This is a genomic window from Streptomyces sp. NPDC055099 (assembly GCF_053607685.1).
In genome coordinates this window covers 166793-223750 of the sequence record NZ_JBSGUA010000013.1, presented here as the reverse complement: position 1 = coordinate 223750, position 56958 = coordinate 166793, and the positions used below count along the sequence as shown (strand labels likewise).

The following is a 56958-nucleotide window of genomic DNA, read 5'->3' as shown; positions in this document are numbered from 1 at the left end:
GACGGCGGCCTGACGACCGGGGACATGCAGATCGAGCGCGACGACACCGGCCCGCACGATCCAGAACCTGTCGGCTCGCCGGCCCTCGTCGAACAGGCGGGTGCCCGCCTCGAAAGACACCTCGCGGGCGATCCGCATGAGCCGTTCCCGGTGTTCGGCAGGGAGAGCCGCGGCCATGGTGGTGGCAGAAGTCATCGCTCCGTCTCCCTTCCTTCCCTCTGCTTCTCGTGCTCGTCCTGCTGCAGCCGCTCGGCGAGTTCGTCGTGCAGGGCCGCGGCCTCTTCGGTGATGTCGATGCCGACCGGGCACCAGGTGACGCAGCGTCCACAGCCCACGCAGCCGGAGCTGTCGAACTGGTCGTACCAGGTGGAGAGCTTGTGGGTGAGCCACTGGCGGTAGCGGCTGCGTGGTGACTTGCGTACCGGGCCGCCGTGGATGTGGGAGAAGTCGAGGTCGAAGCAGGAGTCCCAGCGTTGCCACCGCTCGGCGTGGTCGCCGGTGAGGTCGGTGACCTCCTCGGTGGTGGTGCAGAAGCAGGTGGGGCACACCATGGTGCAGTTGCCGCAGGTCAGACAGCGGTCGGCGACATCGTCCCAGCGGTCGGCCTCCAGGCTCTCGCCCATCAGATCGCGCAGGCTCACGGGAGGCATGGCCCGGCCCATCCGGTGCCGTGCGGCGTCCACCGCGACGCGGGCTGTCGTCTCTGTCTCCGTGTCGGCCGGGCGGTGCGGGACGCCGAAGAGGAGCTCGGCGCCTTCGTCGCTGCCCACGCGTACGAGGAAACGGTGTCCGTTCTCGTCCACGACCTCCGTCAGTGCGAGGTCGAACCCGGTGTCGGCCGCCGGGCCGCTGCCCATGGAGACGCAGAAGCAGGTGGCTCCTGGTTCGGTGCACTCGGCGGCTATCAGGAACGCGTCCTTCCGCCGTTCCTGGTAGCCGGTGTCCCTGAAGGCGCCCCCGGTCAGCACCCGGTCCTGGATCGCGATGGCTCGCAGGTCACAGGGGCGCACGCCCAGGAAGGCGTACGACGGTGGGGCGGCACGCTCTTCGGTGACGGACAGCCGGCCGTCGGCGGTTCGGTCGGTGCTCCACAGCTTCTCCCGCTGCGGGTGCAGGAACGTCTTCCAGGACTGCGGGCCAGAGGAGTGCGCGAAGGCCGCGCCGTCCTCGCGGGGGACGAGACGGTAGTGGCCGGCCTCGACCTGGGTGCCCCAGCCGAAGGGCAGCTGCTCGGCCGAGGCGAGCTCCGCAAGGACCACCGCTCCATCCCGGACGGTAGGGCCGACGACTGTGCGTCCCTGGGCGGCCAGGGTCTTGATGAGGGCGTCGAGCCCGTTCCTGTCCAGGACGGCGGACGCTGGGCTGCACGTCATCGTTACCCTCCGCGACTGTGGGGGTTGTTGACGGTTGCTGATCCCAGCGTGAGCGCGCGAGCGGGCGAGGCGCCACGGGCCGCCCGGTCCTGGGCGGGGGTCGTTCGGCCCTAGTTGTGCTGTCCGGGGAGGTCGCTCAACGCTGCACCTCCGGATGTCGTGTGGTGGTCACCGGCCGCGCGGTGGGGGATCGGCAGGGCCTGTCAGCTGCACGATGTCGTCGGAGGCGACGTCGTGCAGCCTGATGGCCAGATCTTCCAGAGCGCGGCTGGCGGCGAGCTCGTCACCGATCTCCGGGATGGAGCGGTCGATCGGGTTGCGCCTGGCCACGCCACGTCCGGTGACCGTTGAGGTGTCCTGGGTGGTCAGCACGGCACGGGCGTGCGTGTCGTCGCCCTCCTCGGTGATGTAGATCTGAACGGTCCACTGCTTGGCTTCCATCGTGATCACTCCTGGGTGGAGGAGGTGGACGGGTGCGGACTTGTGCGGAGTGGGGACGCTGCTTCGCCGCGCAGGACCGGCGAACGTCTGCGGGACCTCGCTCATCTCCAGCGTGCGCCGGACCGCGCTGCGGGTCCAGGGGCGAACGGGCCGTCACCCGGCACCGGTCTGGTCCCGATCGATGCCTCGTCGGTTGGCAGTGCGGACCGGTCTCCGGTGAGCAGGTGGGGCGCCTGCGGAGAATGTGCTGATGCGCGGGCGGGAGCACGAGGGACTTGGTGACGTGCCGCACGGTCGTGCGGGATCGGTGAGGATCTGTAGTTCTTCCCGGCTCGCGCATGGGGCCTGTTGGCTCCTCGGGTGGGCCGGTCGGCCCCTGCTGCGGTACGGGCCTGTGGTGCCAGGGTCGGGACTCAAGCCCGTGACGAGCGTGCGGATGGTCTCCCTCACGGGGGCTTCCACCCGTATCCACTTCTCCAGGATGAGCGTCGCAGCTCCCTGCGGGAGGTCAACTCGCTTGCGGGTGCGCCGGTTGGGGCCGGCGCAGGCCGCTACGGCGGCTCCTCGGAAGGGGCGGACCGGTCTTCCGCCCCAGTGCCGGACCTGCACCACGCCGACGCGAGACGACGGTGGTCGAGGGGGGTCCTCGTGCGGCCCGCAGGTCCGGCATCCTCCCTTTACCAGGGAAGCCGCGTGCTGACACACTTCCACAGTGACCGTGCTCGACAGCCCTCGTTGGCTCCCCGGGCGGTCGATCGTGCTGGCCAGGGTTCTCGAGGCCGAGCCGGTCGTGGCCGCCTGCCGATCTCGGTACGACGAGTCCGCTCGGGCCGGAATGCCGGCTCACGTCACCGTCTTGTCGCCGTTCCTGCCCGCTGGTCGCCTGACGCCGGACGTGCTGGAGGAGTTGACGGGCCTTGTTTCACGGCACCGGGCCTTCGAGGTCACCTTCGCCCGCTTCGGGCGTTTCCCGAACGCTCTGTGGCTGGCGCCGGAGCCGCCCCAGCCTCTGCGTGCACTTACCGAGGCGATCGCCGCGCACTGGCCCGGGACGCCGCCGCACGGCGGGCGATTCGAGGAGGTCATCCCTCACCTGACGGTCGCCTCTGACCGGTCGACGCAGGTGTACGACGCAATCGAGGAGACCCTGGCGTCCACATTGCCGTTCACGGCACGAATAACGGGACTGCATTTGATGGTCACCGATGGTGCCAACTGGGGTGATCGCGCGCGATTTGCTTTGGGGTGACGCAGACTGCGTTCTCGGACGTCGCAACGGGGTCCTTCTGGTGCAACTCTGATGCTGTACTGACCGTGTGGAGTCAATAGCCGCGAGTGGGATAGCGGTGCTGGGCACCTTGCTGGGCGCGGGATTCACACACCTCTTCCAGCAACGCGCCACTCAGCGTGCGCGGGCTTTTGAACGGGAAGAAGAGCTCAGGAGAGAGCGCCTCGACGCGTTCTGTGTGTATGCCGGAATCCTGGTGAATCTGCGCCGGGTGCTGGTCACCCGTTGGTACTGCGCGCACGAGGACCGGCCCGAGGAGCAGGCACGCGAGGCCCGGCAACGCTCGTACGATCTCCGCTCCGATGCGCAGGAGGCGCTGTTCCGTATTCAGATGCTCACGGACAGCGAAGAAGTCCTGCGCCAGGGGCAGGAGGCTTTCGAGGGGGTAGTGGATGTCCATCATGGCGACGACGTATCCGAGTTGGACAGGCGGCGCAGAGCCGCCACCGAGTTGATTGATCGCTTCGTGGCTCTTGCGCGACGAGATGTCGTCTGAGGTTCACGCGGCGCCTGTGTCGGAACCTCGTGATCTGTGACGCTCCGTGTGGTTGCGCGCGGAGCTTCCCGGCCCTGCCGGGGACGGGTATGCACAGGTCATGACGCTCTGCGTCCAGTGCCGGGCAGGGGCCGCGGCGCGTAGTCCCGCCCGGCTCCTCAGACATGCGGGACCACGGCCACGGGGCAGCCGACGTGGTGGATGACCGCGTGTGTCACGGCGCCGAGGCGGGCGCCGACTGCCGCGTTACGGGGCTTGCGGCCCACCACCAGCAGCCCGGCGTCGCGGGATGCCTTCATGATCTCCTGTGCGGGTCCGCCGTTCACCGCCAGAGTCCGTACCCGCACCGTCGGGTACTTCGCCCGCCAGGGCTGCAGCGCGGTGGCGAGCGCCCGGTCTGCCACGGCCTGGTCCCCGCCGTGCCCGTGCGCGGCCGCCGGAATTCGGGTGGCGTGCCAGGCGTGCACGACGCGCAGCGTCGTGGTGCGGCAGGCCGCGGCCTCGAAGCCGAAGCGGATGAGGGCGTCGCACGGGTCACCCAGGGCCACGGCGAGGGCCACGACGCGGTACGGAGTCCGGTCGCAAGGGCGTCCGTCGGTGTCCGGGAACCGCTCGTCCTCGGCGCGGTTCGCCGCCCGCACCAGCACCACCGGCCGTTGCGCGTGCGCGACGGTGGCCATCGCGACGGAACCGGCGAAGAAGCCGCCGACGCCGCCGAATCCCTGACTGCCGAGGACCAGCACCTCCGCTTCCTCGGCCTCGGCCACGAGGGCCTGGACCGGGGACTGCCGCAGCTGCTCCGCGCTGATGCGGACCTGCGGATACCGTTCGGTGAGCCGGTCCATCGCGCCGCACAGGATGCGGCGCGCCCACTCCTGGGGGACCTTCAGCTCGGGCAGTGACGCCGCCTCGTCCGACAGCCCCTCCCAGGCGTGGACGAGACGCAGCGGCAGTCCGCGGCGCAGTGCCTCACGTGCCGCCCAGTCCGCGGCGGCGGCACTCTCGCGTGAGCCGTCCAGACCGGCGACGACGGGCCTCAACATGACGGACACCTCCCTCAAGGAGTGCGTGGCCGCCTCAGTCGTGGGCGACGACGGCCACGGGGCAGCGCGCGTGGTGAATCAACGTGTGGGTGACCGGACCGGCGTGCGGGCCGACGTCGCCTTCGTGCATGCGGCGGCCGACGACGAGCAGTCCGGCGCCGGAGGAGGCGGACACCAGATGTGGGCCCGCCTTTCCCTCGACGACCGTCTCGTCGACGTCCACGCCGGGGAACCTCTCCCGCCAGGTCTGGAGCACCGCTTCGAGGAAACCGCGCCACTCCTGGGCGCGCTCGGGAGCGCTCTCCAGACCTATCTCGCCGGGACCCAAGGACAACAGGGGCGGGCCGCTCCACGCGTGCATGACACGCAGCCGCGCCCCGCGAACCCGCGCGGCCTCGAAGGCGAACCCGATCACCTCGTCGCTCGGGTCGTTCAGATCGAGACCGAGAACGACGTCCCGGCACGTGGCGAGCGCGGAGCGGCGGTCGTCCTGGTCCTGTCGGCGCCCGTCCTCAGGGTGCTCTCCCGCTCGGACCAGGACCACCGGCCGGGTCGCCCGTGCCACGACGCCCTGGGCCACCGAAGCGGCCAGGAGCCCGGTGAACCCGCTCAGCCCGCGGGACCCCAGGACCATCAGCTCGGCCCGGTCCGCCGCCCTCAAGAGGGCGGCGGTCGCCGGCCCATCGACCTGCTCGTCGGTGAGCCGGACGTCCGGGCACGTCCGCGCGATGTGGCTCTCTGTCTTGCGCAGGACGCCGCGGCCCATCTGGCGCCTGATCACGTTCGCGGGATCCGAGGCCGAGGGATGGGGGCTCCAGCTGGTCGCGTGGACCAGGTGCAGCGGCAAGGAGCGGCGCAGGGCCTCGCGGGCCGCCCACAGGGGGGCGGCCAGGCTCTCCGGGGATCCGTCGACCCCGGTGATCACCGGTCGAAGCATGGTGTGGCACCTCCAGCGCCTTCGCAGCCGGTTACGGGTTCACTCCCATCGTGGTGCGCCGGCGACGCCGGGAGCAGGGGCCGCCGGTCCCTTGTCGCGGCCCGGACGGTCCGGGCGGAGCCGCGTGGCCCTGTGCGGGGGACCTTCGGCCCAGTGCGGGTGGTACTGCCGTCGGCGGATGGTCGAAGCAGGCCGATGCGAACGGGACCGCCATGCCCTGGGAGACGATCCGCAAAGACATTCCGCCGAGCGTCCCGCCCAACCTGGACGACTATGAGAAGGCACGTGCCGCCTTCTCCTGGGCGGGCGCACGCACCAAGCTCTCCGGGCTGCCCGGCGGACGCGGGCTGAACATCGGGTACGAGGCCGTGGACCGGCACGCCGAATCCGATCACGGCAGTGCGGTGGCGCTGCGCTGCATCGGCCGCGACGACTCCGTGACCACGGTGACGTACGGCCAACTGGCATGCTCCAGCGCGCAGTTCGCGAACGTCCTGTGCGCCCTCGGCCTGGGGCGGGGTGACCGGGTCGTCACCCTGCTCGGACGGTGCCCGGAGCTGTACACCGTGGTCCTCGGCACGCTGAAGAACACCAGCGTGCTGTGCCCGCTGTTCTCCGCGTTCGGCCCCGACCCCGTCGAGCAGCGGCTGCGGATCAGCAATGCGCGGGCGCTGGTCACCACCGCGGCCCTGTACCGGAAGAAGGTCGCCGATCGCCGTGCGCTGCTCCCCGAGCTGGAGTACGTCCTGATCATCGGCGAGGGCGCGGACGAACTGCCCGGCACGGTTTCGTACGAGGCGCTGATGGCCGGTGCCGCCGACACCTTCACCATCCCGCCGACGTCCCCCGCCGACATGGCCCTGCTGCACTTCACCAGCGGCACCACCGGCACCCCTAAGGGTGCCGTCCATGTGCACGAGGCGATCATCGCCCACTACGCGACCGCCTCGTTCGCCCTTGATCTGCACCCGGACGACGTGTACTGGTGCACCGCCGATCCGGGCTGGGTCACCGGGATGTCGTACGGGATCATCGCGCCGCTCGCGCACGGGCTGACCGTCGTGGTGGACGAGGGTGACTTCGACGCCCGCCGCTGGTACCGCATCCTCGCCGGACAGCGGGTCACCGTCTGGTACACAGCGCCCACCGCCCTGCGCATGCTGATGCGCACGACGCCACGGCAGGGACCGCACGACCTGCCCGACTCCTTCGACCTGACCGCCCTGCGCTTCATCGCCTCGGTGGGGGAACCGCTCAATCCCGAGGCCGTGGTGTGGGGCCGGGACGTGCTCGGGCTGCCGGTGCACGACAACTGGTGGCAGACCGAGACCGGCGCCATCATGATCGCGAACTTCGCCGGGTGCGAGATCCGCCCGGGTTCCATGGGGCGCCCCCTCCCCGGTGTGGAGGCGGCGGTCCTGGAGCGCGGTGCGGACGGGCAGATCGAGGTCGTCGACGGGCGCGTGCGTGTTCTTCAGCAGCCCGGAGTGGAGGGGGAGTTGGCGCTACGGCCCGGCTGGCCGTCCATGTTCCGAGGCTATCTCCATGCCGAGGAGCAGTCGGCGGCGGCGTTCGCCGGGGGCTGGTACCTGACCGGTGACCTGGTGCGCAAGGACGCCGACGGCTGGTACTGGTTCGTGGGCCGCGCCGATGACGTCATCAAGTCCGCCGGACACCTCGTCGGGCCCTTCGAGGTCGAGAGCGCCCTGATGGAACACCCCGCGGTCGCCGAGGCCGGAGTGATCGGGCGGCCTGACCCCGTCGCCGGGAACATCATCAAGGCGTTCGTGTCGCTCCGGCCCGGTTTCGAGGCGACCGGCGCGACACGTCGGGAGCTGCTCGCTTTCGCCCGGCGCAGGCTCGGCCCCGCCGTCGCGCCGCGCGAGATCGCGTTCGACCAGCACCTGCCGCACACCCGCAGCGGCAAGGTCATGCGCCGGCTGCTGCGGGCCCGCGAACTCGGTCTGCCCGAGGGGGACATCTCCACCCTGGAGGGCGACCCCTCGTCGTCGGAGGGAAGGAAGGAGGGGTCGGCATGAGCGCCGCCCGCACCCCGCGCGGCAACCACAAGGCCGCGGGGAAGACCGCACAGCCGAAGCAGCCCAAGACCACACAGCAGAAGCAGAAGGCGGCGCACCGGCTGGACCTCCTCCAGTCGATGCTCCGCATCCGCCGCTTCGAAGAACGCTGCGTGGAGCTGTACAGCGCCGCGCGGATCCGTGGCTTCGTCCACCTGTACATCGGTGAGGAGGCCGTCGCCGTCGGCGTCAACGAGGCACTCACCGAGGACGACGCGGTCGTCTCGACATACCGTGAACACGGCCACGCGCTCGCCCGCGGCATTCCCGCCGACGCCGTCATGGCCGAGATGTTCGGCAAGACAACCGGCTGCAGCCACGGCCGCGGCGGCTCCATGCATCTCTTCGACGCGAGCCGTCGCTTCTACGGCGGCAACGCCATCGTCGGCGGTGGTCTGCCGCTGGCCGCCGGACTCGCGCTCGCCGACCGTATGAACGGCCGGAACCGCGTCACCTGCTGCTTCTTCGGTGACGGCGCCTTTGCCGAAGGCGAGTTCCACGAGACGGCCAACCTGGCCGCGCTGTGGGGCCTGCCGCTGCTGCTGGTCTGCGAGAACAACCGGTACGCCATGGGTACCGCCCTCGAGAGGGAGCAGGCCCAGACCGATTTGGCGATGCGGGCCTCCTCGTACGGGATGGTCTCCTGGGCCGTCGACGGGATGGACGTGCTCGCCGTCGAGGACGCCGCCCGCCGCGCCGCCGAGGGCATCCGCACCGGAACCGGACCGCACTTCCTCGAAGTGCGCACCTACCGCTTCCGCGCCCACTCGATGTACGACCCCGACCGATACCGCGACAAGGGCGAGATCGAGCACTGGAAGGATCGCGACCCGATCGAACTGCTCGCCGGGAAGCTGCGGGAGAGTGGCGGGCTGAACGACGAGGTGCTCGCCCGCCTGGAGAGCCAGGTGGCCGCGGAGGTGGGCGGAGCCGTCGAGGCGGCGGAAGTGGCGCCGGAGGAACCGGCCGAGGACCTGCTGAGGTTCGTCACCAGCCCTGTGGGGGAGGCGAGTTGATCATGTCTGCGACCGAGAAGGTCAAAGGAACCACTGACCCCGCCGAACACAAGACGACGTATCGCGAAGCCCTGCGTGAGGCTCTGCGGGACGCCCTGCGCGCCGACGACCGTGTCTTCCTGATGGGCGAGGACGTCGGCCGCTACGGCGGTTGCTTCGGCGTCAGCCTCGGCCTGCTGGAGGAGTTCGGCCCCGAACGCATCCGCGACACCCCGCTTTCGGAGTCCGCGTTCGTGGGCGCCGGAATCGGAGCGGCCCTGGCGGGCATGCGGCCGATCGTCGAGATCATGACGGTCAACTTCAGCCTGCTGGCGCTCGACCAGATCCTCAACAACGCCGCGACGCTGCAGCACATGTCGGGCGGGCAGCTGCCCGTCCCCCTCGTGATCAGGATGACCACGGGCGCCGGACGGCAGTTGGCGGCCCAGCATTCGCACAGCCTGGAGGGCTGGTACGCGCACATCCCCGGCCTCAGGGTCCTGGCCCCGGCGACCATCGTGGACGCCCGGCACATGCTGGCCCCGGCCCTCGCCGATCCCGACCCGGTGCTGATCTTCGAGCACGGCGGCCTCTACAACGCCTCCGGCGACCTGCCGGCGGACGCGGGTCCCGTGGACCTGGACAGTGCGGTGGTGCGCCGGACCGGCAGGGACATCTCCCTGCTCACGTACGGCGGTTCGCTGCACAAGGCCCTCGGGGCAGCGGACGAACTGGCGGGTCACGGCATCAGCGCGGAGGTGGTGGACCTGCGCGTCCTGCGGCCGCTCGACGACGCGACGATCTGCGGCTCGGTGGCCCGCACGCACCGTGCCGTCGTCATCGACGAGGCCTGGCGCAGCGGCAGCCTCTCCGCGGAGATCTCCGCCCGCATCACCGAGCGGAACTTCTACGATCTCGACGCCCCTGTCGAGCGCGTGTGCAGCGCCGAGGTTCCCATCCCTTACGCCCGCAAGCTGGAGGAAGCAGCGCTGCCCCAGGTCGCGGACATCGTCGCCGCAGCACGTCGGGCGGTGGGTTCGGATGGCAGAGTTCACCATGCCCTCCCTCGGCGCGGACATGGACGAAGGGCTGTTGCAGGAATGGCTCGTGCACCCGGGGGACCCGGTGCACAAGGGCGACGTGGTGGCCGTCGTGGAAACCGACAAGGCGGCGATCGAGGTCGAGTGCTTCGAGACAGGGACGGTAGGGCGGCTGCTGGTGGAACCGGGAACGCGGGTGCCGGTGGGGACGCCGCTCGCGCTGATCGAGGCGCCCGGGGCCGGGGCGGCGGTCGGGCGACCGGACGCCGAGCCGGTGGCCGCACCGGCTGCGGAGCCCGCTGCCGCGACAATGGCCGAGCCAGCCGTGGAGCCCGCTGCCGCGACCGTGGCCGAGCCCGTGCCGGAGCCACCCCCCGCCATCCCTGAGCCGGCTCCCTCGCCCCCCGTCCTGGTGACAGAGCCGGTGCCGACGTCGGCTGCTGATGGTGCCGCTTCCACGAAGCCGCATGCGAAGGCGTCGGCCTCGACCACGGCGAAGTCTGCTGTCGTCGAGGCAGGGCCCCTCATCCGGCATCTCGCCGCGGAGATGGGCATCGATCTCACCGCCGTGCACGGCACTGGGCGCGGCGGCCGGATCACCCGGGCCGACATCGAACACGCTGTCCCTGCTACCGGGACGCGAGTGCGGGCCACCCCCTACGCGCGACGGCTCGCCCATGAACTCGGCCTCGACCTGGCTGCGCTGCGCGGCTCCGGCGAGAGCGGCGCCGTACGGGCGGTGGACGTGAGCGAAGCCGTACGCCTGCGAGGCGAATCCGAGCACTCCGGGACAGCGCATCCCTTGGACGGGGAGTCCAAGCGGCCGGAGCGAAGGCCGCCCACGCCCGCCGAGCCGCACGAGGACGCCAAGGCGCAGCGCGCGGCCGCGATGCGTCACGCGATCGGCGACCTCATGAGCCGCTCCAAACGGGAGATCCCGCACTACTACCTGTCCACCACCATCGACCTCGCGGCCGCCACGGAGTGGCTCCGCCGGGCCAACCGCGGCCGCTCGCCGGGCGCGCGCCTCGTTCCCGCGGCCCTGCTGCTCAAGGCGGCCGCCGTCGCGGGCCGTGACGTACCGCAGCTCAACGGCTTCTGGCAGGACGGCGGCTTCGTGCCCGGTACCGGCGTGCACCTCGGTGTAGCCGTCTCGCTGCGGGACGGAGGCCTGCTCACACCCGTGATCCACGACGCCGACACGTTGAAGCCGGAGGAACTGATGGCCGCGTTGAAGGACCTGGTCCAAAGGGCCCGTCAAGGCCGCCTGCGCGGCAGCGAGCTGTCCGGTGCCACGCTCACCGTCACCAGTCTGGGCGACCAAGGTGTGGAGTCCGTCTTCGGCGTCATTCACCCACCCCAGGTGGCCCTGGTCGGCTTCGGAGCGGTTGCCGAGAGGCCCTGGGCCACGGGCGGAATGCTCGGCGTACGACCCGTCGTGACCGCCACCTTGTCCGCCGACCACCGCGCGAGCGACGGCGCGATCGGTGCGCGGTATCTCATGGCTGTCGATCGTCTGTTGCAGAAACCGGAGGAGTGGTGAGCCAGATGAAGCCCTTGAACAGCTCGGAGGCGATGACCGTCGTCAAGGAGTCCATCACGCAGATCGTCCCGGACGCCGACTTCGACGGCGTCGGACCGGACGACAAGTTCCGCGACGCACTGGAACTCGACTCCCTCGACTTTCTGAGCTTGGTGGAGATCCTCTCCGAACGCACGGGCGCGCGGATTGACGAGGACGACTACCCAGAACTCACCACCCTGGCCGACACCGTGGCATTCCTGGTCGAGCGGACGCGATAGAGGTGTCCAACCCGGGGCTTCGGCGTGCAGACCAGCGTACGTAGCCGGCGCAAGGGCCGTCCCAGACCTGTGTTCGAGCCGGTCGGCTCATGAGCCGCGCGTCGTCTCGGAGTTGACTGACAGTGAAGGGAACGGCACCGGCCTGAAGGGAGTGAGGACCGTGCGTACGACTCTCACGCCGGAGTTCTGGGAACTGTTCGCCGTGCTGCTGGTCGCGGCCATGGGTGTGACGTTCATCCTCGCCGCGGCGCTCGACGCGCTTGCCGTCCGGCTGCTGCGCCGTCGCGTACGCAGGCCGCCGACTCAGGAGCCGCCGTCCAGTTCGGCCACCGCGAACCCTCGCATGCTCGTAGGGCGCTGAAGTCGCGGCGGATGGCCGCGGCCCGTCAGCGGTAGCCTGCCTGGCGTTGTCCGCGGGCCAGCTGTTCGGCGATTCCGGACGCCCATGCGTCGATCGCGTCCCAGTCGCGGTAGTCGCCGAAACGGCCGCCCACCAGGCGGAACAGGATACGTCCGGTACGCGGCAGTTGGTCCCGTGAGACGACTCCGGAGAACAGCCGGTGACCGCGGTAGGAGAGGCCGCCCGGCAGACTCTCGACGATCACTGGGATCTCCTTGGGGGCCATGCGCCTCCACGGGCCACGCAGTGCGTCCGGCATCCCGACGCTGAAGATCCATACGGGCCGCAGGCCGAGTATGTCTCCGTTGGTGCCAAGGAAGTCCTTTGCCTCGGCCAGCCAGGTCTGCCCGTGAACGGCACTGCCGAGTACGAACGCCCCGTACGCGTCGGCGTCGTCCACGGTCTCCATGGCCCGCGCCTCGGCCGTCAGTCCGGCCTCGCTCAGCTCCGCGGCCAGTCGCTCCGCGATCTCGCGAGTGGAGCCGTGCGCGGTCGCGTACCCCACCAGGACGTTCATGACATCACCTCCACGGCACGTTCCCTTCGGGTGAGAGGAGACGCCTTCACCGCCCGGAGTGGTGACGCCGGCCGGTCGGCGACGGGTACCGCGACCACGGGGATCGTCGCGTGACGCAGACACTCGCGGCCGACGGAGCCGTTCCAGGGGCCCTCGTACTCACCGTGGGCCGTGCGACCCACAGCGAGCATGAGGGCCCCGCGCGCGTGCTCCAGCAGCACTCGTGCCGGTGGCCCCTCGGCCAGAACGGCACGTACGGAACCGTCGATCCGCGGACCGAAGACCGCTCGTACCGTCGAGGCGAGCAGGCCGGCGGCCCGGTCACGTTCCTCCGCGGCCGTGGGCAGCGCCGACAGAGGCGCGTAGGGAGCGATCCTGTTCGCACTTGGTTCCCAGGCGTGCACCGCGACGACTTCCGCGCACAGGGCCCGAGCCTGTGACGCGGCCCAGCGCAAGGCGGCCGTGGACGCCTCCGAGCCATCGACGCCGACCACGATGTCGCGCCCGCCGGCGAGTTCCGTCATGACTTCCTCCTTGGACGTCCTCCTGCCTCACCGTGGCCCTGAGCGGCAGTTCGGGGGGAGGGACCGAGCGGCTTTTGTGGGGTGCCGAACGGCCCTCTTCCGGTGGCCCCAGAGCGGCCCTCCGCCGCCGCGGGGAGGGGCTCGCCCAGTTCGCTCGCGACCGCGTCGGCCATGGCGCGCAGCACGTCGAGGGTGCGCTCGGCCTCGGACTCGTCGACCTCGGCGATGGCGAAACCGACGTGGACGATGACGTACGTGCCGATGCCCGCTTCCGGGGTGTAGGCGAGGCACACCTCGCGTCGTACGCCGCCGAAGTCGACCATGCCCATCCGCACACCGGCGCTGTCGTGAACGTCGAGGATCCGTCCGGGGATGCCCAGGCACATCGCGCTCATCCTTTCCTGGTTCGCGGTGCGAGGAGGGCGGACGCCACCGCGGCCTGCCCATAACTGATGCCGCCGTCGTTCACGGGGACCTCGTTGCCGGTCAGGACCTGTAGTCCCTGAGCGCGCAGCAGGCGGCCCGCTTCGGTCAGCAGGCGTCGGTTCTGGAAGCAGCCACCACCCAGGCACACGGTGCGCGGGGCGCCGGCGGTGACGGCACGTTCCACGATCGCTGCGGTGACCTCGGCGACGGCGGTGTGGAACGCGGCGGCGAGGCGGGGCACTTCGGTGCCGGCGGCGAGTCCTTCGAGGAGGGCGGTGAGGGTAGGGGAGGGGTCGTACACCCACAGCCCGTCCGCCCGGGTCAGCCGCCAGGGCAGCGCGCTCGCGCGGCCGGTGCCCGCGGCGTTCTCCAGGGCGATGGCTGCCTGCCCCTCGTACGACACCGTGTCCCCCAGGCCGAGCAGACTTGCCGCGGCGTCGAACAGCCGTCCCGCGCTCGAAGCGTGCGGGGAGTTCACCCCGCGCTCCACCATGGCGCGGACCGCGCGCACCTCGCCTGCGTCCAGCCGGTCGGTGAACGGCCGGGTGAGCCACGGCGCGGTCCGGGGCACGCCCAATGGCTCCGTCCCGTACAGATAGCCCAGTGCCATCCGGGCGGGGTGGCGCACGGCGGCCTCTGAGCCCGGCAGCGGCGCGTGGGCGAAGCGCCCCACGCGGCGGTAGCCGGTCAGGTCGGCGACCAGGATCTCGCCACCCCACAGGGTGCCGTCGTCACCGAGACCGAGGCCGTCGTAGGCGATCCCGATGAACGGCCCGTCCAGTCCGTGCTCGGCCGCGACCGCCGCGACGTGCGCGTGGTGATGCTGCACGGCGATCCGGCGGTCGACGCGCTGGGCGTGCGCCCATTGCGTGGACAGATAGCCGGGGTGCAGATCGTGGGCGACCACGCGCGGGGCGATCCCGGTGAGGCGGGTGAGATCCGCGTACGAGGTCTGGAAGGCGTCGTATGTCGCCGCGTCGGCCAAGTCCCCCGTATGCGGACCCAGATGGGCCCGGCCGTGCTCGGCCAGCGTGAACGTGTGCTTGAGCTGGGCGCCGGCGCTCACCACGGGGGATTCGGAGGAGCTCGGGAGCTGAAGGGGGACGGGGGCGTATCCGCGTGCCCGGCGGAGCATGTGCACGCGGCGGCGGGTGGTCTGGACGACGGAGTCGTCGTAGCGGGCGTGGATCGGTCGATCGTGGGTCAGGAAGCCGTCCGCGACCGGCCCGAGCGTCCGCAGGGCCTCGGCGTCGTCCGTGGCGATGGGCTCATCGGCGAGATTGCCGCTGGTGACCACGAGCGGTCGGTCCAGCTCGCGCAGGAGGAGGTGATGCAGTCCGGTGGTGGGGAGGAAGAGGCCGATCCGGTCGGTGCCGGGGTGCACCTTCGGGTCGATCCGCCCGACGGCGTGGCCGGCGTCACCGAGGCGTGCTTCCGGCCGCGCCGGCGGGCGTGTCCCGGGAAGGCGCGGCCTGCGTGCGCGGAGCAGCACCACGGGCCTCTGCGGCGAGATCAGCACGGCATGCTCCGTACGGCCGATGTGCGCCAGGCGCCGCGCGGCCGCGAGGTCGGGCACCATGACGGCGAACGGCTTCACGGGCCTGCGCTTGCGGTGCCGCAGTTCGGCGACCGCCACCGGGTCGGTGGCATCGCACACCAACTGGTACCCGCCGAGCCCCTTCACCGCGACGATGCCGCCGCCCGCGACGGTCCGCACCGCGGCCCGCAGGGCGCCTTCGCCGGTCACAGCGCCCCAGGAGAGTCGAGGTCCGCAGACGGGACATGCCAGAGGTTCGGCATGGAAACGCCGGTCGGCGGGATCCGCGTACTCGGCCGCGCAGGCGGGGCACAACGGGAAGTGGCGCATGGTGGTGCGCTCGCGGTCGTACGGCAGGTCCTCGATCACCGTGGCCCGGGGGCCGCAGTCGGTGCAGTTGATGAACGGGTAGCGGAAGCGGCGGTCCGCGGGGTCGAACAGCTCGCGCAGACAGGCTTCGCAGGTGGCTGCGTCGGGTGGGATCTCGCGCGGTGCGGTCAATGCGTCGGTGTGGCTGGAGCGCACGGTGAAGCCGCTGTGGGTGGGGGTGCCGTCGTCCGGCACGTCCGGCACGTCCGTCACCTGGACGAGGCGGACGGCGGCCAGTGGCGGTGCCTGCTCGCGGATTCTCGCGACGAGGTCGTGCAGGGCATCGGGGCGTCCGGAAGCGGTGAGTTCCACGTGCCCGTTGACGTTGCACACCCATCCGTCGAGGCCGAGCGTGGTCGCCGTCCTGTGCACGTACGGCCGGAAGCCGACGCCCTGGACGCGGCCGAAGACCTCGATGTGCTGGGTGATCCGCTCGCTCATGGCCCGTCCTCCAGGGCACCGCGCGCGGTGTCGCCGAGGTACCGCACGATGTCCTCCCGCATGCTGTGTGCCACGTCGTCCACCCGCGCCGCGTCCGGATCGGACAGACCAGTGCCCGAGCTCGTCTCGCCGTCGCAGGTCTCAAGGAGGGTGCCGGGCCGCAGGAGGTTCCCCTCGCCCGAATGGGGCCGTGAACTGGGGCCAGGACGGCTGGTCGCGCGCTTCTTGAGCCGCTCGATCACGGCCCGCCCCACCCCGTCGTCGTGCCGGGACTCGTTTCCGACACCGATGACCACGATCCGGGGGGCGACAGCCATCTTCCCGCTCCTGTCTTCCTTCCGGTCTCCTTCCGCGACACGTGATCATCCTCTGCCTCCCGGAGCGGGGACGGCAGGTGCCGAACGTCCCTGACAAGGGCCGAACCGCCCCTACTCCCGCTCAGCCGGTGGTGCGACGATGACCGTGGAACCCGCTTCGCTGCGCGATCTCCGCAACGGGACGAAAGGCGGTGGGGACGATGGACCTGCCCTTGGTCGTGGGAGTCGACGGATCGGATGCGAGCCTCCTGGCGGTCGACTGGGCGGTGGACGAAGCGGCTCGGCACGGTCTGCCGCTGCGCCTGGTGCACGCGTCCCTCTGGGAGCGCTACGAAGGCATCGCGCTGCAGGGCAGCCTGGATCGGCCCTCCGCGCACGTCATGGCGGAGAACATCGTCGGAGCCGCGGTGGAGCGCGCCCGACGGCGCAACCCTGGCGTTAAGGTCTCCGCCGAGGTGGTGCGCGAGGAGGCGGTGGACGCGTTGCTGCGCGAAGGCCACAACGCCTCGGCCCTGGTGACGGGATCACGTGGCCGCGGCGAGTTGAAGGGCCTGCTGCTCGGCTCGGTCGGTCTGACGGTGGCGGCCCGTGCCCACTGCCCGGTGATCGTGGTCCGAGGCGGCAAGGCGGCGCTGGAGGGCACACACGAACGGATCCTCCTCGGCGCGGGCGACCCTTCCGCGGGTGCGGAGTCGGTACGGTTCGCCTTCCGCGAGGCCGAGGCACGCACCTGCACGCTCGACGTCGTACGCGCCTGGCGCTGCCCCGCGCACGAGACCACCGACCACCCCCTGCTGGCCGAGGAACCCGAGCATCACCACGAGGAGCGGGCGGCGGCCCTGCTCGATGCCGTGCTCCACGATGCGACGGCGGACCATCCGGCCGTGCGGGTACGCCGCACCACGGTCGAGGGGCCGGCCCGCAAGGTGCTGCTGCACCGCTCGGCCGCCGCGGACCTCGTGATCGTCGGAGCTCGGCGCAGGCATGGCCACTTCGGACTCCAACTCGGGCGCGTGGGTCACACTCTGCTGCACCACGCGGAATGCCCGGTGGTGATCGTGCCGCAACTCGTGTGACGGCATCAGCTCTTCGGGACCCTCATCAGGGGGCGAGCGAGAAGTAGTTCTCCTCCTCCTGCGTGAAGTGCAGGCGCAGTACCGTGTGCAGCCCGTAGAGGCAGGCGCGCAGGTCGTCGAGTTGCTCCGGGGTCAGTCGGCCGTCGGTTCCGGTGAGGCTGAGGTGGAGGGCGATGCGCCGGGCGAGTCGTTCGATCTCCGCGTGGGCGCGGCTCATGGTGGCGGTCGACTCGGGGCCGCCGAGTGCGGGGGCGAGCGCGGGGTAGAGCTGGTGCTCTTCGGCGTACTCGTGCGGCAACAGCCGGTCGACCAGCAGCCTGTGTGCCTCGCTCACCGCGGCGAGAGCCTTCGGGCCGGAACTGTCGGAGAGGCGGTCGGCGGCGTCGCGTACGGCCTCGAGGACGTGCCGTAGATCCTCGTGTTCGGCCGCGAACCTGTGGATCAGGGCCTCGGTGGCCGGTGGGAGGACGGGACGTGCGGCCTCATCGACCCGCAGGGCGCGCAGTGCGTTGAGAATGACCGCCGCGTCGATGCCCTCCTGGAGCAGGGCGCCGACCGCCGGGGGCAGCAGGCCGAGGGCGGCCGCGGCCATCGCGGCGAGCGACATCAGCATGCCGCCGAGTGCGCTCTGCACGGCGATGCGCCGGGAGCGCACAGCGATGGCGACGGCGTCGGCAAGGCGGTCCACGCGGTCGGTGGTCAAGACGATGTCGGCGGCTTCGGAGGAAGCCGTGGAGCCGCGTGCGCCCATGGCCACACCGATGTCCGCGGCGGCGAGCGCGGGGGCGTCGTTGACGCCGTCGCCCACCATCACGGTGACCGCGCGTTCGCGTTCGGCACGCACGGCGGCGACCTTGTCGGCCGGGTCGAGTTCGGCACGCACGTCGTCGAGGCCGAGTACGGCGGCGATCTCACGGGCGGGTCCGGCCCGGTCGCCGGTGAGCATCACGAGTCGTTCGATGCCTGCCGCGCGCAGACGGCGCAGGGTCCGGGGTGCGTCGAGGCGCAGCGGGTCGCGCAGGAGGACGGCGCCGCAGAGGTGGCCATCGACACTGAGCCAGGCGACGGCCGCGCCGTCGAGGAGCGCCCGGTTGTCGACCGAGCGCGCCCAGGCCGGCCTGTCGGCCCGGACACTGCAGCGGCCGACGGACATCCGATGCCCGTCGACGATGCCGATGGCGCCCCGGCCGGGTTCCTCGGTCACCTCCGTGGGCATCAACAGGTCCAGTCCGCGCTCGCGGGCCGCGTCGACGATGGCGTGCGCCAGGACGTGCGGGGAGAACTGGTCGAGCGAGGCGGCCCACCGCAGGACGTCCGCCGGCTTCTGGCCGGGGGCGGCGGCCACGTCGAGGGCGCGCGGGCGGCCACTGGTGAGGGTGCCGGTCTTGTCCAGAAGCAGTGTGCGGGCTTGCCCCAGGTTCTCCAGAGCCCCTCCGTCACGGACCACCACGCCGCAGCGGGAGGCGCGGGACAGGCCGGAGACGATCGCGACCGGCGCGGCGAGGAGCAGGGGGCAAGGGGTGGCCACCACCAGGACGGCAACCGCCCGCACCGCGGAACCGCTCACCAGCCAGGCAAGACCCGCCACCGTGACGGTCAGCGGCAGGAACCAGGCCGCGTAGCGGTCGGCCAGGCGGATCACGGGAGCGGAGTCCGCCCCGGCCTGCCGGGCCAGGCGCACGATCTCGGAGTAGGTGCTGTCCTGCTCGGTGGCGGTGGCCCGCAGGTCGAAGGCGCTGCCCGCGTTGACCGCGCCGCTGCGCACCTGGGTACCTGCCTTGCGCTCGACGTTCAAGGGCTCCCCGGTGAGCACCGATTCGTCGAGAACGGCTGTCGCGCCGACCACTCGGCCGTCGACGGGGACCACTTCTCCGGGGCCCACCACGAGCAGGTCACCGACCGCGACGTCGGCCAGCGGGACGGTGTGCACCTCGGTGCCGGATCGGCGTCGGGCGGAGCGTGGCGCGTGCTCCACCAGCGCACGCAGGTCGTGGGAGGCGCGCCGCCGGGCTGCGGCCTCGAGGCTGCGACCGGTCGCCAGCATCAGCGCGATCAAGGCCCCGGCGAGGTACTCGCGCACGGCCAGGGTGCCACTGAGCGCCAGCACCGCGATCAGGTCCACTCCGGCGCGCCCTTGCCGCAACGCATCCAAGACCCAGGCCACCGCAGGCGCGATGGCAGCCAGGGTGCCCAGGCCCCAGCACCAGTCGGCGATGTCCGGCGCGCCGACGGACCAGGCGATGCCACCGGCCGTCAGGGCCGCGACCGTGACGACCAGCAGAGCCGGTTCGGTCCGCGGACGCAGGGCCGCGGTGAGGAGCCGGCGGAGCGGTCCTGCCGTGGTGAAGCGGTTCATGGAATTCCTCGGTTCCGGCACCGTGTCCTTCCCCTCTGCCAGTCTCCGTCTCGCATGTGCCGCGGGGGAAGCCTGGACGCATCAGCCGTGGCGCAGGGTCACTCCCCGGCGCGGATGCCGGAGATGAGCCGTGTCGCCAGGTCGGACTGGACCATCAGATACGTGTGGCGGGTGTCGTGCCCCGGGTCCTTCCAGGTGAGGGTGACTCGGGTCCAGCAGTGCCCCATACCGCTGTCGTTGTAGACGACCTTCCACCGCGCCGGGACCCCCTTGGCGCGCAGCGCCCCGTCCTTGTGGTGTGCGGCCTCCCAGCGAGCCAGACTGTGCCGCGCGTCAGCGGTCAGGTAGTGGCGGCGCAGGGCGTCGGTCAGCCGGCCGCGGCCGGAGTCGTAGAGTGCGTCGATGTACGTGCCGTAGAAGTCGGCGACGTGGTCGACGGCGGACTGCGGGTCACCGCTGCGGCCGGACGGGGTGATCGCGGTGGCGGTGGACGTGGTGTCCGCGGGACTGCCGTTCGCGGTCGTCGGCAGCGTCAGCCCGAGAGTCAGCACCGAGGCGCACAGGGCGAGCCGGCGGACCTTGCGAGATGTGGCCATGACGTTCCTCTCCCTTCGTGAGGTGGAACGCGGATGTGCCTACCACTGAGTACAGCGCGCTGGGACCTGTGGCATCGAGGGGCAAGTGACCCTGTTTGAGGGCCCGTTCGGTACCTGATGGCGCTCACGTCCGTCGGGCCGTCGGGGGCCTCTACGCCTTCCCGCGTACGGCGGCACATGCTCTGGTGCACGGTCCTCATGCGCGTGCTGATCAGCTGCTCACCTCTGCTCGGCGTCCGCTTTGACCGCCCTGAGAGTGGCCCGCAGCGCGATGCCGACACCGCTCGAGGTCAGCGTCCAGTACCGCAGGAACCGCGCGGTGGACTCGGGGTCGGTGCAGGCCGTGCGGGCCTCGTAGGTCAGCAGGGCACGCCGCTGCCCGTACGGATGAACGACGAACGAGGCGGCCATCTTGGCCCAGCCCGGCTCGTCGAACGCCGTGAAGTCCTCCGGTGAGATCCACCGCCACTCGATCGAAGGCCGCCACACCTTGCCGACCGCGCCGAAGACCAGTTCGCGGCCGGGGACCTCGCCCAGCGGCAGCCAAGGCTGCTCACCCTTGCGGGCGAGGTCGAAAAGATCGGCGACCCGCATTGACGGGAGCGGAGGCGGAGTGCGGTCAAAGAGCCTGTCCGGCATCCCGCGCACCCACATCACCGCGTCGAACAGCGGGGCATGGACGCTGAGCAGATCCAGCCCGCGCGCGGCGTCGAAGACCGTGTCCGGCGAAGCCGCGATCGCCATGGTCTCCAGACGCGCGAAGCGGAACCTCGGGAGGACGCCGTCCAGCAGCAGTGGTGAACAGATCGAGGGCTTGGGTTCGGTTTCCATCAGATCCTCCAGGATCGCCGCACCTCGTCATCATGACTCGGGCGCCGGTTCGCAGGGCCGAACGGCCTGTGCCCCGGCGCCGACCGGCAGTGACCGCGAGGCGGCTGTCGTCGACTTCGGTCGTTCTCCTTCCTCCGGTGACGGGGAGAGCGCCGAGGTGATGCCGAACGTGACGTCGGGCGGGTGCTCAAGGGAGTTGTGGACCGTGCAGTGCTGCACCACGGCCAGCAGACCGGCGACGCGCTCGGGCGGCACTCCCGGCGCGTTCACACGGAGCGCCACGGAGGCGACGCGCGCCGGGCGGTCTGTGGCCATGGTGTAGCGGGCGTCCACGGTCAGACCGTCGCGGTCGAACGCGTGACGGTCCAGATACCGGCCGGCGTAGTGGGCGACGCAGGTGGCGAGCGAGGCGACGAAGAGTTCCACGGGGGTGGGTGCCGAGTCCGAACCGCCGCTGTCGACAGGCTGGTCGACGGCCAGATGGTGCCCGCGGACCTCGACCCCGTAGACGTCGCCCCGGACATGGACCACTTCGACCTGGTGGCGAACTGCGGATTCCCGAGCACTGCCTTCCGCGTGCCGCTGCGCCTCGGCGCGCTCGACGGCGGCAGCCTGTGCCAGCAACGTTCCGGCCAGATCCCGCGCTTCACGCGGTGTCAGGCTCGCCCAGATCTGGCCGTCGTCGTACGGCTCGCGTGGGATGTCGAGAATCACGCGCCCCGATCCGGCCGGCAGCTCCTCGGCGTCGAAGCGGGACACGGCGATGGTGCGTCCGCACTCCGTACGGGTCCGGCTGGGCTCGGTGAAGGACCTATTAGTGCTTCGTTAGGTCTTCCTGAGGGCGTCGATCAAGAGCATGTTGGTGACGTGGACGCTTATGAAGTGGGCCGTCTGCGGGCGGCGTTGGATTTCTATGTGGCCGATGTGTTCGCTTCGGTGCCGCGGAAGGATCAGCGGGCCAAGGGCGGATGCTATCTGCGGGGTCTGATGCTGGAGGGCCGGCGCAAGTCGATCCAGCCGATGGCGGCCCGGTTGCCGGACGGGAACATGCAGGCCCTGCAGCAGTTCGTCAGCCAGTCACCCTGGGAATGGACACCGGTGCGCCGTCGGGTCGCCGAGCGAGTGTGCACGGTGATCCGGCCCGAGGTATGGGTGATCGATGACGTGTCGTTTCCCAAGTGCGGGCGAGACTCGGTCGGGGTGGCATGGCAGTACTGCGGTGCGCTGGGTAAACGGGCCAACTGTCAGGTGGCGGTCAGCGTGCACGCGGCCACCGACGACGCCTCCTGCCCACTGGAGTGGGAGTTGTTCCTGCCGCCGGAGTGGGCCAAGGACCTGTCTCGTCGGCGTCGGGCCGGAGTGCCGGACGACGTCGGACATGAGCCAAAGACACGCCTGGCCCTCAAAGCACTGGACCGTCTGGCCGGGCAGGGACTGCCAGTGCCGGTGCTGGTGGCCGACGCCGGATATGGCCGCAGCGTCTCCTTCCGGCTCGCGCTGCAGGACCGCGGCTGGTCCTACATCCAGGCCGTCGAGTCCAAGGAGGTCGCCCGGCCATCGACCGCCAAGCCGCACCGGCCCCACTACGGCGGCCTGGGGCCACCCACCCTGCCGCGCTATCGCAGCCGGCCCCGCCCCCTGTCCAGCCTCGTCCAGGACGCCCACTTTGCGCAGGTCACCTGGCGCCGCGGCAGCAAGGGCGCGATGACCTCGCGTTTTGCCGTGCTGCAGGTGCGGCCCTCGGGCAAGGAGGCCCGTCGCGCAGCCCAGGAGCGGGCCGGGGGCCGCGAGCGGTGGGACGGCGTCCTGCCGCCGGAAACGCTGCTGGTCGAGCAGCCTGACCCGGACGCGGAGCCGACTGGGTACTGGATGAGCAACCTGCCTGCCACCACCCCGGTCGAAGATCTGGTGCGCTGGGCGAAACTGCGCTGGCGCATCGAGCACGACTACCGCGAGCTCAAACACGGCCTGGGCCTGGACCACTTCGAGGGCCGCTCCTGGCGCGGATGGCACCACCACGTCACCCTCGTCACCGCCGCCCAGGCCTTCCTCACCCTGCGGCGCTACAACCCAAAAGCCCCCGGCACAGCCTGACCCTCTACCAAGTCCTCGACGCCCTCCAGGACCGTCTCCGCTGCTGGACCGGCACCTGCAACACCTGCGGACGCCCCCTCACCCGAGCCAGAACCTAACGAAGCACTACTATTCCACGTCATCGCGACCTCCCATTTCGGCGGGCGTCGGCCTACACGCCCAGCACATGCCTTGCCGGTTCGGGCTGCCAGGGGCGTTTGGTCCCCTCCTGGGTGGCCGTCCGGCCCCGCATTCTCCGGCGCCCCCTGACTCGGGCGGGATCAGCGGCGCGGCGTCAGCGAAGGAAACCTGTGGCGAGCCGGACCGTGGTGAGGGCAGGATCACGTGGTCCTGCGCCCCCACTGCGGCCCGATCTGGTCCCATTCCCGGCCCCATTGGTCGTAGCGACGCCGGTCGAGCCGCCACTGGACGACGCGCCCGGCGGCGAACGTCACGCCACCGAAGAAGAGCGCGGCCCCGGCGCCCAGCATGCCGGCCTGAGCGGCTGCCTCAGCGGCAGTTGGCGGCTCCGTCGTGAGCCGTCCTCTGCTGTCCATCCAGACCAGCACCTTGGATCCGGCCCTGCGCCCGGAGTCCACCGAGGCTCGGCCGGTGTGTATGGAACCGTCCGACGCCGTCCAGCGGACCTTCGCCCGGACATGGCCTCCGTACGGGTCCTCGTCCGTCGGCACGACCCCGGCGGTGTTCTCGACGAGCACGGCACGGACCGCATGCCGTCCTTCGCGTAGCCGGGTGAAGGACTCATCGGCGGCACGAGCCGTCACCACGCCCACGAACGCGCCGCCCAGTGCGATGACCGTCCATACGGCCAAGATGATCCATGCCTCCACGAGGTCCTCGCGCCGACGCAGCGGATTGCTCCGCCACCGCCACAACAGTTGCTGCCTGGGCTCTGCCGCGTGCATGGGACCGCACCTCCTCGGCGTCGTCACAGTCAGCAAGGTGACACCTGCGAGCGAGTCAAGGCATGGGCCGACCAGACGTGAACGTAGGGCCGTTCGGGGTCAGTCACCGGCGGCGCTTGGCATGACGAGAATGCCTTGCGCTCAAGGTCGCGCCGGTACCCGGCCGGTGACTTGCGTTCAGGGCGACAGCTGGGAGCGCCGCGACCCGGGGTGCGCGGTCGGGCTGTCGGTGTCATCAACCCGGTAGTCCAGGCTGTCGGATACGTCGACCACCCCGTCCACACCTCGGCACAGCCGTACGGTGACCGCGATGAGACTCTTGTGCGCGACCGTGCCGCTCAGCGAGACGCGGCCGTCGACGACATGGACGGTCACCGCGCCGGGCGCGATGCCCAGGGTGTGCGTGAGCACGTCCCGGTCGATCTCCTCACGGATGGCCTGGTCCCTGCGCAGAAATACGCGGAGCAGATCGGCACGGCTGATCACACCGACCAGCCGGCCCGCCTCGTCCACCACGGGCAGCCGCTTGACCCGGCCCTGCTGCATCACGCGTGCGGCCTCGACCACGGTCCACTGCGGCCGTGCGGTGATGACCGGGCTGCTCATGAGGCCTTCGGCCGTCGTCGCCGCCGCCTTGGCCCGGTCGGCGGGCCGCGGGCGCAGAGCGGACATCAGCCCCACCGGGTCCAGCTGCGCTGCCTCTTTGCGGAGCAGATCCGCCTCGGACACCACGCCGACCGGACGGTCGTCGTCGTCCACGACCGGAACGGCCGTGATGTCGAACTCGGCCAGCAGCTTGGCGATGTCCTTGAAGTTGGTGTCTCGGCTTACGCGGGCGACGGATGTCGTCATCAGGTCGCTCACCATACGATGCCGCATGGTTCCCGCCTCCTTCTGCGCACGTCTCTTCCCTCCAGTTTCCGATGACCGGTGAGGACGTCTGTAGAGGCCGGTGGACCTCTGTGCGCGGCCGACCGGCCCATGCGCCCGCGTGCTCACGGCCGTGAGGGCACGTCACCGTACTGATCACGCACTGGCTGACCGGACTTGAGGTCATCGACGACTGGTTCTCGGCCATGGCGGCGGCATCGACGGAAGCCAAGAACTGGCGCCCGCTTCTCGCGGACCCTGATTGCGCGGTGCACGGTACCGAACCGCTTCTCCGCGCCATTTTGGGCCAGTTCCTGGCTTCACCTGCAGTACACCACTCAGCGGACACGACCAACAGGGCCGAACGGCCCCCGAACCGGCCAAGCAGCGCCCGAGACCGGCACCGTGCGTGTGACGGCGCCGCCACAGTCGTTCCGCAGCCTGGAGGAGAGCATGCAGACCCCTATTCCTGCAGACTCCCTATTACGGAACGTCGCAGGAGTAGGGCCACGGTGAACGGAGCATACGTGAGGGGAAAGTGGGCCATCCGGCCCTGGTCTTTCGACCCTGGCCGGATACATGCTTCCAGTGCGCCCCACTTCGGGGGCAGACCAGGAATGACGGAGCTGTTTGATGACGGACAACACCGCCGGCACCGGCGGCGCGGCGCGAGAGCCGATCAAGGTCTTCCTCCTCGACGACCACGAGGTCGTGCGTCGAGGGGTGCACGACCTGCTGGATGCCGAGCCGGACCTGACCGTGGTCGGAGAGGCGGGCACCGCGGAGCAGGCCTTTGTGCGCGTCCCCGCCCTCCGTCCCGATGTGGCCGTACTGGACGTTCGCCTGCCCGACGGAGACGGAGTGAGCGTCTGCCGTGAACTCCGCTCGCAAATGCCGGAGCTCTCCTGCCTGATGCTGACTTCTTTCGACGACGAGGAGGCACTCCTCGACGCGATCATGGCCGGCGCGTCGGGATATGTCCTCAAGCAGATCACCGGCACGGACCTTGTTTCCGCCGTACGCACCGTGGCCGCGGGACAGTCCCTCCTGGACCCCGGAGCGACCGCGCGCGTGATGGCCCGGCTGCGGGGCGGTGACCGGCAGAAGGAGGAGCAGCCGTCCGCCCTCGCCGGGTTGACGGAGCGGGAACGGGACATCCTCGCGCTGGTGGGGGAGGGGTTGACCAACCGGGAGATCGGCAAGCGGCTCTATCTGTCCGAGAAGACCGTCAAGAACAACATCTCCCGCCTGCTGGCCAAGTTGGGAGTGGAGCGCCGTGTGCAGGCCGCCGTGCTGGCCACCCAACTGACGGAGCGGCCACAGAACGGCATCTCCATGCCGCCCACGCGTAGGTAGAGCCGCTCGGGGCCCGCCCCCTCCAGGGGACCGGTCTGCCGTGCCCTCGCGGGTCACCATGCCGCCGTGTCCGCCGACTCCGGGATTCCCGCGGATCACGTCGGCTCCACCTCCGCGTTCCCACAGCATCGGTGCCAGTGGATAGGCTGGAGAAGGGCGGGGTACTGCGGACCGAGGAGGGGGTTGTGGGCGTGGAGGAACCGCTGTCGCGGATGCCTCAGATGCGGCTCGATGAGCTGTTGGAGGAACTGCAGGCGCGCATCAACGCCGCACGCGGGACGCGGGACCGCGTTCACAGCCTGCTGGAAGCCGTCGTCTCGGTGGGCCGGGAACTTGACCTGGCTCAGGTGCTGCGTCGCATCGTCGAGGCCGCCGCGCAGCTCGTGGACGCACGTTACGGCGCGCTGGGCGTCATCGGTCCTGACGGCCGGACGCTGTCGCAGTTCCTGACCACGGGACTCTCGGAGGAGGAGATCGCCAAGATCGGCCACCTGCCGGCCGGACACGGGCTGCTCGGCGAGATCATCCACAACCCCGAACCGCTGCGGCTGCGCGATCTCGGCGCTCACGAGGCGTCGTACGGCTTCCCGGCGCACCACCCGCCGATGCGGTCCTTCCTGGGCGTGCCGATCCGGGTCCGCGACGAGGTCTTCGGCAACCTGTACCTGACCGACAAGCGGGGCGAGCAGGACTTCGACGCCGAGGACGAGGCAGTGATCTCCACTCTCTCCGTGGCCGCCGGCGTGGCCATCGACAACGCCCGGCTGTACCAGAATTCGCAGCGTCAGCAGCGCTGGCTGCAGGCCAGTGCGGAGATCACCAATCACCTGCTCTCCGGCAGTCCTCGTCTCCAGGTCCTCGAACTGATCGCCCGCCGCGCCCAGGAGATCACCGGAACACGCCTCGCGGACGTGTCGGTACCGGTCGCGGGAACCGACGACCTTGTCGTCGAGCTGGCGATCGGGGGGGACGAGAGCGAGCGTCGAGGTCTGGTCGTACCCGTGGTCGGCACTCTGTCCGGCGCCGCCTACAAGTCCGGCACCCCTGTCACCTCCGCCGCCCTGGCGGACGACACGCGGTTCCACTTCGGGCCCCGCCGTTTCGATGGCCTGGGGCCCGCGGTGGCCGTGCCGCTGGGCACCGGCGGTGAGGACACCCGCGGCGTACTCCTCCTGGCGCGCTCCGCGGACGGGCCGCTCTTCACCGACGAGGAGCTGGCCCCACTGCGCGCCTTCGCCGGTCAGGCGGCCCTGGCCCTGGAGCTCGCCGAGCGCCGTCACGACGCCGAGCAGCTCACCCTGCTGGAGGACCGGGACCGCATCGCCCGCGACCTGCACGACCTTGCCATCCAGCGGCTCTTCGCGACCGGCATGACCCTGCAGAGCGCCGCGCGACTGGTCGAGCACAGGGGAGCCGCGGAAAGGGTCGAACGGGCCGTCGGGGACCTGGACGAGACCATCAAGATCATTCGCTCGACGATCTTCGGCCTCCGTACCCGCGACGAGGGCACCGCCCCCAGCCTGCGCGCCCAGGTCGCCCGAGCGGTCGGGGAGGCCGGGTCGGCGCTCGGCTATCCGCCCCGGCTGAGCATGGAGGGGCTCCTGGACACCGATGTGCCCGTGCAGGTGGCCGACCACGTCATGGCGGCCCTCACAGAGGCGCTCAGCAATGCGGCCCGGCACGCGCACGCCACGCGGGTGGAGGTCAGTGTGCAAGCCACCACCGACGAGGTCGTCCTGACGGTGACGGACAACGGCAAGGGAATCCCCGAGGGGGGCCGGCGCAGTGGTCTGGGGAACCTCGCGGAACGGGCGAGTGCCCTCGGCGGCACCTTCAAGATCGAAGGGTCGGCAGGGAAGGGCACCCGACTCGTGTGGCGTGCCCCCTTGGACGCCGCCGGCAACGCATGACGCCTCGCGGCGTGCCGCCCTTTGCCTCAGGCGCGGGGCGGAGTCGCGGCCGCGGTGGTGGGCGTCCCTTCGAAGGGTGCTGGTCTCCCCGTCGGGAACTGATCGGTCAGCCGGAAGCCGGTGACGAGGTCGGGTCGGATACGAAGGGCATGCTGCATGGCCCCCGCCACCCACGGCCGCAGCACGGACCGGTAGTGGTCCAACTCGTCGGGATGCGTCACCGGGCGCGCGTATCCGGTGACGACCACACTCCAGCCGAGGTGGGTCTCGGGATCGATCGCATCGGCTTCGTATGCCACGACGAGCCCTGGCCCCTCGGCGGGTGCCGTGAGCGAGGCGAGCGTCGTGCCGTCGTGGAGGGAGACGATGACGTCGTCGCCGTCGAGGCAGTGGTTGACGGGACGTACCGCGGGCAGCGCCTGATGGGTGAACACGATGCGTCCCAGCGAGACGCCGCCCAGGAGCCGCAGTGCGTCGGTCCGGGACAGGGAGACCAGGTGGCGGGGCGGCACTTCGCGGGGATCTCCCGCGTAGTCCGCGTACTCGTTCATCGTGCGCATCCTTCACAGCGGCTGTGTGTCGAATCAGTCTCGGCCTGACGTCAAGCGTTCCTGTGCGCGTCCATCGGGTCTAGGGCCGAACGGACCTTATGGCGGGCCTCCTCGTGGACCCGCGTGATGCGCACGTGGTCGCCCTCAGATGAACGCACACGGAATCGTGCGGTCCACACCGAGAGTGCGCATCACCTGTCCCGGCCGACGCGGAATGTGGCACAGACGGAGCCGGACGCCGTCTGCCGCGCATCGCCGGTGGAGGCGCAGGAGCAGTTTCACCCCGGAGGTGTCGCAGAAGGTGACGCCCGCCAGGTCCAGGACGACCTCCGTCCCGCCCCCCGCCGTCACCAGCATCAGCTCGGGCTCGATGCGCGCGACGGTGTCGAGGTCGAGCTCTCCTTCGAGCGCCAGGCCCGTCACTCCGTCGCACCGTGCCCCGGCCGTCAGGTGGATGGGGGTGATGCGGACGATGGGCGAGACGGTCATGGGCTTCCTTCCACGAGACAGAGGGCGGGGCGAGTCCGGTGCCTCAGGCGTGGGGCACGACGGCCACGGGGCAGGGCGCGTGATGCAGGACGGCGTGCGCCACGGAGCCGATGCGGGCCCCCACAGGCGAACGGCGGGCCCGTCGGCCGACAACGAGGAGTCGCGCGCCGGGAGCCGCCGCGAGCAGCACCTGTCCGCCGCTGCCCAGCTCGACATGCTCGATCACCGGGACATCGGGGAACCGGTCGCGCCAGGGCGCGAGTGCCTCCCGCAGGGCCTTCTCCTCGTACTGCACCAGCCCACCCGCCTCGTCCGCCAGCCGCAGCGAGCCCGGGCTGTAGGCGTAGACGGGCGGCAGGCTCCACGCCCGTACCGCGCGTACCGCGGCACCTCGCGCCGCCGCTGCCCGGAAGGCGAAGCCCAGCACCTCGGCACTGTCCTCCGCGGAGCCCTGCTGCCCCACCAGGACGTCACCCCTGTCCGGCAAAGCGCCGCCCCGCGGGACACGGACGGAGACGACCGGGCAGGAGGCGGTGGCGATCACCTGCTGACCGTACGAACCCAGCAGGAACCCGAGGAGGGCGCCGTGCCCACGTGAACCAAGGATCAGCGTTTCGGCGTGCTCGGCCTCGCGCAGCAGGGCGGCAACGGCGGTGTCCGACACCACTTCTGAAATGCACCGCAGGTCGGGGTGCCGGCCTGCCGCTCGGGTCTCGGCCTCCCGCAGAATGCCGCGGGCGGACTTCGCCGGCTCCTCCGGATCCTGCACGAGGGGCACGTCGAGGGGCTGCCAGAGCCAGGCGTGCACCAGACGCAGTGGTGCTCCATGGAGCGCGGCCTCGTCGGCGGCCCAGTCAACCGCCGCCAGGCTCTCGGGAGAGCCGTCCACTCCTACGGTGATCGCGGGGGTCATCGCATACCTTTCGCAAACGTTTTATGGGGCGTAGCGCGACCGTGTGGGCCGCTGCTCCGTCGGCTCAGCGTGGCGTCGTCGGCCGGTGCGGGGGGAGGGCCGACCGGCCCTCTTGACGTGGCCGTTCGGCGCCGTGCTGAGACGGGTCGGTCCGGCGTTGTGCGGAGGGGGACAGTTCAGGCATCCGGGCCGGGCAGCCACAGGTCGGGGCCGAAGACCTCGTAGCGGATACGCCGTGCCGGAACACCGGCGGCCAGCAGCTGTGCGCGGACGCCGCGCATGAACGGCAGCGGGCCGCACAGGAACACCGAGGCGTTCCGGGGCAGTTCGATGCCGTCGAGGTTCATCAGACCCTCGCGGGCGCCAGGTTCCTCCGCGCCGGGGTGCTCGTACCAGAAAACGGCACGGGCGCCCGGCAGTTGTCCGACCAGCCTGCCCGTCTCGGCGCGCAGGGCATGGTCGACGGGGGACCGGTCGGCGTGCAGGACCAGCACCGGGCGGGTCGAGGCGTGGGCGGTGAGATGGGCCAGGACGCTGGTCATGGGAGTGCCGCCGATGCCGGCGGAGATCAGGGCGAGCGGAGTGGTGGCGTCGTCCGGGTCGTCGAGAAAGACATCACCGAAAGGCACGGAGAGCGCCAGCTCGTCGCCCTCACGGACCTGGTCGTGCAGCATGTTGGAGACCTCGCCGGCGGGGGTGTCGGCCGTCGAGGCGACCCGCTTCACCGTGATCCGCCGCAGGTCCCCGCCTGGATCGGAGGACAGGCTGTACTGCCGCAACTGGTGCACTCCGTCGGCCATCAGAACCCGCACGCTCACGTACTGGCCCGCCCGAGCTCGCGGCGCCGGCCGACCGTCGGCCGGGCGGAGCAGGAAGGACACCACGTCCGGGGTCTCGACGCGGCGCCCGACGACCGTCCAGTCCCGCCACACCTCGCCAGGACGCACGCCGACGTCCTGATACAGGCGGGCCTCACGACTGATCAGGGCGCCCGCCATCAGCCAGTACACCTCGTCCCAGGCGGCCGCCACCTCCGGGGTGACGGCGTCGCCGAGGACCTCGGCGATCGCCCCGAACAGGTACTTGTGCACGATCGTGTACTGGTCGTCGGTGACGCCGACCGCGGCGTGCTTGTGCGCGATCCGGTCCAGCAGTGTGTCGGGGCGGGTGTCCGGATCGGCGAGCAGCGCCGTCGCGAACCCGGCTATCGACCCGGCCAGTGCGCGGCGTTGGGCCCCACTGGCCTGGTTGCCGCGGTTGAACATTCCGTCGAGAAGTTCCGGCCGGTCGCGGAACATCGCACCGTAGAAGCGGGCAGTGATCTCGTCTAGCGCTCCGGCCACGGCGGGAAGGGTGGAACGGATCACGGCGGCGGATTCTGCGGACAGCATGAGGCCTCCCGGGCAGGGATGAGAGAGGGAACGAGGAGGGGGGAAGGGCGCCGCATCGCGTCGGGCGGCATCTTCTGTCTAGCAGGCGTCCGAGCGCCATTCGGCGCTGTTGCAGGGCTCTGGACGAAGGAGGGCCGAGTGGCCCCCTGGGTTCAGGAGCATCGGTCCCGCAACCCGTTTCGCGGTGGGGCCGCTCGGCACCGGGACGCTCTCCTGGCGGCCCTTTCGCCGTATGAACATGGTGAAGCCGGACCGGACCGGGCCGCGCTGGGCGTCGTCGGTCCTGCGAGCCCGTGCCGTGCGTCGAACCCTGCTCGAACTCAGTACGCGGAAGCGGGCCACGTGCAGGCCACGGCCACGATGACGCCCACATCCAGCAGCACGCCGACGCTGAGCCACGGGTCGAACCACACCGCCTTGAGGACAAGGCCGACCCCGGCGGCGACGACAGCCGCCGTGGGCCACCATTCGCTGCCGGCGAGCACCCCGGCACCGGCGACGGCGTAGACGACCGCTGTGTACCAGGCGAGCGCCAGGGCTGTGCCTCGGGCCAGGGAGGGCAGGACATGGACGGCGGCCAGGGCCCGTGAGTGCCCCGGGTCGAACGGGGACGCCTTGTCGGGCCGCTGCGGCGCCGTCCACACGCCTATGTGCAGCAGCCCGTGCACGATCAGGAACGCCGCCACCAGGAAAGTGGTCACGACAGCACCTCCGGTTCACTCGATTCCACGCCGACCGTGCCGGGCCGGAACGGTCGAATACCTGTCGGCCGTCAAGAGGGCGTAGCCGCAGGGTGTGGGACGGCTGACGACCACCGCTCGCGCCCGGGTCTGGCCTGCTGTCAGCGTCGCCATCGGCGGCCCCCGACACGAGAGCCGTCCGGGGCCGTCGTGGAGGCCATCGGTCCCGCGCTGCACCCGCCGGTACCACGGTGGCGCCCATCGCCCGAAGACAGCTCAACTGCGCCGTGGAATCTCGTGACCGTCCGGTTCCGGAAGGCGAGAGAGCGCGGGCGGCAGAAGGTTCCTCGCCGAAGTGAAGCGGGGCGCGCGTGTGTACGCTTTGTCTGTCGGACACCCGACAGACAGGCCCCGTCGCAACCCCAGCCTGCGAGGAAGTGCCATGGCCTCTCGACTCGACGACAAGACGGTGGTGAGCCTGGTGGCCCAGGCCACGGCGGCCCCGTCCATGCACAACGCTCAGCCGTGGCGCTTCCGCTTCCTGGCGGGCGAGCGCCTCCTGCGGCTGTACGCCGATCCGGAGCGGGCCATGCCGCACTCCGATCCTGACAACCGTGCGCTGCACATCGGCTGCGGCGCGGCGTTGCTCAATCTGCGCGTCGCCGCCGCGCACGCGGACCTCCGCCCGGAGACGCGATTGCTGCCCGACCCGCAGGATCCCGCGTTGCTCGCCTCCGTGCACCTGGCTGACCCGGCCGAGCGTCCGCAGGGCGACGACCTGGCGCGGCTGCATCCCGCGATCCGGCAGCGGCACACCAGCCGGCATCCCTTCGCCGACAAGGAGCTGCCCGAGGATGTTCGGACCGTCCTGCGGGACGCTGCCGCGCAGGAGGGAGCCGAGCTGTCGTTCCCCGACTCCTGGCACGCGGAGACCGTGCTCGACCTGGTGCGCGACGCGGAAAGCCGCGACATCCTGGACCCCGACGCCAACGAAGACCTGGTGCGCTGGACCCGGCTCGGGGACGAGGCGGACATCGCCGTGGACGGCGTTCCCGAGTACGCGTTCGGGCCCCGCAAACGGGGCGGCCAGGCTCCTGTCCGGGACTTCGCCGGGCGCCGCCGGGTGGCCGACCGCGGCACGACCTCCTTCGAGCAGATTCCGCACCTGGTCCTGCTCAGCACTCCCGGCGACAGTCCCGCCGACTGGCTGCGCGCCGGCCAGGCACTGGAGCGTGTCCTTCTGGAAGCCACCCTCGCGGACCTGGCCACCTCCCTGACCTCCCACGCCCTGGAGATCCCCGGGCTGCGCCTGCTGGCCCGTGACCCGGCCTCGGGCCACGGCCAGGTGCAGATGGTGCTGCGGATCGGATACGGACCGAGAGGCCCGGCGACCCCGCGCCGCCGGGTGGCGGATGTCCTGGAGACCGGCTGACCGTAAACGCAGGGGACTGGTCAGTGTGAAGCGGGGGCGGCACGGGACCATGCTCATGGAACCAGGCGTATGAGGTTCGCCGGAGCCCGAGACCGTACGAGGCTGGTGCGTGGCTTCCGGGCGCCGGGACCGCGGCCGAGGTGGCCCGCCGTCGGCGGATATGGCCGAGCGTCGAACGGCACTGGGTGCGCCCGGCGTTGGGTTTGAACTCGCGGGGGACCGGGCCGTCTCCCGCCCGGCGGGCGCCGCGGCGCTCGGGGCTACGACGCGTCTGGGCACGACGAGGGTCAGCTGCCCGGCAGAATCCGGCTGCCCTACGGGCCTCCTGCGCACGATGACCGGGTCGCCCGGACCGAGGTTGCGGCTTCCCGGCCCGGCCTCGTCTGCTCGGCGTCCGCCCCGCCTCCACGATGGCCGATCGCGGGCGGCCGGCCCGAGAATGCCGCGCCCACGCCACCGGGTGAGCCCGGGCCCAGGGACCATCCGTCCGCCGACAGGGACTCATGGCCCATGCCGCGGGTGACTCATGGTGCGGACAGTGGTGAGGCGACACCGTCCCGCAGGCACAAAGTCCGCGGGGCCCGTTTGTCCCGGTGGTGCCCATCGCTGGGGAGAGGAAAGGGACGGACGACATGGCCCAGCCGTTACATGCGAAGAGCGGGAGCTCGACGTCGGGCGTGCCGGTGTCCCGCCGGGCCTGGCTGATGCTGGCGCTGGCCACGGTGGGTTTCGCCGTCAACTTCTGGGCGTGGGCGCTGCTGAGCCCCCTGGCCCCGCGGTTCAAGGACAGCCTCGACCTGGCGTCGTTTGAGCAGTCGTTGCTGGTGGCGGTGCCGGTCGTGGTCGGATCGCTGGGCCGCATCCCGGTCGGGGCGCTGACCGACCGGTTCGGCGCGCGCGTGATGTTCCCCGCCGTGTCGGCGGCCACCGTCGTGCCGGTGCTCTACCTCGGTCTGGCCGGACACTCCTCCCTGGCCGCCCTGTTGATCGGCGGTTTCTTCCTCGGCGTCGGCGGGACGGCCTTCGCCGTCGGCGTGCCGCTCGTCAACGCCTGGTTCCCTCCCGAGCGGCGCGGTCTGGCCATCGGCGTCTTCGGCGCGGGCATGGGCGGCACCGCGATCAGCGCCCTGACCACGGTGCGGCTGGTCGACGCCGGCAGCATGTCGACCCCGTTCCTGATCACCGCTGCGGTGCTGACCGTGTACGTCGTGACCGCCGCGCTGCTGCTGCGTGACGCACCCGGCCGTACCGTGCCGACCGAGCCGCTGACCCGCCGGCTGGCCGCCGCCGCCCGCCTCGGCATCACCGTCCAGGCATCCGCGCTGTACGCGGTCGCGTTCGGCGGCTATGTGGCCTTCTCCGTCTACCTGCCCACCTACCTCAAGACCGGCTACGGCCTGACGCAGGCCGACGCCGCCAACCGCATGGCCGGGTTCGTGCTGCTCGCGGTGGCGATGCGGCCGATCGGCGGCTGGCTGTCCGACAGCCTGGGCCCGGTGCGGGTGCTGGCGGGATCGCTGGCCGTTGTCGTGGTCGGGGCGGTCACCCAGTCGTTCACCCCGGCCCTGGCGCCGGCGGGCACCATCGCCTTCCTCGCTATGGCGGCCGCGCTGGGTGCGGGCAGCGGAGCGACCTTCGCTCTGGTGGCCCTGCGGACGCGGGCCGACCAGGTCGGATCGGTCACTGGCGTGGTCGGCGCCGCGGGCGGCCTCGGCGGCTTCCTGCCGCCGTTGGTGATGGGCTCGCTGTACGGCGCCTACGGGACGTACGCGGCCGGCCTCGCCCTGCTCGCGATCGTGGCCCTCGCCGCGCTGGCCTACACCCTCACCGGGGTCCGCACCGCGGCCGATGGTGGCGTGCGGACGAGGCCGACGGGAACGAAGGCCAAGGCGAGGACCGGTGTTTGAGCACTCCGGGGCGCGGCTTGCGGGTTGGCGGCCGACGGGGCGACATCCTCGGACCCAGCAGACCATCTGCCTTTCGTGGCCCGGCTGTTGACCTTCGGGTGGGCCGGGATCGTAGAGTCGTCTGCGGCCGGAACCGATCACGATTCGAACGGGCCCGCGGCGCCCGGGGCGGAGTGGCACGGTGAGCGCGGAGTTCAGCCCGGAACGGGCAGGCATGGACAGTGATCTGACGGAGGCGCTGGTGCGCTCCCGCCGGTTCTTCACCCGGGCGGAGGTCTCCGGGGATCTGCGCACCCTGCACCGAAAAGGCGGCCGGCAGGCGGACGAGTTCTACCGGGACCGGTGGTCGCACGACAAGGTGGTGCGCTCCACGCACGGGGTGAACTGCACCGGTTCGTGTTCGTGGAAGGTGTATGTCAAGGACGGCATCATCACGTGGGAGGCACAGCAGACCGACTACCCCTCGGTCGGGCCGGACCGCCCCGAGTACGAGCCGCGCGGCTGCCCCCGCGGCGCCGCGTTCTCCTGGTACACCTACTCACCCACCCGAGTGCGCTACCCGTATGTGCGGGGCGTGCTGTTACAGATGTACCGCGAGGCCAAGCAGCGGCTCGGCGACCCGGTGGCGGCCTGGGCCGACATCGTCTCCGATCCGGAACGCGCCCGCCGTTACAAGCGGGCACGCGGCAAGGGCGGCCTGGTGCGGGCGAGTTGGGACGAGGCGGTGGAGATGGTCGCCGCCGCGCACGTGCACACCGTCAAGGAGTACGGGCCTGACCGGCTGGCCGGGTTCTCGCCGATCCCGGCGATGTCGATGGTCTCGCACGCGGCCGGGGCACGCTTCTACTCACTGCTCGGCGGGGTGATGCTGTCGTTCTACGACTGGTACGCCGACCTTCCGGTGGCCTCGCCGCAGGTGTTCGGTGACCAGACCGACGTACCGGAGTCGGGGGACTGGTGGGACGCCGGCTATCTGATCATGTGGGGGTCCAATCTGCCGGTGACCCGGACCCCGGACGCGCACTGGATGGCCGAGGCGCGTTACCGCGGACAGAAGGTCGTCGCGGTCGCGCCGGACTACGCGGACAACGTGAAGTTCGCCGACGAATGGCTGCCGGCTCAGCCGGGCACCGACGGGGCGCTGGCGATGGCCATGGGGCACGTGATCCTCAAGGAGTTCTTCGTCGACCGGACCACCCCGTACTTCACCGGTTACGTCAAGAAGTACACGGATCTGCCCTTCCTGGTCACGCTCGACGAGGCCGACGACGAACCCGGCACCTACCGGCCCGGGAAGTTCCTGACCGCGGCCGATCTCGGCGGCGAGGCCGCCGCCGAGCACGCGGAGTTCCGTACCGTCCTGCTGGATACGGCCACCGGACAGCCGGTGGTGCCCAACGGCACGCTGGGCGACCGCTACGGCGAAGCCGGGGCCGGAAAATGGAACCTCGACCTCGGCGACACCGACCCGCTGCTGACCGCCGAGGGCGGCGGCGAGACCCCGGTCGCCGTCGACCTGCCCCGCTTCGACACCCTCGACGGTGGTTCCGCCCGGCTGCGGCGGGGGGTGCCGGTGCGCAGGGTCGCCGGGCGGACGGTGACCACGGTGTATGACCTGCTGCTGGCCCAGTACGGGGTGGCCCGCGAGGGTCTGCCCGGCCGGTGGCCGACCTCGTACGAGGACGCCGAGGAGCCGTGCACCCCGGCGTGGCAGGAGGCGATCACCGGCGTGGCGGCGGACAAGGCCGCCCGCATCGGCCGGGAGTTCGCCGCCAACGCCGAGGAGTCCGGCGGCCGTTCGATGATCATCATGGGGGCGGGGACCAACCACTGGTTCCACTCCGACACCATCTACCGCGCCTTCCTGACGCTCACCACGCTGACCGGCTGCCAGGGAGTCAACGGCGGCGGCTGGGCGCACTACGTCGGCCAGGAGAAAGTCCGCCCGATCACCGGCTACTCGGCGATCGCGACGGCCGCCGACTGGAACCGCCCGGCCCGGACCATGATCCAGACCGCGTACTGGTACCTGCACAGCGGCCAGTTCCGCTACGACCCGTTCTCCGCCGACACTCTCGCGGCGGCCGGCGCGGGAGGCCCGTTCGCCGGGAAAACCACCGCGGACGTCATCGCCCAGTCCGCGCGGATGGGCTGGATGCCGTCGTATCCGACCTTCGACCGCAATCCGCTGGACCTGGCCGACGAGGCGGAGCGCGCGGGCCGGCCGGTGGCCGAGCACATCGTGGACGCGCTCAAGGAGGGAAGCCTGCAGTTCGCGGGTGAGGACCCGGACGCGCCGGAGAACTTCCCGCGCGTGCTGACCGTGTGGCGGGCCAACCTGCTGGGCTCGTCGGCGAAGGGAAACGAGTACTTTCTCAAGCACCTGCTCGGCACCGACGCGTCGGTGCGCGCGGTAGAGGCGCCGCCGGACGCCCGCCCCCGGGACGTGGTGTGGCGGGACGAGGCTCCCGAAGGCAAGCTCGACCTGCTGCTGACCCTGGACTTCAGGATGACGAGCACCACGGTCTTCTCCGACGTCGTCCTGCCCGCCGCGACCTGGTACGAGAAGCACGACCTGTCCAGTACGGACATGCACCCCTTCGTGCACGCCTTCAACCCGGCGATCTCCCCGCCCTGGCAGACCCGCACCGACTGGGACGCCTTCCACACCCTCGCCGAGGAGTTCAGCCGCCAGGCCGCAGATCACCTCGGCGTACGCAAGGACGTGGTCGCCGCCCCGCTGCTGCACGACACCCCCGACGAACTCGCCAACCCACGCGGGATCGTGCGCGACTGGAAGGCCGGGGAGTGCGAGCCCGAGCCCGGCCGCACCATGCCCAAGCTGATCACGGTGGAGCGTGACTACGGCGCGGTGGCCGAGAAGATGGGCGCGCTCGGCCCGCTGCTCGACACGCTCGGCGCCACCACCAAGGGCGTCACCTTCGAGCTGGGGCGCGAGCTGGAGTACCTGCGCCACAAGAACGGCACCGTGCGCGGCGGGGCGGCCGACGGGCGCCCGTCGATCGCCCGCGACGTGCACGCCTGCGAGGCGATCCTGACCATGTCGGGCACCACCAACGGCCACCTGGCCACCCAGGGCTTCCACACCTTGGAGGCGCGTACGGGGACCCGGCTCGCCGACCTGGCCGCCGAGCACGAGGGCAAGCAGATCACCTTCGCGGACACCCAGGCAGCGCCCGTCCCGGTCATCACCTCACCGGAGTGGTCCGGCTCGGAGACCGGCGGGCGCCGCTACTCCCCGTTCACCGTCAACGTCGAACGCCTCAAGCCCTGGCACACCCTCACCGGGCGTCAGCACTTCTACCTCGACCACGACTGGATCACCGCGCTCGGCGAGCAACTGCCCGTCTACCGGCCACCGTTGAACATGAACGCCCTGTTCGACGAGCCCCGTGTCGGCGAGACGGGCGAACTCGGCGTGACCGTGCGCTATCTGACCCCGCACAACAAGTGGTCGATCCACTCCGAGTACCAGGACAACCTGTTCATGCTCTCCCTGTCCCGGGGCGGCCCGACGATCTGGATGAGCAAGGAGGACGCGGCGAAGGTCGGCGTGCACGACAACGACTGGATCGAGGCGGTCAACCGCAACGGGGTGGTCGCCGCCCGCGCGGTCGTGTCGCACCGCATGCCGGAAGGCACCGTCTACATGCACCACGCCCAGGACCGCCTCATCGACGTGCCCCGCACCGAGACCACCGGCAGGCGCGGCGGCATCCACAACTCCCTGACCCGCCTGCTGATCAAGCCCAGCCACCTCATCGGCGGATACGCCCAGTTGTCGTACGCCTTCAACTACTTCGGCCCAACAGGCAATCAGCGCGACGAAGTCACCGTCATCCGCCGCCGTGCCGACCAGGAGGTGACGTACTGATGCGCGTCATGGCCCAGATGGCGATGGTGATGAACCTCGACAAGTGCATCGGCTGCCACACCTGCTCGGTGACCTGCAAACAGGCGTGGACCAACCGCACCGGCGTCGAGTACGTGTGGTTCAACAACGTCGAGACCCGCCCCGGCCAGGGTTACCCGCGCCGCTACGAGGACCAGGAGAAGTGGCGCGGCGGCTGGGAGCTGAACAAGCGTGGCCGCCTCGCGCTGAAGGCCGGCGGCCGGTTCAAGAAACTGATCACGATCTTCTCCAACCCGGTCCTGCCCAAGCTCGACGACTACTACGAGCCCTGGACGTACGACTACGAGACCCTCACCAACGCGCCGTTGCAGGAGCACACCCCCGTCGCCCGACCCAAGTCCCTGATCACCGGCAAGGACATGAAGATCGCCTGGTCGGCGAACTGGGACGACGACCTCGGTGGCTCGACCGACCACGGGGACAAGGACGTGCTCCTGAACGAGGTCTCGGAGAAGATCAAGTTCGAGTTCGAGCAGACGTTCATGTTCTACCTGCCGCGCATCTGCGAGCACTGCCTCAACCCGTCCTGCGCCGCCTCCTGCCCCTCCGGTGCCATCTACAAGCGGGAGGAGGACGGCATCGTCCTGGTGGACCAGGACCGCTGCCGCGGCTGGCGGATGTGCGTGACCGGCTGCCCGTACAAGAAGATCTACTTCAACCACCGCACCGGCAAGGCCGAGAAGTGCACCTTCTGCTTCCCCCGCGTGGAGGTCGGCCTGCCCACCGTCTGCTCCGAGACCTGCGTCGGCCGCCTGCGCTACATCGGCCTCGTCCTCTACGACGCCGACAAGGTCCTGGAAGCGGCCTCCACGCCCGACGACACCGGCCTGTACGAAGCCCAGCGCGGCGTCTTCCTCGACCCGGACGACCCCGCGGTCGTGCGGGAGGCGGAGAAGGCGGGCATCCCCCGTGACTGGATCGAAGCCGCCCGGCGTTCCCCGATCCATGCCTTGATCAACACCTACAAGGTGGCGCTGCCGCTGCACCCGGAGTACCGCACCATGCCCATGGTCTGGTACATCCCCCCGCTGTCCCCGGTGGTCGACGCCGTCCGCGACACCGGCCAGGACGCCGAGAACCACCGCAACCTCTTCGCCGCCGTCGACGCCCTGCGCATTCCCGTCGACTACCTCGCCCAGCTGTTCACCGCGGGCGACCCGGCACCGGTGGACGCGGTGCTGCGCCGACTGGCCGCCATGCGCGCCTACATGCGGGACATCAACCTCGGCCGCGAACCCGACGACGCCATCCCCGAGGCGGTCGGCATGAGCGGCGAACAGGTCTACGACATGTACCGGCTGCTGGCCCTCGCCAAGTACGACGAGCGGTACGTCATCCCGCCCGCCCATGCCGAACAGGCCCACAAACTCGAAGAGCTGGCCACCGAGTGCAGCCTCGACTACGACGGCGGCCCCGGCATGGGCGGCTCCGGACCCTTCGGCGAGACCTCCGGCGGCGGCGCCCCCATCGCCGTGGAGAACTTCCACGCCCTGCGTGACCGGCAGACCTCCGACACCCCGGCCGCCCCCACCGACAGGACGACTCGCGTCAACCTCCTCAACTGGGACGGCAAAGGCTCTCCGTCCGGCCTGTTCCCGGAGCAGCCATCCGGCAGCGGCAGCGGTGCCGACGAGAACAGCGGCGGGGAGGACGAACCGAAGTCATGAGAGCCCCGAAGCGGAAGACCGCGCGCACAGTTCGCGTCGAGCCCTGGCACCCCGCCGCCTGGCAGGTCCAGTCCCTGCTGCTCGGCTACCCCGACGAACAGTTCGAGCAGCGCCTGGCACTGGCCGGCCGGGCCGCCACCACCTTGCCCGAAGCGGTCGTCCGGCCACTGCTCCGGTTCACCGCGCACGCCGAGCAGACCACCCCCGCCGACCTGGCCACCGCCTACGTGGCCACCTTCGACCACCGCAAACGCTGCTGCCCCTACCTGACCTACTACGCGCACGGCGACACACGGAATCGAGGCGTCGGCCTGCTCCGACTGAAACAGACCTACGCCGCGGCCGGATGGCGCCTCGCCGACGACGAACTGCCCGACCACCTCTGCGTCGTCCTCGAGTTCGCCGCGACCGACCCCGCCACGGGAGTTCGGCTGCTCACCGAACACCGCGCCGGCCTGGAACTCCTGCGCCTGGCGCTGAGCGAGGAGGGCTCGCCCTGGGCACACGTCCTCGACTCCGTCTCCGCCACGCTGCCCGCCCTCGCCGGCGACGACCGCGAAGCCGTCATGCGCCTGGCGGCCCAGGGCCCGCCCGAGGAACAGGTCGGCCTCGACCCGTATGCCACTCCCGTGTTCCTGCCCGACCCCGTCGTAGGAGGCCCACGATGACCGCGTCCGCGCGATCCGTCACCCTGGCGGTGGAGGCGGGTACCGGCGGCATCCTGCTGTGGGTCGTCCTGCCCTACGTCTGTCTCGCCGTCTTCGTCCTCGGCCACATCTGGCGCTACCGCTACGACAAGTTCGGCTGGACCACTCGCTCCTCCCAGCTTCACGAGAGCCGTCTGCTCCGCATCGGCAGTCCGCTGTTCCACTTCGGCGTCCTCGTCGTGATCCTCGGCCACATCGGCGGCCTGGTCGTCCCCAAGAGCTGGACCGAGGCAGTCGGGATCAGCGAGCACGCCTACCACGTCGGCGCGGTCGTGCTCGGCACGATCGCGGGTGTCGCCACGCTCGGCGGGCTGGCCATCCTGATCTACCGGCGCCGCACCGTCGGCCCGGTCTTCTCCGCCACCACCCGCAACGACAAGGCCATGTACGTCGCGCTGACCCTGACCATCGTGCTCGGGCTCTCCGCCACGGTCGCCGCGAACATCGTCGGGGGCGGCTACGACTACCGCGAGACCATCTCGCCGTGGTTCCGGTCCCTCTTCTACGTCCAACCCGACCCGGACCTGATGACCGGCGCCCCGGTGCTGTTCCAACTGCACGCGATCAGCGCGCTGCTGCTCTTCGCGGCCTGGCCGTTCACCCGGCTCGTCCACATGCTCACCGCGCCGCTGGGCTACCTGACCCGCCCCTACATCGTCTACCGCAGCCGGGACACTCAGCTCGGCGCGCGGCCCCCACGCCGCGGCTGGGAACGCACGGGGTCCTGAGCGGCTGCCCCACCGGCCGACGGTGCCACCGCGCGGTGGCCGGCCGCGGTCCGGACGGCACCGGATCGCAAGGACCTTCGGCCTTCTCCGGGGGCCCGGTGGCCACTGATCGGCGCGCTCCAGGCACAGCAGGATCAGTCGTAGATCGACTCGCCTGCCGCATCGGCCGAAGAGGCCGGAACAAGGAGCGCTCCCATGCCCGCGACCCCGAAAGAACCCGAACACAGCCCCGGGGAAGGGGCGAACCGCCCCTCCGGCACCAAGACCCTGCTCGGACTGCCGGCGGCCACCGCCCTGGTGGTCGGCAGCATCATCGGCACCGGAGTCTTCGCGCTCCCGGCGGCCCTGGCCCCCTACGGGCCGATCTCCCTCGTGGCGTTCGTCGCCGTCACGCTCGGCGCACTGGCCCTGGCCGTGACCTTCGGGGCGCTCTCCAAGCGCGTCCCGGCGAGCGGCGGGCCGTACGTCTACGCCCGTGAGGCGTTCGGGGAGTTCGCCGGATTCCTCAACGCCTGGTCGTACTGGATCACGGCTTGGGCGGGCAACGCGGCGATCGTGGTGGCGTGGGTCGGTTACGTGGAGGTCTTCGTCAACACCGGTCACAGCAAGGCCGGTTCGGTGCTGATCGCTCTGGTGGGCCTGTGGATACCGGCCGCGATCAACCTCACCGGGGTGCGCAACATCGGCGCGTTCCAGGTGATCACCACCGTTCTGAAGTTCATCCCGCTGATCTTCATGGCCAGTGTCGGGCTGCTGTTCATCGACCCGGACAACTTCGGTCCCTTCAACGCCGGCGGCCAGTCCGCGCTCGGCGCGATCTCGGCTGCCGCGGCCATCGCCCTGTTCAGCTACCTCGGACTGGAGGCGGCCTCGGTGGTCGCAGGCCGGGTCCGCGAACCGGGGCGCAACGTGCCCCGGGCCACCGTCTACGGCACCCTCGCCTGCGCGGTGATCTACATCCTGGGCACACTCGCCGTCTTCGGCACCGTCTCGCACGGTGAGCTGGGCGCGTCCACCGCACCGTTCACCGACGCCGCGAACAACATCTTCGGCGGCACCTGGGCGGGCGACGTGGTGGCCGTGGCCGCCGTCATCTCCGGCATCGGCGCCCTGAACGGCTGGACCATGCTCTGTGCGGAGATGCCCCACGCGGCGGCCCGCGACGGACTGTTCCCTGCCGCCTTCGCGAAGCTCCGGGGCGGCAACGACGTCCCCGTCTTCGGGATCGTCGCCTCGACCGTGCTCGCCTCGCTGATCACGGTGTTCAGCTACACACGCTTCGACGACGTCTTCACCAAGATCGTCCTGCTGAACGTGCTCACCGCCGTGATCCCGTACCTGTTCTCCGCCGCCGCCCAGCTCTACTGGCTTCTGGCCGGTGGCCGGGACGGGCTGCGTCCGCGACGGCTGGCCCGGGACGTCACCGTGGCGGCGGTCGCCATGGCCTTCTCCTACTGGTCGATCCAGGGCAGCGGATATCAGACCGTCTACTACGGCCTGTTCGTGCTGCTGCTCGGTCTGCCGGTGTACGGCTGGCTCAAGCGGGACCGCGGGGAGTCCGGCGAGTCCGCGCCCGTGGAGCCGGACAGCACCTCCGGCCGGGCCCCTGTCCCCGGGCCGCGGCCGGTAGAGACGGCGGTGGCGCCTGGTTCCGGTGCCCGCGGCGGCCGGACGGCGGTCATCCATTTCCGCCGGATGAACCGACGTCATCACCGCTGACGAGCACATTCGCTCACACGCGCCGGAACTTCCCCAGCGCTCCCCAGCGCTTCTCCACAACCTCCAGAACTCCTTCAGGAGCAAACGACCATGACTGCCTTTCACGTCGATTCCGAGGTCGGCCGACTCCGCCAGGTCATCCTGCACCGGCCCGGAATCGAGTTGTCCCGCCTGACCCCCCGCAACGTCGACGGGTTGCTGTTCGACGACATCCTGTGGGCCAAGCGTGCCCGTGAGGAGCACGACGCCTTCGCCCAGGCCCTACGCGACCAGGGCATACGCGTCCACTACTTCGCCGACCTGCTGGCCCAGGCACTCGACATCCCCGAAGCCCGCACCTGGCTGCTCGACCGGGTGCTCACACCGGCCACCCTCGGGCCGGCCCTGGCGGAGCCGGTACGACAGCTGTGCGCCGACCTCGACGGCGAGACGCTCGCCGGCCAGCTGATCGGCGGTGTGCTCAAGCACGACCTGCCGCTGGGCTCCCCGCACAGCCTGGTCTGGAACGCCCTGGACGACGAGGACTTCGCCCTCGCCCCGCTGCCCAACCATCTCTTCCCGCGCGACAACTCCTGCTGGATCTACGACCGGCTCTCCGTCAACCCCATGGCCAAACCCGCCCGACGCCGGGAAAGCCTGCACGCGGCGACCATCTACCGCTTCCATCCGATGTTCGCCGGGTCCGACACCACCGCGCTGCTCGGCGATACCACGGCATCGGGAGGCCCGGCCACCCTTGAGGGCGGCGACGTCCACGTCCTGGGCAACGGCACCGTCATGGTCGGCATGGGCGAACGCACCACGGCCCAGGCCGTGGAGACGCTCGCCGCCCGGCTCTTCGCCGACGGCACGGCCCAACGGGTCGTCGCCGTCCAGCTCCCCGCCTCCCGCGCCTACATGCACCTGGACACCGTGCTCACCATGGTGGACCGCGACGCCTTCACCATCTACCCGGGGCTGGCCGACTCCCTGCGCTCCTGGACCCTCGTGCCCAGCACGGACCGGGCCAGTGGCTTCGAGGTCACCGCCAACTCCGACCTCGCCACAGCCCTGGCCGAGGCACTCGACCTGGACAAGGTCCGCATGCTGTCCGCGCCGCAGGACGTGCGCGCGGCCGAGCGCGAACAGTGGGACGACGGCAGCAACTTCCTCGCCGTACGGCCCGGAGTCGTCGTCGGCTACGAACGCAACGTCACGACCAACACCTATCTGCGCAAGCAGGGCATCGAAGTGATCACCATCGCCGGAGCCGAACTCGGCCGCGGCCGGGGCGGACCGCGCTGCATGAGCTGCCCCGTCGAACGTGATCCCGTCACCTGACCGCGACCCGCGAGGACCCGCCATGAGCATCGACCTGCGACACCGCTCCTACCTGAGCGAACTCGACTTCACCGCCGCCGAGATCAGCCACCTGCTGGACCTGGCCGCCGACCTCAAGTCCGCCCGCCGCCTCGGCACCGAACAACAGCTCCTGACCGGACGGCACCTGGCGCTGATCTTCGAGAAGACCTCCACGCGCACCCGCTGCGCCTTCGAGGTGGCCGCCGCCGACCAGGGAGCCGCCACCACCTACCTCGGCCCCGGCGACACCCACCTGGGCAAGAAGGAGTCCGTCGCCGACACCGCCCGCGTCCTCGGCCGGATGTTCGACGCCATCGAGTACCGCGGCTCGGCCCAGTCGGTCGTCACCGACCTGGCCGAACATTCCGGGGTGCCGGTCTACAACGGCCTCAGCGACATCGCCCACCCCACCCAGAGCCTGTGCGACGTGCTCACCATGCGCGAGCACAGCCCCAAGCTCCTGCGGGAGATCAGCTACTGCTACCTCGGCGACGCCCGCAACAACATGGGCAATTCCCTCCTGCCCATGGGCGCCCTGCTCGGCATGGACGTACGGATCGCCACCCCCAGGGCGCTGTGGCCCGAGCCCGGCCTGGTCGCCGCCTGTCGCGCGCTCGCCACCGGCAGCGGAGCCCGTATCACCCTGACCGAGGACGTCGAGGAGGCTGTCCACCAGGCCGACTTCCTGCACACCGACGTCTGGGTCTCCATGGGGGAGTCCGCGGACACCTGGCGGGACAGGGTCGAACTGCTGCTGCCCTACCGGGTCGACGCCCGGACACTGAAGGCCACCGGCAATCCGCACACGAAGTTCATGCACTGCCTGCCGTCCCTGCACGACCGCAGCACCCGCCTGGGACAGCAGCTGTTCGACACCTACGGCCTGGACGGGCTCGAAGTCACCGACGAGGTCTTCTCCTCGCCCGCTTCCCTCGTCTTCGACCAGGCGGAGAACCGGCTGCACACCATCAAGGCCGTACTCGTCGCCACTCTGGAGGACTGAACCATGCGTATCGTCGTCGCGCTCGGCGGCAACGCCCTGCTGCACCGGGGCGAACGGCCGGACGCCGCCGCGCAGCAGGCCAACATCGACCGTGCCGTCACCGCCCTGGCCACCCTCGCCGGCGACAACGAGCTCGTCATCACCCACGGAAACGGCCCCCAGATCGGCCTGCTCGCAGTGGAGAGCGCCGCCGACCCGGCCCTGACCGTCCCGTACCCGCTGGACGTCCTCGGTGCCCAGACCCAGGGCATGATCGGATCGCTGCTCGCCAGGGCGCTGCGCGGGGCGCTGCCGGGACGGCAGGTCGCCGCGCTGGTCACCCACACGGTGGTGCGCGCCGACGACCCCGCCTTCAAGCGGCCCACCAAGTTCGTCGGACAGGTGTACCCGCGCGACGAGGCGCGCGCACTCGCCCGCGAGCGCGGCTGGCACATCGCGAAGGACACGACGGGATGGCGCCGCGTCGTGGCGTCCCCCGCCCCGGAGGCCGTCGTGGAGACCGACACGGTCCAGACGCTGCTGGCCAACGACGCACTGGTCATCTGCGCCGGCGGCGGCGGAGTTCCGGTCACGGCAGACCACGACACCGGTGAACTGACGGGGACCGAAGCCGTCATCGACAAGGACCTCACGGCCGCCCTGCTGGCCGAGGAGCTCAAGGCCGACCTGCTGCTCATCCTCACCGACGTCCCGAACGTGTACGCCGACTTCGGCACCCCGCGGCAGCGGCCCGTGATCGACGTGACCCCCACCGAACTGCGTGGCAGGACCTTTCCCGAAGGCTCGATGAAACCCAAGATCGAGGCCGCGGCCCAATTCGTCGAAAGGACGGGTTGCCTGGCCGCGATCGGGGCCCTCGACGCCGCGTATGCCATCGCCCACGGGAACTCGGGGACTCTGGTCCGCCCTGAACTGGCCATCGGGTGAACGCTGTTCGTCCGTGAACGGAGGGTGGCGCGGACCGGTGGCGGGCCCGGGACCGTCGGCATGCGGGCAGGGACCAGTGGCCCCTGCTGTCACGCCCGAGTGGGACGGAGACTTGGGGCATTCCCTGAAGGAGGCCCCTATGACCCGCACTGTCACCGCCGGACTCGACGGCACACCGGAGAGCCTGGCAGCCGCCGACTGGGCTGCCCGCGAGGCTCTGCTCCGCGGCCTGCCCCTTCGTCTGGTGAACGCCTGGGAGTGGCAGCTTCCCGCCTGCGCACCGGCGTCCGGCCTCAGCGTGCCGGCCCTGCCCGGTGATCAGCAGCGTGCCGGGGCACGGCGTCTTCTCGACGAGGCGCGATCACGCCTCACACGAAGCCACCCCGGCCTGCGGATCGAGGCCGACGCGATCTCGGGGCCGCCCGTCCCCGCCTTGCTGAAAGCCGCGGAGGACGCAGACCTGCTGGTACTGGGGTCCCGTGGGCTGGGCAGGCTCACCGGGTTCCTGGTGGGCTCCGTCGCTCTTTCCGTCCTGGCCGGTGGCGAGGGGCCCATGGTCCTGGTGCGGGCCGACGAGCACACCGAGGGCGGACGCCTTCGGGATGCCTCGCCAAGTGGCCCCTCCACGGCTGCCGTTCAGGGGGAGGTCGTCCTCGGTCTCGACCTGCAGGAGCCCAGCGACCAGGTGATCGAGTTCGCGTTCGACGCCGCGCGCCGACGCGGGACCGAGCTGCGAGTCGTCCACGGCTGGACGCTACCGCCCTACTACTACGGCGGTGATCTGATGCCGGAGGTGAACGTCGAGATGACCGCGCGAGTTCAGCGCGGGCTGGACGACGTGCTCCAGCCCTGGCAGCGGAAGTTCCCCACCGTCGAGGTGCGGACGCAGGCCACGGTGGGCGGTGCGGGTCCCCACCTGATCGAGGCTTCGCGCGACGCGGCGCTGGTGGTCGTCGGGCGGCACGTCCGGCGGGCGGTGGTCGGCACGCACATCGGACCGGTGACCCAAGCGCTGCTGCACCACGCCGCCGCTCCGGTAGCGGTGGTTCCGCACCATTGACCGACGGGTGACCGGGGGAGGCGAGGCCACGGCCGCAGGGCCCGTACTGGAACAACCGCCACACCATCACAGGGGCGCCGTCCGAAGCGGACGGGCAGTCGACCGCGGCGCTCGGGCCGGTCGGGCCGGCACCGCGGTCGGCCCGTCACTCGCCGGTGTCCAGGACCTCTTGCACGCCGCGGCGCGGCGTGACGGGGCCCTCGGGGCCGTACCCCAGCCGGATCACCATCTGCGTGTGACCGCGTCGGCCATCACTGGGCAGACGGTCCAGCCGTCCGCGCAGATCGGCCCACTCCAGCGCCTGGTGCAGGAGCGACGACCGCACGCCGTGCGCGGTCGCCACCAGCAGTACCCGCTCCAGCGCCTGACCGGCCCTCAGCCAGTCAGTCCGCCGGTCATGGGCGGTACGGAGCACCGCGAGCGCGGGCTGCGTCTCGTACGGTCGCGCGGGCAGCACCACCGGGTGCCGGTGGGCAGCGAAGTCCCGCATCGGAACGCGGTCCAGGGCGTCCTGCGGGCTCAGCGCCGCAGCGGTCAGACCCAGTGAGGCGGGATGCGGCGCGCTCGTCCAGCGGCGGCTCTCGGTCGCCCGGTCGGCGTCCATCCGGTTGCGGTCCTCCGCCACCCACGTCGTGCGCAGAACCTGGCCGGCTTCCCGGGGATCCGGGAACTGGAGCCAGGCCCCTTCGGTGTGGGCCGCCTCGGTCAGCTCCGTGAGCAGGCCCGGGGGCAACGGCCGGTCGGAGAAGGGGAAGCGGCTGCTGTGCCGACGCCACAGCGCCTCGTACAGACCGGGTGCCGCGGAGGCCCGGGAGCTGTCGGCCAGTCGTACGGAAGCGAGCAGGTCGGGCTTTTCAGGGCGGGGGAGCAGCCGGGTAACCGGTTCCCAGCCGAAATGGGCAGCCGCCACCCGCAGGTTGAAGACCGCGCAGCCCACGGACAGTTGCACGCCGCGCCCCGTGGGGTCGGTGTGCCTCAGTCCCCGGTCCGTCGCGGCGTGGATCAGCACCGTGCGGGTCTCCACATCGAGCCGAAACCGCCAGGGCTGGGTGTTGTGCAGGGACGGCGCGGCGACCGCCGCACCGATCAGTTTCTCCAGTACGGGCACGTCGAGCGTCGTGAGACTCATCGGAACTCCTCCCCGTCCACGCCCAGAGGGGTGCTTGGCCGGTCGATACCTCCCCAAGCTGCTCCCGACGGACGGAAGCGCGCGAGGGGCCGGACGGCCCCGCCTCGCTCCCGACGGTCCCGTCTGTCGGCAAAGGACTGAACGGCCCCCGCGCCGACGGACGTTCAGCCCGTGGCCGTGGACCATCCGCACCCGGTGGCGGCCCGCCGTCGGACGGGAGAGTGACTGCTGTCAGAAACCGACCGGCCCGCCCCCGAAAGGATCACCACCATGGCCGTGCACCAGCACACGAACCGGAACAACAGTTTCCACATGCCCTCGTTCCGCAGGAACCACGTCGCCCCCGCACCCGGCTCCGCCGCGGCGGCACACACCGACACACACGCCGCCCGCGCCTACATCTTCGCCTCGGCCCGCGTCCTGATGGGCTTCGTCTTCCTGTGGGCCTTCCTCGACAAGACCTTCGGTTTCGGCTATGCCACCCAGTCAGGCAAGGGCTGGGTCGACGGTGGCTCGCCCACCGAGGGCTTCCTCGGCCATGTCGCCGTCGGGCCGATGGAATCCACCTTCCACTCGTGGGCAGGGGCCGCCTGGGCGGACTGGTTGTTCATGCTCGGTCTGCTCGGAATCGGTCTCGCGCTGACGGCCGGGGTGGCCCTGCGCCTGACGGCGCTGGCGGGCACCGTGATGATGGCGCTGATGTGGGTGGCCGAGTGGCCACCGGCCCAGCACCTGTCGGATGGCTCGCCGAGCATGTCGACCAACCCGTTCGCCGACTACCACCTCGTCTACGCCGTGCTGCTCGTCGCCCTCGCCGCCGCCTCCGCCGGAGACACCCTGGGCCTCGGCCGGCTGTGGGCCCGGCTCCCGATAGTCCGCGATCACGGGTGGCTGCGCTGAACGTCACCGACGCGGTGGGTCCGCCCAGCGGCCCACCGCGTCGCCCGGCCGAAAGGGCCGGTCGGCTCCCATCCGGGACCAGCGGCCCCTGCACCGGGAGATCGCCGAACGACAAGCTCGAAGCAGCACACACACACCACAGGAGGTGGGCTCAATGCCCGGCACGATCATCGTAGGGCTCGACGGCTCCACCGAGAGCCTGGCCGCTGCCGAATGGGCCGCACGCGAGGCGGCGCTCCGCAACGCCGCGGTGGAGCTGGTTCAGGTGTGGGAGCCGGTGCCCGAACCGATGGCCCAAGCCCCCCTGCTGGGCGCCGAGACCCACCATCACTGGACCGGACGCGTCCCCCGCGAAGCCGCCGACGGTCTGCGCCGGCGTCACCCCGGCGTCGAGGTGACCGCCACACAGCGCACCGGAGCCCCGGCCACGAACCTCCTGGAAGCGGCACGTGAAGCGGAACTTCTGGTTCTCGGTTCGCGCGCGCTGAGCGGCATCGCCGGATTCCTGATCGGGTCCGTCGGCCAGGCCGTCGTCGCTCGCACCGAGGTGCCCGTGATCCTCGTACGAGCGGGTGAACAAGCCGCCGACGAACACGTCGCCGACCCGGCCGGCGTTCCATCGGCCGCCACCGCCTTCCGGCCCGTGGTCCTGGGTCTGGACACCCGCAGTCCCGATGAGACCGTGATCGGCTTCGCTTTCGAGGAGGCACGCCGCCGCCAGGCTCCGCTGACCGCCCTCCAAGCCTGGTACCCGCCGTCCTCCTATGCGTACAGCCTGGCGGCCGGTTACGACCCCAGCGAGGACATCGCCCGCGAGCACGCCGCCGCGCTCACCGAGGCGCTGCGTCCGTGGCGGGAGAAGTACCCGGATGTCGAGGTGACCGGGGTGTCCCGTCTCGGCAACCCCGCCGACCAACTGGTGGACGCCTCCCACGACGCCTCACTGGTCGTCGTCGGCCGCCGCGTGCGCCGCAATCCGCTGGGCGTGCACATCGGGGCGGTCGCCCACGCGGTCATGCACCACGCCACCGCCCCCGTCGCCGTCGTCGCGCACAGCTGACCGGCACGGCCGACCGCACACGCACAAGGAGAGACATCATGAAGGCCGCAGTCGTACGGGAACTCGGCGCACCCCTGGTCATCGAGGAGCGCCCCGACCCCGAGCCCGGTCCCGGACAGGTCCGTGTCCGTGTCGAGGCGTCAGGCCTCTGCCACACCGACATCCACGCCGCACACGGCGACTGGCCGGTCAAGCCGACCCCGCCGTTCGTCCCCGGCCACGAGGGTGTCGGCCTCGTCGAGAAGCTCGGCGACGGCGTCACCCACCTCTCGGTGGGGCAGCGAGTGGCCGTGCCCTGGCTCGGCAAGGCGTGCGGGCGCTGCGAGCACTGCCTGTCCGGCTGGGAGACCCTGTGCGAGAGCCAGGTCAACACCGGCTACGGCTGCGACGGCGGGTACGCGGAGAAGATGCTCGCCTGGGCGGACTACGCCCAGGTGGTGCCCGCCGGCGTGAGTGCCCTCGACGCCGCCCCGCTGACCTGCGCGGGCGTCACCACGTACAAGGCCCTGAAGGTGGCCGAGGTCCGGCCCGCCCAGCTCGTCGCGATATCGGGCGTCGGCGGACTGGGCCACCTGGCGGTGCAGTACGCGAAGATCGCCGGCGCCACCGTCGCCGCCATCGACGTCACCGACGACAAGCTCGCACTCGCCCGCGAACTGGGGGCCGACATCGTCATCGACGCCCGCACCCAGGACGTCGGCACCGAGCTGAAGCGGCACGGCGGCGCCCACGCCGCGCTCGCCCTCGCCGTCAGTCCGGCCGCCTTCGAAGCCGTCAACTCCGGTCTCAGGCGCGGCGGGAAGCTCGTGATGGTCGCCCTGCCACCGCACGGCACCATCCAGGTCCCCATCTACGACACCGTGCTCAACGGAACCTCGGTTATCGGTTCCATCGTCGGCACCCGCCAGGACCTCGCCGAGGTCTTCCGGCTGCACGCGGACGGCCGTACGAAGGTCATCCGGGAGTCCCGTCCGCTCACCGCGGTCAACGAATCCATCGATGAGGTCCTGAGCGGGCAGGTCAAGGCCCGTATCGTCTTCGACCTCGGCACGGAAGGCTGAAGAACCATGTCGCTTCCCCTGGTCGTCGGCGTCGACGGCTCCGAATCCAGCCTGCGGGCCGTCGACTGGGCGGCCGACGAGGCCGCGCTGCGCCGGGCGCCCCTGCATGTGGTCTACGCCTCCCGGTGGGAGCGGTACGAGGGCGCCGCGCTCGCCCGGGAACTCGGCGAGCCGTCCGCGCAGGTGAGCCCCGAGGAGATCGTGCGCGTCGCCGCGCGGCGGGCTCGTGGCCGGGCGGACCTCGCGGTCACGACCGCGGTCGTGACGGAGGAAGCCGAGTACGTCCTGATCCACGAGAGCCGCAACGCCTCGGCCGTGGTCGTGGGCACGCGAGGGCGTGGGGCGCTCGCCGACGCCCTGCTCGGCTCCGTCAGCCTGTCCGTGGCCACCCACGCCCACTGCCCGGTCGTCGTGGTCCGGGGCGATCGGGACGACCGGACCGCCGGCCGACTGTCCGCCCCCGTGGTCCTCGGCGTGACCGACGGGCCGACGCCCGCGGTGCGGTTCGCCTACGAGGAGGCACGGCTGCACGCGGTCCCGGTGGAGGCCGTACGGGCCTGGCGGTGCCCCTCGCACGAGACGGCCGACCACCCGCTGCTCGCGGGCCAGCCGGAGCGCCTGCACGAGGACCGCGCCGTCGAGCAACTGGAGGCGGCTCTCGCTGACGCCCCGCCCGACGTGAAGCTGCGGCGGCGCACCACCGAGGGCCCGGCCGGCAAGGTGCTGCTGGCCGCCTCCCACGAGGCCGGTCTGCTGGTCATCGGCCGCCGCCACCCGAAACACCTGGGACCCCATCTGGGGCGGGTCGCGCATCGCCTCCTGCACCACGCCGCATGCCCTGTGGCGATCGTGCCCGACGCCGTGTGACAGCGGCGTCCGCACACGCACCACGCGCACAGCGAAACGACCTGCGGGAGGCGTCCGGAGGGGGCCGGGATCACCCGGCCCCCTCCGACTGCTCCCTGGGCGCACAGGAACGCCCCACGTTCAGGCGGCCGGTCGGCCGAACCGGGAAGACGCAGATCTGCCAGGCGCGCGTGAAGTCGGCGAGGTCCTCGAAGGTCGCGGCAGTCCGATGGCCACGAGGGTGTGGTCACCACGGGCTTGGAGCCCGGGCATCCCCCGGGAGGTGTGATGCCGCCGTGCCGCACAAGCGGTGGCCGCTGCTGCACGGGCGTGCAGGCCGAGCGGTCGGCACGACGGTGTCCCGGGGGTTCGACGTGCAGGCCGCCCGTGCGGCTCGACGTTGTGGCCGACGGGCCGGCGCCCTGGCGGCCGTGGACTTGCGGGTCAGTGACACGGCGGCACTCCCGATGATCCGGAGCCGGTCGGCTCTCCTCGCTGAATGGAGGCCACCTCAAGGTGGGCCGACGTGATGCGGTCCAGCCGCCCCGGTCTCCTCGGACCGAAGCGGCTGGACCTGCCGTGCCTTTCCGGACGGGGTCACCTCGCCCCGTCCGGAAAGGCCACCCTCAGCCGTGGTACGCCGCGCGCATGATCCCCTGCATGTCGTCCAGCATCGGCATCCGCGGGTTGGCGGGCGCGCACTGGTCCTCGTAGGCGTTGAGAGCCTGCCGCGGAAGGGCGTCCAGGTAGGAACGCTCATCGACGCCCAGCGCCCGGAACGTCGGCTCGATGCCGACAGCGTCCCGGAGCTGTTCGACAGCCCGTGCGAGCGATTCCACGCCTTCGGCCGGGGTGGTGGCGGGCAGGCCGAGGGTGCGGGCGATGTCCTGGAAGCGCTCGGGGGCGCGGTAACTCTCGTACTTGGGCCAGCCCGTCAGCTTCGTCGGAACGGTCCCGTTGTAGCGGATGACGTGCGGCAGCAGGATCGCGTTGGTGCGCCCGTGGGCGACATGGAAGGTGGCGCCGAGGGTGTGGGACATGGCGTGGACGATGCCGAGGAAGGCGTTGCCGAAGGCCATGCCCGCGATGGTGCCGGCATTGTGCATCTTCTCCCGTGCCTCCGGCGCTCCGTCGCGGTCGGTCACCGCCGCCTCGATGTTGCCGAAGACGAGACGGATCGCGTGCAGGGCGAGGCCGTCGGTGAAGTCGTTGGCGTAGACGGAGACGTACGCCTCGATGGCGTGGGTGAGGGCGTCGAAGCCGCTGTCGGCGGCGAGCTCCGGGGGCAGCGCGGTGGTGAGCAGCGGGTCGACGATGGCCACGCTCGGCGTGAGTGCGTAGTCGGCCAGCGGGTACTTCTTGCCGGTCGCCGGGTCGGAGATGACGGCGAACGGGGTGACTTCCGCACCGGTGCCGGAGGTCGTGGGAACGCAGACCAGACGGGCCAGCTTGCCCAGCGTCGGGAAGCGGAAGGCGCGCTTGCGGATGTCGGAGAACTTCTGTCGCATGTCGGCGAAGTCGATGTCCGGCTGCTCGTACAGCAGCCACATGACCTTGGCGGCGTCCATGGGGGAGCCGCCGCCGAGCGCGATGATCGTGTCGGGGCGGAACTCCCGCATCAAGCGGGCGCCTTCCTCGACGGAGTTGATGCTGGGCTCGGGCTGGACGTTGTCGATGATCTGGAGGATGACCGGTTCGCGGCGCTGTTGCAGGACACGGCTGATCCGGTCGACGAACCCCAGGCGGGTCATCGTGGCGTCGGTGACGATCGTGACGCGGTGGACGTCCGGCATGGAGGTCAGGTAGCGGATGGCCTGCGGCTCGAAGTAGATTTTCGGTGGGACCTTGAACCACTGGAGGTTGTTGCGGCGGGTGGAGACCCGCTTGATGTTCAGCAGCTGGGCGGCGGAGACGTTGTTCGACACCGACGTGCTGCCCCAGGAACCGCAGCCCAGTGTGAGCGAGGGCAGCAGGCCGTTGTAGATTCCGCCGATCGCCCCCTGAGAGGACGGGGCGTTGACGATGACACGTACCGTCTTCATCCGCTTGCCGTACGCCTCCGCCAGGGCGCGGTCCTCGGTGTGGATGACCGAGCTGTGGCCCTGGCCGTGGAAGGCGACCATGTCGGCCGCCAGGTCGAAACCGAGGCGCTCGTCCTCGGCACGCAGCACGGCCAGGACCGGGCAGAGCTTCTCGCGCGTCAACGGCTCGTCCGCGCCGACCCGTTCGGCCTCGACGAGGATGAGGGAGGTGCCGGCGGGCACGGCGAAGCCCGCCTGCTCGGCGATCCACTCCGGGCTCTGTCCGACGGCGGCGGCGTTGACCTTCGGCTCGCAGCCCGCGCCGGAGCCGCCGGACGCGGGGAAGAGGAATGTCTCCAGTCTCGCCTTCTCCTCGGCGGTCGCGAGGTGGGCGTGGAGGCCACGGAACTCGGCGAGGGCCGCGTCGTAGATGTCGGCGTCGAGGATGACGGCCTGCTCGGAGGCGCAGATCATCCCGTTGTCGAACGACTTCGACAGGACCAGGTCGTTGACGGCCCGGCGCAGCTTCGCGCTCCGGTGCACATAGGCGGGGACGTTGCCGGCACCGACCCCGAGGGCCGGCTTGCCCGCCGAATAGGCCGCCTTCACCATGGCGTTGCCGCCGGTGGCGAGGATCAGCGAGACGCCGGGGTGCCGCATCAGGGTGCTGGTCGCCTCGACCGACGGGGCTTCGATCCACTGTACGCAGTGCTCCGGCGCGCCCGCGGCGACGGCCGCGTCACGGACGACGCGCGCCGCCTCGGCGCTGCACCGCTGGGCTGCGGGGTGGAAGGCGAACACGACCGGGTTACGGGTCTTCAGTGCCAGCAGGGCCTTGAAGATCGTGGTGGAGGTCGGGTTGGTGACGGGGGTGACCGCGGCCACCACGCCCACCGGCTCAGCGATCTCGATCATGTCCTCGATGTCGTCGCGGGCTATGACCCCGACGGTCTTCATGTGGCCCATGCTGTGCGTGACGTGCTCGCACGCGAACATGTTCTTGGCCGCCTTGTCCTCGAAGACCCCGCGTCCGGTCTCCTCGACCGCCAAGCGGGCCAAGCCGGTGTGCTGGTCCAGGGCCGCGACCGACGCCTTCTTCACGATGTGGTCGATCTGCTCCTGGGTCAGGGACTCGTAGTCGTCGAGCGCCTTCAGACCGGCCGTGACCAGTTGGTTCACGGCGACCGCGGTGTCGGACGGAAACTCTGGGCCGGCCGTGGCGCGGGTCCGCGCGTCCTGTCGGGTCATGGTGGTCTGCCTCCGTCGTCAAGGGCCGCCATGCGAGTGCGGCGGCGCTGAAGCGGGAGCGGTTTCGCGGGGAAGCCGCTTCCTTCGACCACTCTCACGCCTGGGCCATGCCGGGCGCGGGCGCCGAAGGACCCCTTCCGGGCCCGCACGGCCCGCGCGGGCGGGGCCTGTTGTCCCCGGACAGCCAGGTCTGTCGGCCCCCGGGGCGCGACGGCCCGAGGAGCG

49 protein-coding genes and 1 pseudogene (1 of these 50 running past the window's edge) are annotated in these 56958 nt (G+C 70.9%); 27 read left to right on the top strand and 23 right to left on the bottom strand.

The window, feature by feature from the left end; translation table 11 throughout:
• The 3 genes from ACWFRU_RS29355 to ACWFRU_RS29345 form a co-directional block, all read right to left on the bottom strand.
• On the bottom strand, positions 1-195 hold the 5' portion of the coding sequence (locus ACWFRU_RS29355; RefSeq protein ID WP_453691123.1) for a Crp/Fnr family transcriptional regulator. It extends 264 nt beyond the left edge of the window; 195 of the gene's 459 nt are visible here — the first part of the coding sequence; it begins with the start codon at positions 193-195; the stop codon falls past the left edge of the window.
• On the bottom strand, positions 192-1373 hold the full coding sequence (locus ACWFRU_RS29350; RefSeq protein ID WP_453691122.1) for a 4Fe-4S dicluster domain-containing protein: 1182 nt from the start codon (positions 1371-1373) through the stop codon (positions 192-194). The genes ACWFRU_RS29355 and ACWFRU_RS29350 overlap by 4 nt, the downstream gene beginning before the upstream one ends.
• Positions 1374-1541: 168 nt before the next feature.
• Entirely contained in the window at positions 1542-1814 is a 273-nt protein-coding gene (locus tag ACWFRU_RS29345; protein ID WP_409054994.1) for a DUF1876 domain-containing protein, read from the bottom strand.
• Positions 1815-2526: 712 nt separating this feature from the next.
• Here ACWFRU_RS29345 and ACWFRU_RS29340 point away from each other — a divergent pair.
• Together ACWFRU_RS29340 and ACWFRU_RS29335 are read left to right on the top strand one after the other, a co-directional pair.
• Positions 2527-3063 (top strand): 2'-5' RNA ligase family protein, encoded by a 537-nt coding sequence (locus tag ACWFRU_RS29340; protein ID WP_409054993.1) that lies wholly within the window; start codon positions 2527-2529, stop codon positions 3061-3063.
• Positions 3064-3160: 97 nt separating this feature from the next.
• A complete protein-coding gene (locus tag ACWFRU_RS29335) occupies positions 3161-3598 on the top strand; it encodes a hypothetical protein (RefSeq protein ID WP_453691121.1) in 438 nt (145 codons plus the stop codon).
• A 158-nt stretch (positions 3599-3756) separates the two neighbouring features.
• Here ACWFRU_RS29335 and ACWFRU_RS29330 read toward each other — a convergent pair whose 3' ends face one another.
• Positions 3757-4641, bottom strand: a complete 885-nt coding sequence (locus ACWFRU_RS29330) for a universal stress protein (protein ID WP_453691120.1) — start codon at positions 4639-4641, stop codon at positions 3757-3759.
• Positions 4642-4675: 34 nt separating this feature from the next.
• Entirely contained in the window at positions 4676-5578 is a 903-nt protein-coding gene (locus ACWFRU_RS29325) for a universal stress protein (RefSeq protein ID WP_453691119.1), read from the bottom strand.
• Between the two features lie 212 nt (positions 5579-5790).
• On the opposite strand from ACWFRU_RS29325, the gene acsA reads away from it, so the two are divergent.
• The 6 genes and pseudogenes from acsA (at position 5791) to ACWFRU_RS29295 (ending at position 11855) form a co-directional block, all read left to right on the top strand.
• Positions 5791-7617 carry an acetate--CoA ligase gene (gene acsA / locus ACWFRU_RS29320; RefSeq protein ID WP_453691118.1) on the top strand — a complete coding sequence of 609 codons (1827 nt, stop codon included), beginning with the start codon at positions 5791-5793 and terminating at the stop codon, positions 7615-7617.
• Positions 7614-8672 carry a pyruvate dehydrogenase (acetyl-transferring) E1 component subunit alpha gene (gene pdhA, locus ACWFRU_RS29315; protein WP_453691117.1) on the top strand — a complete coding sequence of 353 codons (1059 nt, stop codon included), beginning with the start codon at positions 7614-7616 and terminating at the stop codon, positions 8670-8672. The genes acsA and pdhA overlap by 4 nt, the downstream gene beginning before the upstream one ends.
• Positions 8673-8674: 2 nt before the next feature.
• A pseudogene (locus ACWFRU_RS29310) lies at positions 8675-9688 on the top strand (alpha-ketoacid dehydrogenase subunit beta); the annotation flags it as partial.
• A gap of 4 nt (positions 9689-9692) precedes the next feature.
• The gene (locus ACWFRU_RS29305) at positions 9693-11234 is read left to right on the top strand and encodes a dihydrolipoamide acetyltransferase family protein (RefSeq protein WP_453691116.1); all 1542 of its coding nucleotides are present in this window, start codon (positions 9693-9695) and stop codon (positions 11232-11234) included.
• A gap of 5 nt (positions 11235-11239) precedes the next feature.
• Positions 11240-11494 carry an acyl carrier protein gene (locus tag ACWFRU_RS29300; RefSeq protein WP_453691115.1) on the top strand — a complete coding sequence of 85 codons (255 nt, stop codon included), beginning with the start codon at positions 11240-11242 and terminating at the stop codon, positions 11492-11494.
• Between the two features lie 160 nt (positions 11495-11654).
• The gene (locus ACWFRU_RS29295) at positions 11655-11855 is read left to right on the top strand and encodes a hypothetical protein (protein ID WP_453691114.1); all 201 of its coding nucleotides are present in this window, start codon (positions 11655-11657) and stop codon (positions 11853-11855) included.
• A 25-nt stretch (positions 11856-11880) separates the two neighbouring features.
• Here the strand turns inward: ACWFRU_RS29295 and ACWFRU_RS29290 are convergent, their stop codons facing one another.
• The 5 genes from ACWFRU_RS29290 to ACWFRU_RS29270 are packed head-to-tail and all read right to left on the bottom strand — an operon-like array spanning position 11881 to position 16025.
• A complete protein-coding gene (locus ACWFRU_RS29290; RefSeq protein WP_409054981.1) occupies positions 11881-12411 on the bottom strand; it encodes a flavodoxin domain-containing protein in 531 nt (176 codons plus the stop codon).
• Positions 12408-12935, bottom strand: a complete 528-nt coding sequence (locus ACWFRU_RS29285; RefSeq protein WP_453691113.1) for a universal stress protein — start codon at positions 12933-12935, stop codon at positions 12408-12410. Before ACWFRU_RS29285 ends, ACWFRU_RS29290 begins: the two co-directional genes overlap by 4 nt.
• Positions 12932-13321: a HypC/HybG/HupF family hydrogenase formation chaperone gene (locus ACWFRU_RS29280; protein WP_453691112.1), complete on the bottom strand. Its 390-nt coding sequence runs from the start codon at positions 13319-13321 to the stop codon at positions 12932-12934. Before ACWFRU_RS29280 ends, ACWFRU_RS29285 begins: the two co-directional genes overlap by 4 nt.
• A gap of 5 nt (positions 13322-13326) precedes the next feature.
• A complete protein-coding gene (locus ACWFRU_RS29275; protein WP_453691111.1) occupies positions 13327-15708 on the bottom strand; it encodes a carbamoyltransferase HypF in 2382 nt (793 codons plus the stop codon).
• Complete coding sequence (locus ACWFRU_RS29270; protein ID WP_453691110.1) at positions 15705-16025, bottom strand: hypothetical protein; 321 nt, start codon at positions 16023-16025, stop codon at positions 15705-15707. The genes ACWFRU_RS29275 and ACWFRU_RS29270 overlap by 4 nt, the downstream gene beginning before the upstream one ends.
• A 200-nt stretch (positions 16026-16225) precedes the next feature.
• Here ACWFRU_RS29270 and ACWFRU_RS29265 point away from each other — a divergent pair, with 200 nt between their 5' ends.
• Positions 16226-17101, top strand: coding sequence for a universal stress protein (locus ACWFRU_RS29265; protein WP_453691109.1), 876 nt, complete (start codon positions 16226-16228; stop codon positions 17099-17101).
• 25 nt (positions 17102-17126) lie between these two features.
• Here ACWFRU_RS29265 and ACWFRU_RS29260 read toward each other — a convergent pair whose 3' ends face one another.
• The 4 genes from ACWFRU_RS29260 to ACWFRU_RS29245 all read right to left on the bottom strand — a co-directional run bounded on the left by ACWFRU_RS29260 (position 17127) and on the right by ACWFRU_RS29245 (position 21643).
• The gene (locus ACWFRU_RS29260) at positions 17127-19457 is read right to left on the bottom strand and encodes a heavy metal translocating P-type ATPase (protein ID WP_453691108.1); all 2331 of its coding nucleotides are present in this window, start codon (positions 19455-19457) and stop codon (positions 17127-17129) included.
• 98 nt (positions 19458-19555) lie between these two features.
• Complete coding sequence (locus tag ACWFRU_RS29255; RefSeq protein WP_453691107.1) at positions 19556-20053, bottom strand: hypothetical protein; 498 nt, start codon at positions 20051-20053, stop codon at positions 19556-19558.
• A gap of 219 nt (positions 20054-20272) precedes the next feature.
• The gene (locus ACWFRU_RS29250; protein WP_453691106.1) at positions 20273-20884 is read right to left on the bottom strand and encodes a hypothetical protein; all 612 of its coding nucleotides are present in this window, start codon (positions 20882-20884) and stop codon (positions 20273-20275) included.
• 30 nt (positions 20885-20914) lie between these two features.
• Positions 20915-21643, bottom strand: a complete 729-nt coding sequence (locus tag ACWFRU_RS29245; protein WP_453691105.1) for an OsmC family protein — start codon at positions 21641-21643, stop codon at positions 20915-20917.
• Between the two features lie 108 nt (positions 21644-21751).
• Here ACWFRU_RS29245 and ACWFRU_RS29240 point away from each other — a divergent pair, with 108 nt between their 5' ends.
• Positions 21752-22978, top strand: coding sequence for an IS701 family transposase (locus tag ACWFRU_RS29240; protein WP_409061932.1), 1227 nt, complete (start codon positions 21752-21754; stop codon positions 22976-22978).
• A 320-nt stretch (positions 22979-23298) separates the two neighbouring features.
• On the opposite strand, the gene ACWFRU_RS29235 is transcribed toward ACWFRU_RS29240, so the two are convergent.
• Positions 23299-23883 (bottom strand): Rv1733c family protein, encoded by a 585-nt coding sequence (locus ACWFRU_RS29235; RefSeq protein ID WP_453691104.1) that lies wholly within the window; start codon positions 23881-23883, stop codon positions 23299-23301.
• A gap of 177 nt (positions 23884-24060) precedes the next feature.
• Positions 24061-24762, bottom strand: coding sequence for a CBS domain-containing protein (locus tag ACWFRU_RS29230; protein WP_453691103.1), 702 nt, complete (start codon positions 24760-24762; stop codon positions 24061-24063).
• A gap of 624 nt (positions 24763-25386) precedes the next feature.
• On the opposite strand from ACWFRU_RS29230, the gene ACWFRU_RS29225 reads away from it, so the two are divergent.
• Together ACWFRU_RS29225 and ACWFRU_RS29220 are read left to right on the top strand one after the other, a co-directional pair.
• Positions 25387-26109: a response regulator gene (locus ACWFRU_RS29225; protein WP_409054969.1), complete on the top strand. Its 723-nt coding sequence runs from the start codon at positions 25387-25389 to the stop codon at positions 26107-26109.
• A gap of 185 nt (positions 26110-26294) precedes the next feature.
• Complete coding sequence (locus ACWFRU_RS29220; protein ID WP_453691102.1) at positions 26295-28019, top strand: sensor histidine kinase; 1725 nt, start codon at positions 26295-26297, stop codon at positions 28017-28019.
• Positions 28020-28045: 26 nt separating this feature from the next.
• Here ACWFRU_RS29220 and ACWFRU_RS29215 read toward each other — a convergent pair whose 3' ends face one another.
• The 5 genes from ACWFRU_RS29215 to ACWFRU_RS29195 form a co-directional block, all read right to left on the bottom strand.
• Positions 28046-28570, bottom strand: coding sequence for a pyridoxamine 5'-phosphate oxidase family protein (locus tag ACWFRU_RS29215; protein ID WP_453691101.1), 525 nt, complete (start codon positions 28568-28570; stop codon positions 28046-28048).
• A gap of 144 nt (positions 28571-28714) precedes the next feature.
• Positions 28715-29059, bottom strand: a complete 345-nt coding sequence (locus ACWFRU_RS29210) for an STAS domain-containing protein (RefSeq protein ID WP_409054966.1) — start codon at positions 29057-29059, stop codon at positions 28715-28717.
• A gap of 43 nt (positions 29060-29102) precedes the next feature.
• A complete protein-coding gene (locus ACWFRU_RS29205; RefSeq protein WP_453691100.1) occupies positions 29103-29972 on the bottom strand; it encodes a universal stress protein in 870 nt (289 codons plus the stop codon).
• Positions 29973-30148: 176 nt separating this feature from the next.
• Positions 30149-31363 (bottom strand): globin domain-containing protein, encoded by a 1215-nt coding sequence (locus ACWFRU_RS29200; RefSeq protein ID WP_409054964.1) that lies wholly within the window; start codon positions 31361-31363, stop codon positions 30149-30151.
• A 320-nt stretch (positions 31364-31683) separates the two neighbouring features.
• Positions 31684-32064 carry a hypothetical protein gene (locus ACWFRU_RS29195; protein WP_453691099.1) on the bottom strand — a complete coding sequence of 127 codons (381 nt, stop codon included), beginning with the start codon at positions 32062-32064 and terminating at the stop codon, positions 31684-31686.
• Positions 32065-32485: 421 nt separating this feature from the next.
• On the opposite strand from ACWFRU_RS29195, the gene ACWFRU_RS29190 reads away from it, so the two are divergent.
• From ACWFRU_RS29190 to ACWFRU_RS29140, 11 genes are all read left to right on the top strand, one after another.
• Complete coding sequence (locus ACWFRU_RS29190) at positions 32486-33475, top strand: Acg family FMN-binding oxidoreductase (RefSeq protein WP_453691098.1); 990 nt, start codon at positions 32486-32488, stop codon at positions 33473-33475.
• A gap of 704 nt (positions 33476-34179) precedes the next feature.
• Complete coding sequence (locus ACWFRU_RS29185; RefSeq protein ID WP_453691192.1) at positions 34180-35382, top strand: MFS transporter; 1203 nt, start codon at positions 34180-34182, stop codon at positions 35380-35382.
• A 214-nt stretch (positions 35383-35596) separates the two neighbouring features.
• The gene (locus tag ACWFRU_RS29180) at positions 35597-39277 is read left to right on the top strand and encodes a nitrate reductase subunit alpha (protein ID WP_453691097.1); all 3681 of its coding nucleotides are present in this window, start codon (positions 35597-35599) and stop codon (positions 39275-39277) included.
• A complete protein-coding gene (gene narH / locus ACWFRU_RS29175) occupies positions 39277-40983 on the top strand; it encodes a nitrate reductase subunit beta (RefSeq protein ID WP_453691096.1) in 1707 nt (568 codons plus the stop codon). The genes ACWFRU_RS29180 and narH overlap by 1 nt, the downstream gene beginning before the upstream one ends.
• Complete coding sequence (gene narJ / locus ACWFRU_RS29170; protein ID WP_453691095.1) at positions 40980-41651, top strand: nitrate reductase molybdenum cofactor assembly chaperone; 672 nt, start codon at positions 40980-40982, stop codon at positions 41649-41651. Before narH ends, narJ begins: the two co-directional genes overlap by 4 nt.
• Positions 41648-42418: a respiratory nitrate reductase subunit gamma gene (gene narI / locus ACWFRU_RS29165; protein WP_453691094.1), complete on the top strand. Its 771-nt coding sequence runs from the start codon at positions 41648-41650 to the stop codon at positions 42416-42418. Before narJ ends, narI begins: the two co-directional genes overlap by 4 nt.
• Positions 42419-42715: 297 nt before the next feature.
• The gene (locus tag ACWFRU_RS29160; protein ID WP_453691191.1) at positions 42716-44137 is read left to right on the top strand and encodes an APC family permease; all 1422 of its coding nucleotides are present in this window, start codon (positions 42716-42718) and stop codon (positions 44135-44137) included.
• 90 nt (positions 44138-44227) lie between these two features.
• Positions 44228-45457, top strand: coding sequence for an arginine deiminase (locus ACWFRU_RS29155; protein WP_453691093.1), 1230 nt, complete (start codon positions 44228-44230; stop codon positions 45455-45457).
• A gap of 22 nt (positions 45458-45479) precedes the next feature.
• Complete coding sequence (argF, locus tag ACWFRU_RS29150) at positions 45480-46481, top strand: ornithine carbamoyltransferase (RefSeq protein WP_453691092.1); 1002 nt, start codon at positions 45480-45482, stop codon at positions 46479-46481.
• Between the two features lie 3 nt (positions 46482-46484).
• A complete protein-coding gene (locus ACWFRU_RS29145) occupies positions 46485-47408 on the top strand; it encodes a carbamate kinase (RefSeq protein ID WP_453691091.1) in 924 nt (307 codons plus the stop codon).
• Between the two features lie 139 nt (positions 47409-47547).
• Positions 47548-48468 (top strand): universal stress protein, encoded by a 921-nt coding sequence (locus tag ACWFRU_RS29140; protein WP_453691090.1) that lies wholly within the window; start codon positions 47548-47550, stop codon positions 48466-48468.
• A 145-nt stretch (positions 48469-48613) separates the two neighbouring features.
• Here the strand turns inward: ACWFRU_RS29140 and ACWFRU_RS29135 are convergent, their stop codons facing one another.
• The gene (locus tag ACWFRU_RS29135) at positions 48614-49597 is read right to left on the bottom strand and encodes an Acg family FMN-binding oxidoreductase (protein WP_453691089.1); all 984 of its coding nucleotides are present in this window, start codon (positions 49595-49597) and stop codon (positions 48614-48616) included.
• Between the two features lie 270 nt (positions 49598-49867).
• Here ACWFRU_RS29135 and ACWFRU_RS29130 point away from each other — a divergent pair, with 270 nt between their 5' ends.
• The 4 genes from ACWFRU_RS29130 to ACWFRU_RS29115 all read left to right on the top strand — a co-directional run bounded on the left by ACWFRU_RS29130 (position 49868) and on the right by ACWFRU_RS29115 (position 53485).
• Complete coding sequence (locus ACWFRU_RS29130; protein ID WP_453691088.1) at positions 49868-50497, top strand: hypothetical protein; 630 nt, start codon at positions 49868-49870, stop codon at positions 50495-50497.
• Positions 50498-50651: 154 nt separating this feature from the next.
• The gene (locus tag ACWFRU_RS29125; protein WP_453691087.1) at positions 50652-51557 is read left to right on the top strand and encodes a universal stress protein; all 906 of its coding nucleotides are present in this window, start codon (positions 50652-50654) and stop codon (positions 51555-51557) included.
• Positions 51558-51595: 38 nt separating this feature from the next.
• Positions 51596-52618 carry an alcohol dehydrogenase AdhP gene (adhP, locus tag ACWFRU_RS29120; RefSeq protein ID WP_453691086.1) on the top strand — a complete coding sequence of 341 codons (1023 nt, stop codon included), beginning with the start codon at positions 51596-51598 and terminating at the stop codon, positions 52616-52618.
• A gap of 6 nt (positions 52619-52624) precedes the next feature.
• Positions 52625-53485 carry a universal stress protein gene (locus ACWFRU_RS29115; protein WP_453691085.1) on the top strand — a complete coding sequence of 287 codons (861 nt, stop codon included), beginning with the start codon at positions 52625-52627 and terminating at the stop codon, positions 53483-53485.
• A 605-nt stretch (positions 53486-54090) separates the two neighbouring features.
• Here the strand turns inward: ACWFRU_RS29115 and adhE are convergent.
• Positions 54091-56733, bottom strand: coding sequence for a bifunctional acetaldehyde-CoA/alcohol dehydrogenase (adhE, locus tag ACWFRU_RS29110; RefSeq protein ID WP_453691084.1), 2643 nt, complete (start codon positions 56731-56733; stop codon positions 54091-54093).
• Positions 56734-56958: the final 225 nt, after the last annotated feature.

Coding starts and splice junctions, on each gene's coding strand:
- ACWFRU_RS29350 (WP_453691122.1), bottom strand. CDS start 1,373: ATGACGTGCAGCCCAGCGTCCGCCGTCCTGGACAGGAACGGGCTCGAC.
- ACWFRU_RS29345 (WP_409054994.1), bottom strand. CDS start 1,814: ATGGAAGCCAAGCAGTGGACCGTTCAGATCTACATCACCGAGGAGGGC.
- ACWFRU_RS29330 (WP_453691120.1), bottom strand. CDS start 4,641: ATGTTGAGGCCCGTCGTCGCCGGTCTGGACGGCTCACGCGAGAGTGCC.
- ACWFRU_RS29325 (WP_453691119.1), bottom strand. CDS start 5,578: ATGCTTCGACCGGTGATCACCGGGGTCGACGGATCCCCGGAGAGCCTG.
- acsA (WP_453691118.1), top strand. CDS start 5,791: ATGCCCTGGGAGACGATCCGCAAAGACATTCCGCCGAGCGTCCCGCCC.
- pdhA (WP_453691117.1), top strand. CDS start 7,614: ATGAGCGCCGCCCGCACCCCGCGCGGCAACCACAAGGCCGCGGGGAAG.
- ACWFRU_RS29305 (WP_453691116.1), top strand. CDS start 9,693: ATGGCAGAGTTCACCATGCCCTCCCTCGGCGCGGACATGGACGAAGGG.
- ACWFRU_RS29300 (WP_453691115.1), top strand. CDS start 11,240: ATGAAGCCCTTGAACAGCTCGGAGGCGATGACCGTCGTCAAGGAGTCC.
- ACWFRU_RS29290 (WP_409054981.1), bottom strand. CDS start 12,411: ATGAACGTCCTGGTGGGGTACGCGACCGCGCACGGCTCCACTCGCGAG.
- ACWFRU_RS29285 (WP_453691113.1), bottom strand. CDS start 12,935: ATGACGGAACTCGCCGGCGGGCGCGACATCGTGGTCGGCGTCGATGGC.
- ACWFRU_RS29280 (WP_453691112.1), bottom strand. CDS start 13,321: ATGTGCCTGGGCATCCCCGGACGGATCCTCGACGTTCACGACAGCGCC.
- ACWFRU_RS29275 (WP_453691111.1), bottom strand. CDS start 15,708: ATGAGCGAGCGGATCACCCAGCACATCGAGGTCTTCGGCCGCGTCCAG.
- ACWFRU_RS29270 (WP_453691110.1), bottom strand. CDS start 16,025: ATGGCTGTCGCCCCCCGGATCGTGGTCATCGGTGTCGGAAACGAGTCC.
- ACWFRU_RS29265 (WP_453691109.1), top strand. CDS start 16,226: ATGGACCTGCCCTTGGTCGTGGGAGTCGACGGATCGGATGCGAGCCTC.
- ACWFRU_RS29260 (WP_453691108.1), bottom strand. CDS start 19,457: ATGAACCGCTTCACCACGGCAGGACCGCTCCGCCGGCTCCTCACCGCG.
- ACWFRU_RS29255 (WP_453691107.1), bottom strand. CDS start 20,053: ATGGCCACATCTCGCAAGGTCCGCCGGCTCGCCCTGTGCGCCTCGGTG.
- ACWFRU_RS29250 (WP_453691106.1), bottom strand. CDS start 20,884: ATGGAAACCGAACCCAAGCCCTCGATCTGTTCACCACTGCTGCTGGAC.
- ACWFRU_RS29235 (WP_453691104.1), bottom strand. CDS start 23,883: ATGCACGCGGCAGAGCCCAGGCAGCAACTGTTGTGGCGGTGGCGGAGC.
- ACWFRU_RS29230 (WP_453691103.1), bottom strand. CDS start 24,762: ATGCGGCATCGTATGGTGAGCGACCTGATGACGACATCCGTCGCCCGC.
- ACWFRU_RS29225 (WP_409054969.1), top strand. CDS start 25,387: ATGACGGACAACACCGCCGGCACCGGCGGCGCGGCGCGAGAGCCGATC.
- ACWFRU_RS29215 (WP_453691101.1), bottom strand. CDS start 28,570: ATGAACGAGTACGCGGACTACGCGGGAGATCCCCGCGAAGTGCCGCCC.
- ACWFRU_RS29210 (WP_409054966.1), bottom strand. CDS start 29,059: ATGACCGTCTCGCCCATCGTCCGCATCACCCCCATCCACCTGACGGCC.
- ACWFRU_RS29205 (WP_453691100.1), bottom strand. CDS start 29,972: ATGACCCCCGCGATCACCGTAGGAGTGGACGGCTCTCCCGAGAGCCTG.
- ACWFRU_RS29200 (WP_409054964.1), bottom strand. CDS start 31,363: ATGCTGTCCGCAGAATCCGCCGCCGTGATCCGTTCCACCCTTCCCGCC.
- ACWFRU_RS29190 (WP_453691098.1), top strand. CDS start 32,486: ATGGCCTCTCGACTCGACGACAAGACGGTGGTGAGCCTGGTGGCCCAG.
- ACWFRU_RS29185 (WP_453691192.1), top strand. CDS start 34,180: ATGCTGGCGCTGGCCACGGTGGGTTTCGCCGTCAACTTCTGGGCGTGG.
- ACWFRU_RS29180 (WP_453691097.1), top strand. CDS start 35,597: ATGGACAGTGATCTGACGGAGGCGCTGGTGCGCTCCCGCCGGTTCTTC.
- narH (WP_453691096.1), top strand. CDS start 39,277: ATGCGCGTCATGGCCCAGATGGCGATGGTGATGAACCTCGACAAGTGC.
- narJ (WP_453691095.1), top strand. CDS start 40,980: ATGAGAGCCCCGAAGCGGAAGACCGCGCGCACAGTTCGCGTCGAGCCC.
- narI (WP_453691094.1), top strand. CDS start 41,648: ATGACCGCGTCCGCGCGATCCGTCACCCTGGCGGTGGAGGCGGGTACC.
- ACWFRU_RS29155 (WP_453691093.1), top strand. CDS start 44,228: ATGACTGCCTTTCACGTCGATTCCGAGGTCGGCCGACTCCGCCAGGTC.
- argF (WP_453691092.1), top strand. CDS start 45,480: ATGAGCATCGACCTGCGACACCGCTCCTACCTGAGCGAACTCGACTTC.
- ACWFRU_RS29145 (WP_453691091.1), top strand. CDS start 46,485: ATGCGTATCGTCGTCGCGCTCGGCGGCAACGCCCTGCTGCACCGGGGC.
- ACWFRU_RS29140 (WP_453691090.1), top strand. CDS start 47,548: ATGACCCGCACTGTCACCGCCGGACTCGACGGCACACCGGAGAGCCTG.
- ACWFRU_RS29135 (WP_453691089.1), bottom strand. CDS start 49,597: ATGAGTCTCACGACGCTCGACGTGCCCGTACTGGAGAAACTGATCGGT.
- ACWFRU_RS29130 (WP_453691088.1), top strand. CDS start 49,868: ATGGCCGTGCACCAGCACACGAACCGGAACAACAGTTTCCACATGCCC.
- ACWFRU_RS29125 (WP_453691087.1), top strand. CDS start 50,652: ATGCCCGGCACGATCATCGTAGGGCTCGACGGCTCCACCGAGAGCCTG.
- adhP (WP_453691086.1), top strand. CDS start 51,596: ATGAAGGCCGCAGTCGTACGGGAACTCGGCGCACCCCTGGTCATCGAG.
- ACWFRU_RS29115 (WP_453691085.1), top strand. CDS start 52,625: ATGTCGCTTCCCCTGGTCGTCGGCGTCGACGGCTCCGAATCCAGCCTG.
- adhE (WP_453691084.1), bottom strand. CDS start 56,733: ATGACCCGACAGGACGCGCGGACCCGCGCCACGGCCGGCCCAGAGTTT.